This window comes from uncultured Salinicola sp., assembly GCF_937921195.1.
Lineage (GTDB): Bacteria > Pseudomonadota > Gammaproteobacteria > Pseudomonadales > Halomonadaceae > Salinicola.
This window is the reverse complement of record NZ_CALFQK010000125.1, coordinates 1-54,173: the sequence shown is the minus strand read 5'-3', so window position 1 is coordinate 54,173 and position 54,173 is coordinate 1. Positions and strand designations below refer to the sequence as shown.

Sequence of the window (54,173 nt, the reverse complement as noted above, 5' to 3'; positions counted from 1 at the left end):
ATCAGCTCGCCGAGTGGCATCGGGAACTGGCGCGCTCGCCGCGCAAGACCTCGCCTTTCGTCGAGCGCGACATTCCCGATCTGGCCAGCAGCCACTGGGTCACGCCCAAGCGCGTGATCGACGTCAATTTCAGCGAATGGACCCAGGATGGTCGCCTGCGCCATCCGCGCTTTCGCGGCCTGCGCGAGGATCGCGATCCCCACGACATTCGGCTGAGCCAGCAACGAGCGACGGAGCCGTCCATGAGCGAGAAAGCGAGTGAACCTTCCCCCGGCAAGCGTTCGACCCGGAGGCGATCCGGTGGCGGCGATGACGAGATCGAGGGCGTCCGGCTGACGCACCCCGATCGGGTGCTGTTCGAGGACCAGGGCATCACCAAGCGGGCGCTGGCCGAATACTATGCCGAGCATGCCGGGTGGATCCTGCCCGGTCTCGCCGAGCGGCCATTGACGCTGCTGCGCTGCCCCGGCGGTGTCGGCGAGGAGTGTTTCGTCCAGAAGCATCCCAGCGAGACCATGCCGGACAGCCTGCCGAGCGTGGCCATCGCCGAAAAATCCGGCAGGCACGACTATCTCTACGCGCGCCGTGTCGCCGACCTGGTGGCGCTGGTCCAGATGGGGACCGTCGAATTTCACCTCTGGAACAGTCGCGTCGACGATCTCGAGCGCCCCGATCAACTGGTGTTCGATCTCGATCCGGCACCGGACTGCAAATGGCAGGCGGTCATCGATGTCGCCGGCGAGCTGCGCCAAACGCTGTCCGAGCTCGGACTCACCGCCTTCCTGCGCACCACCGGCGGCAAGGGCCTGCATCTGGTGGTTCCGCTCAAACCGCATGCCGACTGGGAGACCGCCAAGGGGTTTGCCGAAGCCGTATGTGAACGCTGCGCCGAGCGTCATCCCGACCAGTTGACGCTCAACATGTCCAAGCAGGCTCGCCGCGGCAAGGTGTTCCTCGATTACCTGCGCAACGGCCGTGGCGCCACGGCGGTGGCTTCCTATTCGGTACGCGCCAAGCCCGGCGCGCCGGTGGCGACGCCGATTCGCTGGGAGGAGCTCGGGCCGAAACTGAGTGCCGATCATTATGCGCTGGCCAATCTGCCGCGCCGGCTGGCTTCGCTCAAGCATGATCCGTGGGAGGGCTTCGACGACGCCCGCGAGCGACTGACCAAGAAGCGCTGCCGCGATGCCGGGATGGAGGTGTGATGACCGACGTGACCAGGAGGGCCGCGTGGATGACCGGAACAGCCGAGGGAAGAAAACGATGAGCGCTCGCGCGGTCTGGAAAGGCGTCATCGGCTTTGGCGAGGAGCGGGTGCCGGTCAAGCTCTATACGGCGGTCAGCGACCGCCACGTCCATTTTCGCCTGCTCGACCGGCGTCGGCGTCGTCCCGTGCATCAGGCGATGATCGAGCCCCGAAGCGGGAAGACCGTGTCGCGCGACGACCGGCACAAGGCCGTCGTCGGCAAGCAGGATCGCATCCTGTTCGATACCGACGAGCTCGACGAACTGGCGCCGGCGCCCTCGCGGGATATCGAGGTGATGCACTTCCTGCCTCCAGGGACGATCGATAACCAGTGGTACCGGCGTCCCTACTACCTCGGCCCGGATGGAGACGAAAGCACGTTCGACGCCTTCGCCGCCGCGCTCGCCAGCAGCGGACGGGAAGGCTTGGTCCACTGGGTGATGCGGCACAAGGCCTATGTCGGTGCGCTGCGCGACCACGACGGCCACCCGGTGCTGATCATCTTGCGCCATCTCGACGAAGTCGTCGATGCCGATGCCCTCGATCCCCCCGGCGGTGCCAAGCTGAACGACAGGGAGGTGAAGATGGCGACCGATCTGGTCGAGACGTACGCCGCCGACTTCGAGCCGGCAACCTACCAGGACGAGTATCGTCAGCGACTGGGAGCACTGGTGGAGGCCAAGCGCAGTGGCAAGCGACTCAAGGTCAAACGCCGGCGCCGGCAGGAATCCTCCGACGATATCGCGTCGTCACTCGAGGCCAGCCTGGCCCGGGAGCGCAAGCGTGCCTGAATCGAAGACGACAAAGTCGAAAACATCGAAGTCGGACGAGCGGCATCACCACGATGGAGGTTTTCGCGGGCCGCGACCGTTCTGGTCCGGCACCATCGCCTTCGGGCTGGTCAATCTCCCGGTCGGTCTCTACCCCGCCCAGCATTCGCGTGATATCACGCTGAAAGAGGTCGACGATCAGGGCAGGCCGCTGTCCCGCCGGTTCTTCAGCGAGACCGGGCGCAAGCCGCTCAAGTCGAGCGAGCTGGCCCGGGGCGTCGAGGTCGGCGAGGACCGCTACGCGGTCGTCGAGGATCAGGAGATCGAGGACGCCACGCTCGAGCACCGGCGCGAGATCGAGTTGAGCCGGTTCGTTCCGCTGGACCAGCTCGATCCGCTCTATTTTCGACGTGCCTACTTTCTGGTGCCGGACTCTCGCTCGGCTCGCGGCGATGGCGCGCTCAAGCCTTATCGGCTGCTGGCCGCGGCGATGGAAAATGCCGGGCGGGCGGGAATCGCCACGCTGGTGATGCGGGGACGCGAGGTGCTGGTGGCGATCGTGGCCGAGAACGGCATCCTGCGTGCCGAGGCGCTGCGCTTCCATGACGAACTGCGCACGCCGCGAAGCATCGGCCTGGAGCCGCCGGGTGAGCCGGATGCGAAACGCGAGCGGCGGATCCGGCAGGCGATGGACAAGCTCGACGCCAACCATTTCGACCCCGACGAACTGATCGATCCCCACATCGAAGCGCTCAAGAAACGGGTACGTCAGAAGCGTCGGCGTCATCAGGATGTCGCCCCGGTCGAAGCTACCCGTTCGCGGGATGCGGACCAAGGTAACGAGAGCGAAGAGGGCGCCGAAGTCATCGATCTGATGCAGGTGCTCAAGCGCAGTCTCAAGCGCGGGCGGGTCGAACCGACCCCAAAAGGGGGCCAGGGGAAAGGGGGCGAAGGTAAAGGAGGCGAAGATAAAGGAGGTGAGGGTAAAGGGCGCGCGTCGAAGCGAAAATCCTCGTCGTCCGCCCGTGCTTCCGATACGCAGGACAAGGCTTCCGGTCGCAGCCCGGCATCGAGGAAATCCCGCAGGGCACCCGCCAAGGCCGAACTGACCCGACTCTCCCGTGAAGCGCTCTACCAACTGGCCCAGCAACGCGACCTCGCCGGGCGCAGCGGCATGAACAAGATGCAGTTGATCGAGGCGCTACGACAAGGTGATTAGGCTCCGTACGAAAACTGCCTGCACTCGGCAATACGGCGTTAAAAATCGGCTGGAACGCCAACCCGATCCGTTTTCGCCGATTTCCGCCTAGCTACGCGCCCCGGTCTGGCCTTCGCTCGCCGACTTTTCGTGCAAATCCTAGATCTGGCGGTCGGCAAGGGAATGGCGGTAACACCCACGCCGCTTCAATCCGCCGCCGGTGGCGACGTTTCCTGACCGCCCATCCGACTGCAAAAAAGCCGCCAGAACGGGAAGGCGGCCAGGCAAGTACGATCGAATGCCGGATCAGGCGGCGGAGACGGCCGTGCGATATCGATTGCGGCCCGCGGCGATCAGGGCCTTCTCGAGATCCCGTATCTGGCACTTGTATGCCGAGCAGTTCGCGCAGGTGACGCGCGCCCCCTCCTCCTGCTTGATGGGCAGATGAAACCGATGATGGCCGCAGACGCTGCAGTCGAGGTTCAAGGTGACGGTCATCATGCGGAACGTCTCATTGTTGGCTGTCGCTCCAGCCGGTGGACGCTCTCCCTCGCCATCTGCAGGATCAATCCACGCGACAGGTTCAGCGCATGAAGCGCATAGCTGGGCGAGGCGAGATCGGCCTGGTGGCCGTAGGTATCGATGAATTCACCGCACTCCGTGCAGGTGATCTCATCCCAGTCCCGGGGGCTGTCCGCGGAGACAGCGTGGGTATTGCCACAGCGGGTGCATGAAATGTGGTGTCTCATGGTCATCCCTCCTTGGTAGAGGCTGGCCGTCCTGGCCAGCAAGTCAGGCAGTCCCTGCCCGTTGCGGTTCGACGATCCTTGTCGGTCCGGCCAGCGATCCCTGCTGGCGCTCCGACACTCTGGCATAGCCGTAAAAATTGTACAAGATTGATTTTTGGTACAAGAGTTGTTTGCGATAGGCGACCCGTTCCCGTGGAAGAGGGGGCTGGCATCCCGCAGGCGCATTCACGCCTAATCGATTTTCAATAAAGGTTTTTCTCCTTTTCTATCAGTGTTCTGTATGCCAACGACCTGCAAGGAGCGAGCGAAAAGCGCACCCTTCCCTAAATTAAATTAATTTTATTTGTACAGCGGCCGATAGAGCGTCTCACGGCATGGCGGGAATGATGTTGGTGTTCTCACGCTTGCCGGAGCCAGTTACACCCGCCCGACGGCCAGAGCCGAGGGCATCTATCGGGGGTCTTGCCATGCTGCTACTGAATCGAAGCGTGAAATTTCGCCTGGCCGCGAGCCTGGGCGCCTGTGTCGTCATGTTGTTCGTCGTCGGAGTCGTCGGGCTGTTCGGTCTGAGCTCCACCAACGACGCCCTGGAGCGGACCTACGAAGGTAACGTTCTGACACTGGGGCATCTAAACCGTATCGACCGGGCGCTGCTCGGCAACCGGGTCAAGATTACTGCGGAACAGCGGGATCGCGACCCGGAATCGGCGCGGACGACGCAGCGGGAGGTCGCCGCAAACGACGCCATCATCGATGCGGCTTGGAAAGACTACTATCCCAATCGCATCAGCGGTCCCATCGAGAGGGAGATGGCCGACGCCTTCATCACCTCGCTGGGCAACCTGCGGTCCGCCATTGCCGAGCTCACCACCGCCATGATCGGCAATGATTTCGATCGCGCCCGGGAGATCGCCACGACGACGCTGCGCGAACGCTATTCGGAAACGCTCGGCGACATCCAGCAACTGGTGGACCGCAACAGCGCGCAGGCCGCCGAGGCCTACGAGGGAGCGGTCGCGCTATATGAGTGGGAACGCAAACTCGTCATCGGCACCATGATCGGCGCACTGATCGCGGGCATATTGCTGGCGCTCTGGTTGATCCGCGGCATCATGACCCCGCTGGGTAAAGCCCAGGACCTCGCCAACGCCATGGCCGACGGCAACCTCGACAATCCGATCGATATCACCTGCAAGGACGAGTTCGGCGTGATGCTGCGCTCGCTGAAGGCGATGGAGAGCCAGTTCTCCCATGTCGTCATGAGCGTACGCGGCAATGCCGAATCGGTCAGCACCGCGGCGGACGAAATCGCCCAGGGCACCGACGATCTCAGTCGCCGCACCCAGGAGCAGGCCGCGAGCCTCGAACAGACGGCGGCATCGATGGACGAGATCACCTCGACCGTGCGCCAGAATGCGGAGAACGCCGCCGAAGCCGACAAGCTCGTCCACGACGTGAGCCAGCGAGCCAACGCTGGCGGCGAGGTCGCCGACAAGGCGGTCAAGGCGATGGAGGGGATCAACGCCTCGAGCCGCAAGATCGCCGGTATCGTCGGGTTGATCGACGAGATCGCCTTCCAGACCAACCTGCTGGCGCTCAACGCTTCGGTGGAAGCGGCACGCGCCGGCGAGCAGGGCCGCGGTTTCGCCGTGGTGGCCAGCGAGGTGAGGAATCTTGCCGGGCGGAGTGCCGATGCCGCCAAGGAGATCAAGAAACTGGTGGAGGAGAGCATCGGTCAGGTCGATACCGGTACCGAACTGGTCAATCGCGCGGGCCACGCGCTGGAGGAGATCGTCGAAGGCGTCGCCCGCGTGACCACGCTGGTCGGGGAGATCGCGGTGGCCAGCCGCGAGCAGGCGCAGGGCATCGATCAGATCAACACCGCCGTGTCCCAGATGGATGGAGTGACCCAGCAGAATGCGAGCCTGGTGGAAGAGTCCAGCGCCGCCGGGCGCTCGCTGCAGAGTCAGGCCGCGGCGCTGTTGAGAGAGGTCTCTTTCTTCAAGGGGGCGGCCAGCGGTACTACGCAGGCGTTGCCGTCGGGCTCGGCCACGGCGTCATCCAACGCCTCGGCCATGACGCCGGTGCGGCCTCAGACGCCGGCGCGCCCGCGGGCCAGCACCGCACCGCAGAAAGCCGAAACCGAAGAGTGGACGTCTTTCTGAAAGCAACATTCTGAACGCGATATCCTCGCCAAGCGCCCCCATCGGGGCGCTTTTGGCTTCGCGGATCGTCTGTTCATCCCATCGGCGTCATCGCGTCATTCCCGTTCCCGCCTCCCTGTCCTTTCCCGCCTCTCCGTTCGTTTGTACATCCCTCTCCATTCACGCCTTGGGCGCCAGCTCATAGATCCACACGCTGAAGCCGCCCAGGGTATTGGGGCCGAAGGTATGAGTCAGCGGAACATCGGTGGCATCGCGGCCCTGGGCGATCAGCACGCGGCCGATGCAGGGCGCGTTGTTGCGCGGGTCGAAGGTCCACCAGCGGCCTCCCAGATAGACCTCCATCCAGGCGGCGAAGTCCATGTCGGCGTAGGGCGGCGGCTTGCCGATGTCGCTGATGTAGCCGGTGCAGTAGCGGGCCGGCAGATTCATGCAGCGACAGAGCGTGATGGCGAGATGGGTATAGTCGCGACAGACGCCCACCCCTTCGTGATAGGCCTCGGAAGCCGTGCGCGTGGGTCGCGAGTGCTCGTAGCCGAAGGTGAGGTGCTGGTTGACGAAATCGCAGATCGCCTGGACACGGGCCCAGCCCGGCGGCGTGCCCTGAAACCGCTGCCAGGCGATCTCGCTGAGCAGGTCGGTCTCGCAGTAACGGCTGCCCAGCAGGTACTGCAGCACCTCCGAGGGAAGCTCTTCCACCGGATGCTGGCGGGCATCGAGACCGACGGGATCGTAGCCGCCGTCGTCATGCAGGATCGCATTGGTGCCGAGCGTGAAGGTGCCGGCCGGCGCCACCATGCGGTTGCACCAGTTGCCGAAGCTGTCGCGGTAGCTCGACAGGTTGACCATCGGCGAGGTGATCAGGTGATCCGGGCCTTCCAGGCTGGAGAAGCGTGAATGGTGCACGTTGAGCATGGCGATCATCGGTGTGGGTGCGGCGAACTGATAGATCATTTCGCAACCGAGCTGAATTCTCATGAGCGGTTTCTCCAGGGGGCCGTAATGGCGAGTGTTGGCGCACGGGTGGCCGTCAGGCGCCCCGCGCGGGGCCGGAGTCGGCGGTCGTTCATGATTCGCCGTCGGCGGCAGTGGCCGTCGGTGGCGGGGAGGTTTGCGGGACGGAACCGGGCAGTGCCGGATCGGGGCCGCGCTCGGCGAGACGGAGGATCAGCAGGTGAGGTTCGCCGTCCAGGGTCAGCCACGCTTCGCAAGCGCTGTCGGGCAGCGGCTCTCCATCCAGCGTGGCACCGGCGGGCCGGCCGTCGGAGGGTCGCTCGACGCGGATCATGCAGGCGCTCCCCTCGAGGTTGACGGTGGCATGAAAGCCCGGCCACGCATCGGGAATGCAGGGCGAGACGATCAACCGGCGACCCTCCCGGCGAATCCCCAGGATGCCGGCCACGCCGGCCTGGTACATCCAGCCGGCGGAGCCGGTGTACCAGGTCCAGCCGCCGCGTCCGACGTGAGGCGGCTCGGAGTAGACATCGGCGGCGATCACGTAGGGTTCGACGCGGTAGCGCGCCACCTCTTCCGGTGTCAGGGCGTGGTTGATCGGGTTGAGCAGCGAGAACAACCTGTAGGCTTGGTCGGCCTGGCCCAGCTTGACGAACGCCAGGATCGACCACATCGCGGCATGGGTGTACTGCCCGCCGTTCTCCCGCAGCCCCGCCGGATAGCCCTTGATGTAGCCGGGCTCCATTGCGGTCCGGTCGAACGCCGGCGTGAACAGCAGCGCCAGTCGCTCCTCGGGGCGGATCAGGTGGCGTGACACCGACGCCATGGCCTGGGCGGCGCGCTCGGGGTCGGCACCTTCCGACAGCACCGCCCACGACTGCGCGATGGCGTCGATCCGGCAGGCGTCGTTGTCGTGGGTGCCGAGCCACCGGCCATCGTCGAAAGTGGCGCGGCGGTACCATTGACCGTCCCAGGCCTCGCTCTCCAGCGCCTGGCGCAGCGTCTCGGCGCGTTCCCGCCAGCGCTGGGCGCGGGCCCGCGCTTCCGGCGCGTCGCGGGTGTCGGCCAGCGGCGCGAACAGCAGCAGCGTGCGCAGCAGCAGCCAGCCCAGCCACACGCTCTCGCCGCGACCCGCTTCGCCGATACGATTGAAGCCATCGTTCCAGTCACCGGTCCCGATCAGTGGCAGGCCGTGCTCGCCGAACCGCTCGAGAGCCTGGTCCAGGGCGCGGGCGCAGTGCTCGAACAGCGACGCCGCCTCGTCGGCCGTCAGCGGTTGGGCGAAGTCGTCATGGGCCTCCGGCGCCAGCGGCGGCCCCTCCAGGAAAGCGACCCGCTCGTCCAGCACCGCGGGGTCGTCCGTTGCCTGAATGTAAGTCGCGGCGGCAAACGCGAGCCACACCCGGTCGTCGGAGATCCGGGTGCGCACGCCCTGGCCGGAGTGCGGCAGCCACCAGTGCTGTACGTCGCCCTCGACGAACTGGCGACCGGCGGCGCGCAGCAGGTGATGTCGCGCCAGCGCCGGCATGGCGAAGGTGAGCGCCATGCCATCCTGCAGCTGGTCGCGGAAACCGTAGGCGCCGCTGGCCTGGTAGAACGCCGAGCGCGCCACGATGCGACAGGCCAGGGTCTGGTAGGTCAGCCAGCCGTTGAGCATCAGGTCCATGGCCGGGTCCGGCGTGCTGATCTGCAAGGCCCCATGCAGCGTCTGCCAGTAGGCTTCGACCTCGTCCAGCTTGGCGTCGAGATCGGTGCGTCGATAGCGCGTTATCAACTCCCGGGCGGCCTCGTCGTCGCTGGCCTGGCCCATGAACGCCACGATTTCGACCGTCTCCCCGGGGGCCAGCGTCAGTTCGCACTGCTGCACCGTGCAAGGGTCACGCCCCGCCCCGACGCTTGCCGACAGCGGGCGCATTTTGGTTAGCGCCTCCGGCGCGGCCAGCGAGCCTCGGCCGAGGAACTCGCGGCGGTCGGCGGTCCAGCCACTCTGGCGGCCGTCCAGGTCGACGAATCCGACTCGTCCCGGGAAGGCCTGGTTCCACGGGTTTTGCATCAACAGCGCGCCGGTGACGGGATCGTGGCGGGAGATCAGGAACGGTGCGGTCCTGGCCCGCGACGTGCCCATCACCCAGGCGGTGTAGGCGGTCACCATCAGCCGGCGGGGGGTCGCGGTGCGATTTTCCAGTGTCAGCCGCGATATCTTGATCGGGTCGTTCAACGGCACGTACTGCAGCAGCACCATGGATAGCTGGGGCGTGTCGTGCTCAAAACGGGTGTAGCCGAAACCGTGACGGGCGACATGGCGGGCCTGATGTCCGGGGCGCGTGGGACATGGGCGAGCGGTGACGGTGGTCAGCGCGCCGCTGTCGGCATCCTGGACGTAGATCACCTCGCCGGGCAGGTCGCTGACCGGATCGTTGGACCATGGCGTCAATTGGTTCTCGCGGCTGTTGTCCGCCCAGGTATAGCCACCGCCCTCCGCCGAGACCTGAAAACCGAAACCGGCGTTGGCGATGACGTTGATCCAGGGCTGCGGTGTGGTATCGCCATTGTCGAGCACGCAGACGTACTCGCGTCCGTCACGGTCGAAGCCGCCGGTACCGTTGAAGAAGACCAGATCCCCCAGCGGCGGGCGCGAGGAGGGGGCCACCGCCGGTCGCGGTGGCGCGGCCGGCGTGTCGGGTTTGCCGTTGGGCACGACGGTCGGGTGCGCCAGGGGGTCACGATGGACGTCGAGGGACGGGACCTCGGCCCTGGGTGCGCCGGACCCGAGCTTCTCGGCCCGGGGAAGCGCGCCGGCGGCGGGCCTGGGCGAGGGCGGCGCCAGCAGCGCGTCGAGCTGGGCGGTGAGCGCGCCCTTGCGCGCCGTCAGCACCACCCGGGCCACGGCCAGCAGCAGCTCCTGGCTGGCCAGGTTCAACTGGTTGGCTCTCAAGGTGTAGACCGAGCCCAGCGCCAGGTCGCCATCGACATGGGGGGGCGGTCGGTTGGCGCGGACGGCCGACTCGATCGCCTCCTGCAACTCCTCCAGATAGGAGTGGGCGCGATCGTTGAGCACCACCAGATCGACGCCGAGCCCTTTGGCCCGCCAGTATTCGTGGGCACGCAGCAGCGTCTTCAGCCAGGCCACCTCCTCGATTTCGCCGAGACGCAGCAGCACGATCGGCAGGTCGCCGGAGATCCCCATCGGCCAGAGGTTGGACTGCATCGCCAGCCCGCGCTCGAGCGCCTCGGAGGAGGAGCGGAAGCGGGCATCGCTGTAGAGGATCGGCGCCGCCAGGCGCTGGAAATCGGCGGCCTCCTCCAGCTCGATGTCGAGATGGCGCAGCTGCACCTGGGCCTGGGTCCAGGCCAGGGTGCGGGCGCGTTCGAAGGCGCTGGTGTCGTGATGCATGTCGATCAGTGCCAGCATCGATTCGCGGCTCTCGGCGACCACCGTCCAGAAATCGACGTGGGCGACGTGCCCAGGCGTGATGTGCAGCACGTAGCGCAGCGAGAAGATCGGATCCAGCACCACCCCGGTGGTGTTCGACAGCGGCTGGCCGGCGAGCGCCAGGGCATCGCCGAGCTGACGCCCCCGGCCCAGGAAGCGTGCGCGATCCGTCTCGTACTGCGGCGCTTCGCACTCCCCCTTGACCACCGCGAAGTGTGCCGCCCAGATCGGCGTTTCGTTGGCGTCCCGGCGGCGTCGGGTCGCGGTCAGGGCGGCGTAGTCGGCGACGAAATCGGTCTCGACGAACAGTTTGGCGAAGGCCGGGTGGGCATCGTCGGTGGGCGGCTGGGTCAGCACCACCTCGGCGTAGGAGGTCAGCTCGATGGTCACCGCATGGCGACCGCCGTTGGTGACCGAGACACGTCGTACCTCTCCATCGTCCTCACCGGAGACCAGCACCTCGAGGGTGGTGGTGATCTCACCGTCGCGACGGGTGAAACGGGCGTGATCCTCGGCGAAGACCACCTCTCGCCAGTCGGCTACCTTGGCCAGCGGGTGCGCGCCAGCGGACCAGCGCACGTTGCTCTCCCGGTCGCGCAGCAGGATGAAGCTGCCCCAGTCGTCGCTGGTGGCGTCCTCGCGCCAGCGGGTGATCGCCTGGCGCTGCCAGCGACTGAAGCCGGCGCCGGCGGCGGTCAGCATCACGTTGTAGCGTCCATTGGAGAGCAGGTGGGTCACCGGAGGCGCCGAGGAGGGCTCTCCGACGTGCCGTCGCACCGCTGCCGCCGCCGCTGTGGCGGCGCCGCTCGACGGCGCGGCGTGCCGGGCATCGTTGGGAGATGGCAGGGTCGCGACCTCCCGTGGCAGGCGCTCGTGCAGCAGCAGCTCGCTGGCCTGGATGATCGGCTCGCTATGGAAGTGGCTGCGCAGCCGTCCCTCGAGCAGGCTGTTGGCGATGGCGGCGATGGTCATCCCCTGGTGGTGGGCCATGACGTTGCGCACGATGACGAAGGTCCGGTCGATCGGCAGCCGCGTCGGGGTGAAGTCGATCGCCTCGAAGAAGCCGAAGTGGCTCTCCGCCTCCATCGTTTGCAGGCGGGCGAAGTTCTCCAGCGCGGCCTGCGGCGCGACCATGGTCGCCAGTGCGGTGGCATAGGGGGCGATGACCAGGTTGTCGCCGAGCCCCCGCTTGAGCCCCAGTTCCGGCACGCCGAAGTTGGAGTACTGATAGGTGAAGTCGATGTCCCGCGCGTTGTAGGCGGATTCCGAGATACCCCAGGGGATGTCATGGCGCCTGGCATACAGGCGCTGGCTGGCCACGACCAGCCGGTTGGTCTGCTCCAGCAGGCTGCCGAACGGTGCGCGCATGACCAGCGAGGGCATCAGGTACTCGAACATCGAGCCCGACCACGAGATCAGCGCGACGCCCTCTTTCAGCGGTGTCACCGCCCGGCCCAGGCGGAACCAGTGGCGGGTGGGCAGGTCGCCCTTGGCGATCGCCAGCAGGCTCGCCAGGCGCGCCTCGGAAGCGAGCAGGTCGTAGCAGCCTTCGTCGACCCGATCCTCCTGGGGGGCGTAACCGATCGACATCAGCTTGCGCTCCGGCACCAGCAGGAAGTGGAAATCCATCTCCAGTGCGAGCCGCCGCGATTGCGTCGCCAGCATTTGAAGGCGCCGGGCCAGGGTGGCCTCGGGTGCGGCCTCCGCAGCATCGCCCGAGGCGGCGGCCTGGGCCAGGGGCGCCGTGTCCTCGGCGTCGCGTCGGTGTTCGTCGAGGCAGTGCTGCAGGATCAGCATCCAGCGCTGCGGCGAGACCTCCCCGGTCGCCTCGTCGGCCTCCGAGGGGGCGTCGGGTTGCGTTCCCAGCAGCTGCTGGCAGGTAGCGATCGACTGACGTAGGGCATCGCAATACTCGATGCCGTAGCCGATCGCTTCGAGATGGGAGGAGAGCGAATCCAGCTCGTCGAGCAGGGCCGTCCGCGTCTCGGCGTCGAGCGACTCGGTGGCGGCGATGTCCTCGCGGCACAGCAGCAGGGTATCGGCGAGGCCGTTGCGCGGGTCGAGGACATGCGGGTGGGCGATCCAGGCGTCGCAGGCGTTGGCCAGCGTGATCAGGTGGCCTGCCAGGTTGCCGCTGTCGACCGTGGAGACGTAGAGCGGATCGAGCGGCGCCAGTGTCCGGGTGTCGTACCAGTTGTAGAAATGGCCCTTGCAGCGCTCCAGCACGAGCAGCGTGGCCATCGTGGCCTCGAGTCGCTCCACGGCGCGATGGGTGCCGATCCAGGCGAAATCCCGCGCGGCGACGCACGCCAGCAGGTAGAGGCCGATGTTGGTGGGCGAGGTGCGCTGGGCGATGACCGGTTTGGGGTCGAACTGGAAATTGTCCGGTGGCAGCGCGTGGGAGTCCGCGGTCACGAAGGTGTCGAAGAATTGCCAGGTGCGTCGGGCGATGCGTCGCAACGCCTGCGCCTGGGGTGGCGATAGACGCAGGTTGTCGGTGGTGTCGGTGGGGGCGCGGCTGGTCCAGAGCGCGATCAGCGGGGCGACCAGCCACAGCACCAGCAGCGGCAGGATGACGATCCAGGCCGGTGGCTCGACGATCGCCAGAATCAGCGCCAGCGCCAGGCTCAGCAGCGTGCCGCCGGCCATTTCGCGGCCGAAGCCGGCCGCGCCGAGACGTTCGTTGCCGGCCAGCTGTGACGCCGTCGTCCACTCCAGTAGATGGCGCTGGGAGACGTAGACGCGAAAGAGCGTGCGGAGGATGGCATCGCCCATCTGCCACGCCTGATCCGCCAGCAGGGTCAGGCTCAGCAGGCAGCGCCCCATCTCGGTTCGCAGGTCCCGGGCCAGTGTCCGCCAGTGATGGCGCCAGTTGCCGTCGCGGCGATGGGGCACGAGCGCCGAGACGACAGGGATCAGCGCGGGAATGATCAGGCAGGCCAGCGTCAGTGCCAGGGCGGTCAGTGCGGCCGACATCGGTAGCCAGGCACAGATCATCAGCGCGCCGAACAGGCTCGGCGCCAGCAGCGACCGGCGCAGGTTGTCGGCGATCTTCCAGCAGCCGACGGCGGTCAGCGCCTGGCGGTCCGAACGCTTCCCCCAGAACCAGGGCAGTAGCTGCCAGTCACCCCGTGTCCAGCGGTGCTGGCGTCTGGAGGCGACGTCGTAACGCTCCGGGTAGGCTTCGACGACTTCGACATCCGAAGCGAGACCGGCCCGCGCGAAGATGCCCTCCAGCAGGTCGTGGCTGAGCAGGCTGTTCTCGGGAATCCGGCCCACCAGCGAGCGCTCGTAGGCGTCCACGGCGTAGATACCCTTGCCCGCGAACGACCCCTCGCCGAACAGGTCCTGATAGAGATCCGACACCGCGGCGGTGTAGACGTCCATGCCGCCGGGGGCGGAAAACAGCCGCTGGTAGCGCGAGCCCTGCCGACCGATGGGCAGCGAGGGCGTCACCCGGGGCTGGAGAATGGCGTGGCCGCGAACGACCCGATCGCTGGGCCCGAAAACCGGCTGATTGAGCGGGTGCGCCATCTTGCCGACCAGCCTGGCGATGGTGTCGCGAGGCAGGCGGGTGTCGCTATCCAGCGTGACCACGTAGCGCACGCCGGGCGGCACCCAGGGCGTGTGGCCATCGACGGAGATATAGGAGGTATCGTCGGCGCCACGCAGCAGGCGGTTGAGCTCGGTCAATTTGCCGCGCTTGCGCTCCCAGCCCATCCAGCAGCCCTCGCTGGCATTGTAGAGCCGGCGGCGATAGAGCAGCAGGAAGCGCGGGCCTGCCGGGCCGTTGCCATGACGCTGGTTGAGGCGCGCCATGGCGTCCACCGCACTGGCCAGCAGGATGTCGTCGCTGGCGAGTTCGGCGGTATTGGCATCGCGCCCGTCCAGCAGCAGGGCGAAGGTCAGGTCGCCGCCGGTGCCGGAGAGATAGTGCACTTCCAGGCGCTCGATCAGTTCACGCAGCGCGACCGATTCGGTCAGCATGGCCGGTACCACGACCAGCGTTCTGAGCGTCGTGGGAACGCCCTCCTCGAGTGCCAGGCCGGGCAGCGCCTCGCCGCCGACACCTTCACCCAGGGCGCGGTTGGCCAGTGCCGTCGCCACCTCGTAGGCGGGCAGGAAGATCAGTACCAGCCATGGCAGTTGCCACATCGGCGCCAGCCCGGCCGCCCCCAGCGCCCACACGGCAAGTCCCAGCAGCAGCAGTGTGATCAGGCTGGTGGCGCAGGCGTAGCCGGCCAGCCCCAGCTTCAGCACGGCCCGGCGAACCCGCAGCGCCAGGGGCGGGCGGAAGCCCAGCGACCGCTCCAGTTCGCGACGACCGTCGGCAATCAGGTAATACCCCGGATCGGTGCGTTGTTCCGCGTCGGCCGGCTGGCAATCCGGGGCAAGCTCGGCCTGCGCGGCGGCAAGCGCCTGCTCGGTCACCAGCAGTTCGTCCCGGTGCGAGCCCCGGGCCAGTTGCTCGATGGCGTTGCGGTAGCGGTCGCGGGTGGCGAAGTCCATCTCCGCGAAGCGGCTGTCCGCGCGCAGGCGCCGGTCGACCAGGCTGACCTGCTCGACCAGGGTTGCCCAGTCGAAATCGGCGATGTGGCGCAGGCTGGTGATCACGTTGCGGACGCTGACGTTGGACGCGCCCTGGCGTTGATGGGCGTTGTGCACCACGGCGGCGGTCGATGTGCCCTGGCGGGCGAACTCCTGCTCCAGCCAGACCAGCGCCGGCACCTTGCCGGGATCCTGATCCTTGAGGCGCTTGACCATCTGGGCGTAGAAGTGGGCGGCAAAGGGGTCGGTGATGTCGAGATGGGCGTAAGCCTGCAGCGAATGGCCATCGGCCTCCCGTCGCAGCAGGCTTTCGCACAGGATATCGGCCTCGTCCCGGGCTTCCCGCGCACGGATGATCTGGTCCGAGAGTCGGCGCAGGTTCTCCACCAGCACCAGGCGCAGACTGATGGCGATCGCCCACAATTCGCCGATGGTCAGCGCTTCGATACGCTGGTAGGCGTTGATGAACCGGGACAGGGTGAGGGGATCGAAATGGCTGTCGGTATGGGCGACGTAGGCCCAGGTCAGGCCGAGCACGCGCGGGTAGCCGGCGAAGGGACCGTCGGCCAGCTTGGGCAACTGGCGGTAGTAACCCGGCGGCAGATCCTCCCCGATGTCGCTGACGTGTTTCTCGACATGGTGGTAGTGGTCGAGCAGCCACTCCGCGGCTGGCACGATGCTGCGGCGCTGGGCGACTTCGTTGGCAATGCTGCGATAAGCGGCGCCCAGTGCCACCGTGTTGTCGTGCAGTCGTCGATGCAGGGGCAGTACCGCTGGCGGATGCAGGGTGATCGGCTGTGCCAGCGCGAGGCTCTGGGCGTGCTGCTCGAGCCGTTCCGGGCCGAAGAGCTCTTCGCGGACCGGCGTCCTGGCATCCCAGGGGGGAGGCGGGTTGGCACTGGCGTCGTCTCGACGCCACCAGGCGTTCATGGCCTGCCCCCGTGCGACGAGGGGCGGGGAGGAGCGATCGGCAAATCGTTGCATCGATGCATTGGTGATCTCCTGCCGCCGACCGAGGGGATCAGGACCCGGATCGAGGCGGTAACGCCATGCCATGGTGAAAAACGAAGCACGCCTGCTGGCGTTAGGCGGTGTCACTCGAAAGTTCGTCGAGTGTCGAAGTGGAAGGCGCCATGACCGACCGTCACGGCGTGCGAAGAGATGGGGAGAATCACGAGAGGTGCAGGCCGACCTTGGATGATCGGCACGCGCCTGGCGAGAGTCCGAGCAGATCGTGAAGTCAGTATGGGTGGTGGATGGCGAATTAGCGAGTACTGACTTCGGTGCCAGCCAGGGCGTTCGGCGCGGCGCCGCGGTGCGCCCTTCGCGAGTTGGGCATCCTGCCGAGAAAGTAGTGGTCAGCCTCGGGAGAAGCGACTAGCTTCGAGAGGCTCGACTCTGTCGAGTCGCTCAGTTTTGGATCTCCCAGCCATACCGTTTTCCTCTCGCCCGAGAACAGGAGGCCAGCGCCTCCGAGGAAGTCGCGATGAAGATCACCCCGTACGAGCAGCGAGTGCTCGTTTTGAAGAAGAGAAATGTCCCCAAGGAGGGGAGCCTCACGACCAAGGCGACATTGAATAAGGTGCCGGTAGGCACACTCAAGACGCGCATCAGGAAACTCGTCGAGGGTGGTCTCGACAGGGATCGTGCGATCGAGGTTGCGCTGGGCCGCCCCATCGGCCCGCAGGGGCGGCCAAGAAAGGTCTGAGCATTCAAGGCTCCATCGAGACGCCGCTATCGTGAGAGGAACGGTCGGTCGCCGGTATCGGGGGGCGGTTCGAGACTCCAGCCAGTTGGCGCGTGATCGAACCGGGCCGGCGCGGTGGTGATGGGGGAATTGCAGGCCAAAGCCCGCTCTCGTCGGGCTTTTGCCGAGAGGCATCTGGTATAGACTGCTTATCGTTTCGTTTCCTGCGGAACCATTCCTTGGCCCTGATTTCGATCGGGGCTTTTTTGCGGCTCGATTGGCCGTTCACCACCGCCTCAAGTGCGAAGCCAGCGATAGAGCAGTTTATAAAAAGCCGTGTCGGTCAGCTGGTGATATCTCGAGAGATCGCGTTTCTGGCCGAATTGCAGTTCGGTGAAGTAGAACTCTCCTTCCGACTCGATGACCTCCTTGATGTCATCCTCATCGGAAGATGAATACAGCAGGATCCGGGAACCATGAAGGTACTGCTCCTCGGGAGCGACATGCAGCTTGCAACTGCCGAAAGAGAGCGTCAGTTCCTGGAGCGTCAGCTCGAAGGTTTGGTCGAATTTCTCCAGCGTGTGGGTAATGTCGTCGTAGCGGCTATCGATGCCTTCCAGCCCCAGTGAATCGACCCATCCCTCGATATTCGCCTGCAACAGTCGCAGGTCTTCCTTCCGCGTTTCCAACTCTTGCTCGAACGACGTCAGACGCTGTTGGCAGGCGCGGACCTCATCCTTGATATGGTTCTTCAACTGCTCGATGTCGACCATGATCTCTTCCCTCGCCAGAAGTTGTACGGATGTTTTTCTCATGATGATCGACCAACACAAAAAACCGCCTCATGAAGGCGGTTCTTGGCAGTTGGTGTCTCATATCATGCCGCTGCGGGTCGGTCTCCGGCGCGTAGCCTGGTGATGGCGCCAAGCGCCTTCTCCAGATCCAGCGTCCTGCACTTGAAGGCGCTGCAATTGGCGCAACGTACGTTACTACCTTCCCGGTTGTTGACCGGTAGATGAAACTGCTGATGACCGCAAACGGAACAGGTGAGATCCAGAGTGACTTTGATCATGCCGATTGCCTCAATCTGAGGTGATGATCATTCAGGAGGTGCGGTGACGCACTTTCGCGCGACATTTTCAGTGTCAGGCTGCGACACTGGTTGAGAATCTGCACCGAGTAGCTGGGCGCGTGAGCGTCCATCCAGTGCCCGATAGTATCGAGAAATTCCCCACATTCGACGCAGCTGATCTCATCCCACTCGGCGTGCGATTCGAGCGAGAACGGTTGAGTGTGACCGCAACGGGTGCAAGCGATGGTGTCTTTCACGATCAGCCCTCCTTGGCTTAGATCTCCTGAACTGGCCAGGCGATGGCAATCCTTGCCGACTGGTGACGGGCGTCCCTGCCCGATGGATCCGGCTTTCCGTGCCGACTTCACGATTTCATGCTGGCACAGCGTTTTGTGCTGTACAAGGGTTGTACGGAAACGGAATTTGGGTCTTATTATCCTGCGTTAAACAGTGCATGGTAAGTCGCTGAATCCGCTAAGCCGCTCTCCATTCCTGCAAATTGCAATTTTTTGTAAATCGTTCGAGGCCCGAGATGGGGGCGCTCATTCCACGTGGATTCACACCGTTGTTAACGTTTTGTCATCTGTCGGGGACTAGAGTGTCGAGGTGATACCAGGATGGTATCGGCACGCAGGGAAGCGCGAAGCAGGAGGCTCGGTTCGATATCAGGGAAGATGGGTCAGTACCAGCGCTCAGCCGTGAGGCTTGGCGCTTTTTCGTTGCCGTCCGGCTCGGGTGGCTGGCGCGCTCGGATAGGGTGACATCGGATTGCCGGCATTCTTAATTGAACGTCGGAGGGGCGAGGACGCTATGCTTAGCGTCAGTGACCCATCAATTCGGAATCCCCCATGAGTTCTCTAAGCCAACACAAAGCGTTCATTCTCTTGCTGACGCTGGTGTCCATCGCGTTCGTCTGGCTACTGTTGCCTTTCTACGGTGCCGTGCTGTGGGCCGTGATCCTGGCTATCCTCTTCCAACCCATGCATCGCCGTCTGGTCATCCGACTCAAGGGCCGGAACAACTGGGCCGCGCTCATCAGCGTGATGGCGTGCGTGTTCATCGTCATCCTCCCCATGTCGTTGATTTTCGGTGCCCTGGTACGTGAGGGGGCCAGCGTGTACCAGCGCGTGGGCAGCGGCGATATCGACTTCAACCAGTACATGCAGCAGTTCCAGGGATCGCTACCGGTTTCGGTTCAGAGCTGGCTGGGGGATGCGGGCTTCGGGAGCTTGTCCGATATCAGCAACCGGCTGGCTTCGGCTCTCGAGCAGGGGAGCCGGCTGATCGCCACGCATATGCTGAGCATCGGGCAGAACACGCTCCAGTTCCTGGTCAGTGCCGGGATCATGCTCTATCTGCTGTTCTTCCTGTTCCGGGACGGGCGCTCGCTCGGACAGCTGATACGCACGACGATCCCCTTGAGCGACGAGTACACCTACAAGCTGATCGAGAAGTTCACTGCCGTGGTGCGTTCCACCGTGAAAGGCAATGTGATCATCGCCATCGTCCAGGGCGCGATCGGGGGCGTGGCGTTCTGGGCGCTGGGTATCGAAGCCGCGCTGCTGTGGGGTGTGATGATGGCGTTCCTGTCGTTGCTGCCGGCGATCGGCTCGGCGATCGTCTGGGTTCCGGTGGCTGCCTACCTGCTGCTCAGCGGGGCCTACGTGAAAGGCGTGATCCTGGTCTTCGTCGGCGTGGTGGTCATCGGGCTCGTCGACAATTTCCTGCGCCCGCCGCTGGTGGGCAAGGAGACCAAGCTGCCCGATTACGTGGTGCTGATTTCCACCGTCGGCGGGATGACGCTGATGGGGATCAACGGGTTCGTGCTCGGCCCGCTCATCGCCGCGCTGTTCATCGTCGTCTGGTCGCTGTTCCGACAGGAGCAGCAGCAGGAGGCCGAGATGTCGTCACGCGAGAGCGTGGCGAACGAGGCGAACGAGGCGATGCCCGAATCTCGCGGGCGCGGGACATCGGTGGATGGCTAGGCGCGACTATTGTTATAGTGCTAACTAAGTTTCGGGTTTTTCAGGACACGGATGTCTGACTTCTTTCCCTCTCCCGGCACCACGGCCCGATGGGTCGTCGGTGCCACACTTGCCGGAATCCTACTGGGCGGCTGTGCCAACTATGCGGGGATCGAGCCGCAGCAGACGCTCACGCCCATCAGCCGATTGAGTGCGAACCAGGTGCTTGGCCGCTCACCGGTATCGCCGGCCGCATGGCCCGATGTCGACTGGTGGAAGCGCCTTGGCGATCCCACCCTCGACGCGCTGATCCAGGAAGCCCTGAGCGACTCCCCGGACATCGCCGTGGCACAGGCGAGGCTGCGCTCCGCCAACGCTGCCATCGCCTCGGCAAGGGCCGGCCAACTGCCCAGCGTCGATGCCTCGGCTGAAATCTCGCGCTCCCGTGTCTCCAAGGTCGAGGATCCGCTCGGACAGGGCAACTTCTACTCTACCTCGCGATCGTTGCTGCTCTCCTTCGACTACGACCTCGATCTCTGGGGCGGCGCCCGTGCCGCCTGGGAGGCCGCGCTGGGAGAGGCCCGCGCCCAGGAGATCGAGTATCGCGCCGCCGGATTGACGCTATCGGCCAACGTGGCGCGCGCCTACGTCAGTCTCGCCGACGCCTATGCCCGCCGCGATGTCGCCCAGCGCCAACTGGACCGGGCCCTGCGGATCAACGACATCAACGACGAACTGCTCCAGGCCGGGCTCAACAATCAGACCCAGAGCCTGCAGTCGCGGGTGACTGCCGCCAGCGCACGCCAGGCGCTGGAGTCGGCGCAGCAGTCGATCCGCAGCGAGCGCATCTCCCTGGCCATTCTGCTGGGCAAGGGGCCGGACCGTGGCGAGACGATCCCGCAGCCCGACGCGCTGTCGCCTGCCATTGCCGCGCTGCCCAGCGTGATCCCTGCCGACCTGATCGGCCATCGGCCGGATGTCGTCGCCGCACGCTGGCGGGTCGAAGCCGCCTCGCGAAGCATCGACTCGGCCAAGGCGCAGTTCTACCCCAACATCAATCTCTCGGCGATGGCGGGGTTTCGCTCGGTGCTGGGGGATTACTTCTTCAGTGAAGCGGCCAAGTCAGGCAGCGTCACACCCGCCATCTCGCTGCCCATCTTCGACGGTGGCCGGCTTCGCGCCAACCTGGAAAGCACCGATGCCGAGTACGATCTGGCCGTGGCGCAGTACAACAAGACCATCGTCTCCGCGCTGGGGGAAGTCGCGGACGACGTCACCACGCTGCAATCGCTGGAGCGTCAGCGCCAGAGCCAGCAGCAGGCCCTGGCGAGCGCCCGTTCCGCCTACGGGCTGGCCGAAGAGCGCTACCGTGCCGGGCTGGCAGATTATCTCGACGTGCTCAGCAGCGAGCAGCAGTTGCTATCGGCCGAGCAGAGCCTGACCCAGATCAACACCCAACGCCTCGACCGCTCGGTGCAGCTCGTCCAGGCGCTGGGTGGCGGTCTCGCGCTGGACGCCAGCGCACTGCCGGGCGGCGATGGCGTGGCCGCTGCGCCCGGCGCGGAATGAACGCGCTGTTGAATCAGGCACGGCGGGCAATACCGGAAGCCTCGCCCCAGTTGTCCGCCACGGGTTTGGTGATTATGATAGGCGCCGCCTGGCCGGTATAGCTCAGCTGGCAGAGCAACGCATTCGTAATGCGTAGGTCGGTGGTTCGAGTCCACTTACCGGCACCAGGCATATCAAGGGTTTGCGCCCGATCCTGCCTAGTATCACTTCCTTTTTATCCAGTATTTGGCACACTTGCGGTACATCTCCGCAGGTAACGCTATGGCTACGTTCCAAAAACGCTCCGGCTCTTGGCGAGCGATCATCCGTAAGAAAGGCTATCCCCAAGTCAGCGCCACGTTCGACACGAAGGCCCAGGCAGAGCGATGGGCGAAGCAGATCGAAACCGAGATGAGCCAGGCCAGGTTCGTCGATACTCGCGAGGCCGACGCGCTGACAATCGCGGCGGCGCTCGAGCGTTACGAGCGGGAGATCTCGGTCCACAAGAAGAGCTATCGGAACGAGCGGTCGCGGCTGGCGATCCTCGCCCGAGATCTCGGACGGTTCACGCTGTCGACTCTCCGCTCGTCTGATGTCGCGCTATACCGGGATCAACGTCTCGAAGTCGCGTCGGGTTCGACGGTTCGCCGCGACCTGGCGTTGCTGTCGCACCTCTACACTATCGCGATCAAGGAATGGGGGATGCCCGTCGACAATCCGTGCGCGAAGATCCGGAAGCCGAAGCTCAACAAGGATCGCGAACGGCGGGTAACCGATGACGAACTGACTGCGATTCTGGAGGCCGCTGGTGTCCTTCATGCGGAAATGCCGCGTCTGATCACGTTGGCCGTCGAGAGCGGCATGCGGAGGGGAGAGCTGATTGGGCTGAAACGGTCGGACGTGAGGGCGAGTGTGGCCTACTTGGCCGAGACGAAAAATGGCACCAGTCGAGCGGTGCCTCTTTCGCGAGCGGCCCGCGCGGCGGTCGAAGCGCTACCGGCGAGGCTGGATGGTCAGCTCTTCTCGTTGCGGCCTGATACAGTCACGCACTATTTCGAGAAGAGCTGTAAAGCGGCGGAGGTTGAGGGGCTCCGGTTTCACGATCTGCGGCACGAGGCGACGTCGCGATTCTTCGAGAAAGGGCTCAACATCATGGAGGTCGCCGCGATCACTGGTCACAAGGATTTGCGGATGCTGCGGCGATATACCCACCTCAACCCCTCAGCGCTTGCGGAGAAGCTGGGGTAGCGCGAGGTCGGCCAGGGCGCCGGCGCGGCTCTGCTGGCGCTGTCGCTTCTTCCGCATCCAAGTTCTCGAGCCAGTCCATTACCCGCGAGCGCTTCCACGCCCAGAGCCGCCCGACTTTGAATCGCCCCGGCGGCAGTGCGTCGCTCTCCCGCTTGATGAGGTTGGTAACCGCCTGCTGCGATTTGCCCATTAGCTGCGCCACGTCCGACGCGTAAAGGATCTCAGCCTGGTGATATCTCATCATGAGCGGTCTCCCTGGTCATTGGGGCGGCGAGCTCGCCACCGATTGAATCGGTTCTGAATCAGCCGGAACGTCGCGCCGGCCTGCTGGTTGGTATCGAGTTCGGCGCGGCTCGCGATGCGGCACGCCTTCCGGATCCAGTCGCCGGCGTCCTGTTCGCTGTGTGTGCCGTCCGGCACGTCCGCGCCGAACTTGGCGCGGGCTCGCTGATCCAGGTAGCGCCTGAAAGCTGGATCCCGGCAGAGAATCCCCGCGGCGCGGGCATGGTGATTGCCAGCCATCGTTCGACCTCTCAGTACTGGTACCGGCCCGGCATCGCCGGGCGCGGATCGGTAATGGTCATGTCCGCCGTCTCGGCGCGACCAGTCGCGTGGATCTCAATCACTTCGATGCGTGGCATGAAGCGAGAAGCCAGCGCGGTTCCGAGCTGAAGAGCGACGCCGATCGCGAGCGCGAAGATCAGCAAGGCCGCGACTTTCGCCGGCCGCTTGATACGTTCACCGAACATGGCGCCCCCTGGCTTCGCGGATCGACTGGCAATCGATGCAGGTGGTGGCCCAGGGCGCGGCCTGGCGCCGGGCTTTCGGGATCTCGGTGCCGCATTCCTCGCAGTCGGTATCCATCGCGCCGGCGACGGTCACCGGTAGCTGGTGTCGAGCGAGCGAGTGGGCGAGGTGGCGCTCGATGATGTCACCGGCGTTGTCGGCGATATCAGCCATGGTTGAGTTCCTCCACGGTCTGGCTGTCGCGGTACGCGCAGCGGTGACTGGTGACGGCCTGGCGTAGCGCTTCCTCGCTGTCGAAGGCGATCACCATGGCGTAGCGGTGACGGGTTTCGCCTGTATTGGGTGCCAGTACGGCGAGTTCGCCGGCGTCCTGCAGGGTGCCGCGCGGTACCGCGCGATCGGTGTGTTGCTGGGTTTGCATCCTCTCTCCTTCAGCGCCTGCGTGGCACGGTTGTTGTCAGATCCCTTCCGGGAAATATTCGGGGGTGCCCTGCCTCTCCGGCGGGGTGGGTTTCGGGTGCCGCCGGACGGCGGCCTGGATCATTCGGTGCTCGAGATCGGCGTCTTCCATCTCCTGGCGGACGTGTTCGCTGGCGCGCCACGCTCGATAGCGTTGGAGTTGGGCTTCCAACTCCTCCGGGGTGAGTTCTTTCGGGGTCAGAAGCCCCCTGGGAACGAGGCTTTGGCCGGCCCCCGTGCCGGGGTCCGTACAGTTAGTGACACAAGTCCAAGGGTCGGCGGCTTCGCCACCTCCCAAAAACCCCGACGCGGCCGCACGCTTCGGGCGCACGTTCCAGCGGTAGAGGCGCGTCAGGTACTCGGAAACGCTGCCCTTGCCGTCGCTGACGGCGAGGCCCTTGGGCACCTTGATCTCGTCGCCGTAGCGGCCGCGCTCGATGAATTCCCGATGCTGCTCGCCGGTGGCGTGGCTGAAGTCATCGTCGCCCTTGCCGGTGCGGAAGGCGGGAATGGACCACGGCTTGATCGGTTGCAGCTTGCGCGGCGTGTTGGGGCCGCCCATCAGGCGGAGGAACTGGTCCCACTGGCCGGCGTTGGCGGCTTCGCGGATGTGGTGAAAGGTGGCCGCCGCGCGGGGCAGCGGGTTGGTGGCTTCCTCCCACTTGCGAAGCTCGCCTTCCTGCTTCTCGGTGAGGCGGCGGATCTCGCGCCAGACGGTGACGCTGGGCAGCCCCACGAACTGAAACTGGCGAATGCCCCAGCAGGCCGCCCATGCCTCGATGCGAGGGGCCGCGCTGTTGAGATCGTGGCCGTAGCGGTCCAGCTCGTCGCCCTCGATGCCGGCACGGGCGAACTGCTCGCCATTGATGTTCTTGGAGATGTACTTGGCCACGTAGCCGGCGGCCGTGCCCTTCGAGTAGTCGATGCGCTTGGCATCGAAGCGGGCGGTGGTCTTGCCGAACCGGTTGAACAGCTCTTCCGGCGACTCCTCCTCGGCGTAATCGCGCAGGGTCTGGCTGACGGCCTCCACGTCCTCCGGCTTCATCCACACCAGCAGATGCCAGTGCGGGGTGCCGTCGTGGTGCGGTTCCACCACGCGGATGCCATAGATGGCACGCTTGGCGCGGGCCAGTCTGGCGCGGGTCTTCGCCCACACCTTTTGGATGTGCTGCTGGGCCTCGCGCGGGGTCGAGCCGTCGTAGCGGGGATTGCGGCGGCAGCGGTAGCGCTCCCGGCCCTTGCGGTCCGTGTAGCGGTTGGCGTTGACCGGGTGAAAGCGGCTCGGCGCGGTGACGGTGTAGAACATGCCCACGTGGCCGAGGCGGCGAGCCTCGACCTCGGTATCGCGAATGCGCAGCATCAGCTCCGCGCGGCGGTGGTCCGGATTGGCCAGCCCCAGCTCGGCGAGTTCGGCCAGGGTGTAGGTCTGGCCTTCCTGGTTGATCGCCTCGAGCGTCTCCAGCAGCGTGCGGTTGCGCACGCGCTGGGCGCGGCGGCGCTCGATGGTCATGTCGCTGCAGTAGATGCCGGCCTGGGCGTGGACGCGGTACGCCTCGCGCTGGACCTGCTCGAGACGTCGCCCGGCCAGCCGGCGCAGTTTGCGTCGCCAGAAGCTGGGGCAGCTTAGCCGCGCCAGTTGCACGCTGGCCTTCTGATTCACTGGCGGCGGCGCGATGCCGTGGAGCGTGGCGCGCTTGCGCGCGGCGGCGGCCGCCATCTCGTCGGCCACGGCCAGACTCATGACCGGCGCTCGCTCCCAACGGAACACCGCCATCAGCGGGATACCGCCCGGCGGGGGCGTCAGCGGATTGCGTGCCGCGGCGATCTGGCGCGCCATGGACCGTGACTGGGCGGAGAGCGACATGCCACGCGGCTGGCGAACGCGCCGGGGTGGCGGCAGCAGGCCGAGACGCAGGCGGCGATTGTGCTCGGCGATGCCACCGATCAGCTTGTTGCGTTCGTCCTCGACGGCCCGGGCCTGCGCCTGGGCGTAATCGACCAGGGCGTCGTCGTCGTGGGTGGCATTGAGCCCGCCGATCTTGAGGCGAGATTCCACCATGCGCAGCCAGTAGCAACCGGCGCGGATGCCCTCGATGGTGGTGGGCTGGGCATTGCGCCGGGCGATGAAGGCACGCTGCAGATCGTCGGCGATGACCGGGAAGCGCTTGTAGACGTGCGCCGGCTCGATCAGCTCCGCCGTCCGGCGTGTCAGCCAACGGTTGCCCGCCGCGTTGCCGTAACGCTCGGCGACGTGGACGAAGCCGGCGGCCAGATCCTCGGCCAGCGAGGGGAAGCGCTCGAAGATCGCCTCGCGCCACGGCAGACAGTCGACCGTGCCCCATTGGCGGGACCGTTCGATGGCGCTCATTGCGCCCCCGCTTCGATCAGGTCGATCCAGTGCAGTGCCGCTTTGGTGTCACCCTGGGCTAGGGCCCGGCGCGCGTTGGCGGCCAGTTCCCGATTCGGGCTCTCGCCCTTGAGCCGTTCGCCCAGGCGCTGGGCGTAGCGGCTCATGCGGCCGATGGCGGCACGAATCGCATCGCGCTCGGCCCGGTTCATCTCGCCGATCCCGCGCAGGGCATCGCGGGCCTGCATCTGGGCGCTGGCCAGCACCGTCCTGCGCTCATTGGTCGGCATGTCCGCCCACAGTTCGGCCAGATCCTTGTCCGCGCAGCGGGCATGCAGCTCGGCGCGCAGGGCGCCGAAGCCGGCACGGCCATCCGGCAGGACGACCGACAGATGACGTTTTTCCTCGGTGGGGAGGGGCTGAGTCGCGGCTGCCATGGTGAGACCTCGCGTTCCGAAAGGGGGCGTGGGGGTTACTGCAGGGGGCGGCTGCGAACGACTCGCAGGGCGCCCCGGTCTCGGGCCTGCTCACGGGCGGCGAGCAGGTCGCCAACGGTGAACGAGATCGGTAGGCCGCCGACGGTGCGCAGCACGACGACATACTCGGTGCTGGATTCGAGATCGAGCCACGCGACCTGATTGAGCGACTCCAGCTCGGCGCTGGCGTGAATCGCGGCGAGCTCCGCTTTCGCTTCCGGCATCGCCTGCTCGCTCATCAGGAACTGGGTGCAGTTCTCGAGCGCTTCACGGCGATTCAGCCCCCGGCAGTAGCGCAGCAGATAGCCGGTGGCGGCGTTTTTCGGGTCGAGTTGGCGTAGCCGCCGGGCCCGGGGGCCGGCGGAGAGCGTGGTGATGGTCATGGTGTCGTTCCTGAGATGAGCCCTTCGGGGCGTTGCGTTAGCGGTCAGCCGTTCAGCGCGGCCAGTTGCTCCATGCAGGCGCGGCGATGGCCGGGCTCCATGGGGATGCGAATGTCGGTATCTGGGTTGCGGCTCAGCGTCAGCGTCTTGGCGAACTCGACATAGATCTTGCCGCCCCAGCCGCAGGCCGGATTGATGCACTGCGCGTAGACCTCGTAGAGCGTCGGCGACGGGCGCTTGCTGGTGCGGGTGATCGACGCTTCACCGCAGTGCGGGCAACAGATCCTCACCGAGAACCTCCTTGGATTGGGTAAAGTGCGCGGCCTCGGCCGGTGAGCTCGAAGCCACCCCTTCGCAAGCGCCGCTTCACGAGGAGCTCCGCTGCTTGATCGCGGGTTTCCAGGCCCTCCTGCTGGCGCACCCGTTCGAGCGTCTCTTCCTGGAACTCATGAATGTCGAAGGTCTGCTGCGGCATGGGGGCGTCTCGTTTTGCACGGTGGATGTGGTGCCGGATGTGGTGCTTGGGTCAGCCTGCTTTCGCCCTGATACTGCCCACACCGGTCCCCCGGACGTCGCCGATGCCGAGAAGCTCGGCCGCTTCCTTCATCATCATCGAGCGCATCACCTCGGCTCGGGAGAGACCGTAGAGGTTGGCGAACGACTGGATGACATCGACCTCGTACTGATCGAGATAGACGGTGACGCGTTGACGAACACGCTTCGGGTCCTGGTACATGGCGACGATTCCTTGTGCGGGTCAGGAGACGGCTTCGGCTTTAGGTGTGTTTTGGAGCCCGCGCAGCATGAGCATGCGCACAGTGCCTGAGAGCGACCGAAGCTCCCGGCTGGCGATAGCCTCGACCTCCGCGCGCTCTTCGATAGTCAGCAGCGTCATGATCGGGCGATTACAACCATGGGGGGACTGGCGGCGTTGGGTCTGGCTCATGTGATAAGCTCCTAAAGGGTCTTAAAAGGCAGGCTTTGGTGATGCCTTCCTAGTACCGTTAAAGACTGTGTGTCGATAATAGGTACTCAAATGTTTCCCCGTCAAGCATCAAAGGCGAACTAATGGGTTCTTTTGGCGAAAGGTTGCGCGAGGCGAGGAAACAAAAGGGCCTCTCGCAAACCGAATTTGGTGAGCTCGTCGGTGTAACAAAGCGCAGCCAGATGATGTACGAGGGCGATCAGCGCGTGCCCAAAGCCGACTATCTGGCGGCTTTGGTTAAGACGGGAATCGACATCGAATTTATCCTTACGGGTGAATCTCGCGGCGCTGCGGGGGTGATCAATTCTGCCCCTTTGGGATCGGATGTTCCCCATGTGCCGCTGGAAGGTCTCTCCCTATCGACGGGGATGCCTGTTCCTCTTTACGACGTTGAGGGCGCTGCCGGGGCCGGTCGGTCGCTCGAGCGCGAGACCGTGGTTGGTACCTTTACGATCGATGCCGCCACGCTGTCCCAGCTCGGTCTGGCCGGAGCTCAATTGGCAGGCGTACGTGTGCGCGGGGACTCCATGGAGCCAACGCTGTTCGACGACGACTGGGTATTCATTGACCTCAACGACACCAATTTCGCTCAGGCCGGGGTGTTTCTGGTATGGGTGAGCGGCGAGCTGCGCATCAAGCGGCTGCAGCGCCTGGCCGGCGGCGCGATGCTGCTAATCAGCGACAACAGCTACTACGAGAAAGAGATGATCGCCCCGGACCGGATGCAGGAGGTCCACGTGATGGGCCGTGTGCGGACGCGGATGGGTGAGATTGCTTGATTTAGAAATACCAAGGATCTGCCGATAACGAGGAGTCATAGACTCCATATTCAAACGGCAAAAGAAGTGGCCGATAGAGCCACGCCATTACGCAAGGGAAATCAAATGTCTGACGTTACCACTTCCGCCGATGCGACCAAATCGGCTCCCGTCAAAGCTGTCTGGGCGCTTCTGATCGTTGCTTGGATCTGCTTTCTCTTACCCGTTCCAGGTATTGGCCTGTTCGTGGGCTGCCCATTGAATTTCGTCGCATTCATTGTGGCGATCGTAGTCATCACGCGCGGGCGTACTGGCATGGGGATTACCCAACTGATCGTCAGCCTGGTCGTCTCGCCGATCATCTACTTCATCGGCCTGGCAATCTTCGGTGCTGCGATGAACAGTGGTCAGCAGGAAAAGGAATCTTTCGATTACGGCCAGGTTCTGCCGGCCTATGTCCAAAGCATTGCATGAGGTGATTCCATGAAGCGCCTCATTCTACCTGGGTTGTTATGCCTTTCGTTGGCCGTGGGCGCGGCCAACGCTGATTCAATCCCTCGCTACGATGTGGAGAGCCACTGCACGGAGGTGGCGAGTATTACGGGGGATCTCAGCAATTCGCTTTACAACAGCTGCATTCAGATGGAGCAGTCTTCCTACGACCACCTGAAAGGCGCGTGGTCATCGATTCCTGCCAACATCCGTGGCGGCTGCGATGATGTGGCCACCGTCGGTGGCTCTGGTAGCTATAGTTTGCTCGAGAGCTGTGTCCAGATGGAAAGCCAGGCGGCCAGCAACAAGAAGTCGTTCAGCTTTGATTGAGAAGATACGCCCATACCCAGTATGGGCTTTCTCTTACGACCAAAGCGCGTGCAGCGTGTCGCCGGTGGGGCGTAGATACTGATCAGTGACAATCCGGCCTACCATAAGGAGCTGGTGCAGCCCGAGGACGTGGAGATTATTGGGCAGGCGTGGCGGAAGGTGGAAAGGTTTTTTGAGGCAAAACCTATATTTAGATAAAGCAGATTCATGGATCTGCAGCGAAATGACAAATCACAAACTGCTTAGTGGGCTTCGCAAAGCTGCGATAATAATTCGAAGGGTTTTTAGTTATGGCTGGATGCGTTAAAGTTAAAAATTTAAAAAGCATAAAGGAACTTAATTTCTCAATACCTTCACCTGGCGTGCATGTGCTGTCTGGAACAAACGGTATTGGAAAGACAACCCTTTTGGCCTGCCTGAGGCGCATTGGGTTTAGAAATGCATTCCCACTTCACTTTCCTATGTCTGAGTTGTCAGAAAGGATGGATAATCATTCTCAGGCAAGTGTTGAATATCATATCAACAATGAAGTAGTGACGTATTCGTATTCCAGCGAAAGATGGGTTCCAAGACCAAGGAGGTTGAGTAAACTTTTAAGCAGTTTCGGTTATCCCAATGTAATATATGTCGGGGCTACCGCCGACAGAATTACGCCGCGACCTGAGGATTTTAATCCTAACCGAGTAACAAAGGCATCTGGCGCCTTGATTGCCGCGATGAACTCTATCTTCGATACTCAAAAGTTTGATGGTCTTCGTTATATTAATTTAACCACTGGCTCTGGGAATCGCGCCTATTTAATGCAGTACAAGCAGGGGAGTGTTAATCACTACTTTTCTGAAAAAAATTTCAGCCTAGGTCAATTGTGTGTGCTGAAACTTCTTGTGAAAATTGATGCATGTCCTAATAATTCATTAATTCTCATTGACGAGCTTGAGCTGGCTCTGCATCCGAAAGCTCAAATAGGGCTTTTCAAACATCTCGAAAACGTTGCTAACACCAAATCACTTACAGTGATATTTTCAACCCACTCAGTCAGTCTAATCAAAGTTGCAAGTAGAGATCAGCTTCTGTATATACACGATAATGGTGATAATTCTGAGGTTATTCCAAGGTGCTTTCCCACGTTCGCTTTAGGGAGTATTGCACTCTCTGAAGAGTCCGCACCAGATAAAGCGATATATGTAGAAGACGAGGCAGCAAGACTTGTCGTTGACGCTTTTTGTAAAGCAGCCATTCTTGCTAAATACAGAAATCAGCAAAGTTATCCTACTTTCAGCGTGCTTCCCCTTGGTGGATTTTTGAGCGTAATAAAATTTTTGGATAGAGGTAGGTCAGTTTTACCTCCAACGACTTCTTCTTACGCCGTTTTAGATGCTGATGTCAAAGAAGAGACTTTAGCTGATTGGAGACGTCGGCAAGATTACCAAAATCTCCAGCTCGTTCAGCATGCTGGTAGAAATCTTTCTTATCTTCCATTTACGCCAGAATGTGGTTTGGTCGTTTTTTTGCGTGACTATAGCGCAGAGGCCGAAGAATTACTAAGAGCTGAATTCGGCGACCATCGAATCCATGTGAGATCGCAAGACTTTGAGAATGTGTCCATGAAGCCGGGAAGTCAGCAAAGAGATCAAGCTAAAACAGCCGTTGGTCATTATGTTGATAGTGCTTATGGAGTTATAACAGGCGTAGATCGTAAGGCTTTTTACGAAAGACTTTTTACAGTTTTTGCCAGGTGGTATTTTGAAAAAAATAGAGATCATGTTATGAGAGTGTTCGGTCCAATAGTTGATTGATGGTCGGCTTTTAGTTAAGAGCTAAGGTGATTCTAACTAATAGTCGCTTCTGTATAATATCTACGATATTTCTGCGGGTGTAATAAGTTATCCCGATTATTGTTCGGCGCCCTTGACATATCCGGGCGCCGAGTAGATGCGTCTGTGTGGTTGGCGTTGGATGAAAATGCGACGCTAATGTTCGATAGCGTATGGTGGGGCTGCAAGCCGAAGTGGGCGAGGGAGACAGTGCCGCAATGATCAACGCTCGGGTGGAGACGTTGGCTACGTTGAAATATTATTCGGCGGCGTTCCAGTGAAATCACGCCGAATCGTGAATCCCGATCACGATAAAGGCCATCAGAACAGCGATCGGCGCGACGATCACGAAGCTGGCGTAGATCCACGTCACCACGTTGAGGACCCACGGAGGGGCACTTTCGACGGCGTGAATTCTATCGGGGCGCTCGAGATAGATCCGGTGCTGGCCCCATTTGGTATTGCGGCAAAGCACCTTGAGACCATAGCCGCTCATCCGGTGGGCCGAGAGTGGAAGCCCCTTGAAGAAAAGTTCCTTTTCCGAGGCCAGTGGCCCCAGTGCTCGATCAACCTTGTCGATGATGAACGGCGCGAGGATCATGCCGACAATGACGAGCAGGAAGGCCAGTATGCCCAAGCCGATCGTAGTGAAAAGCAGAGCTCCGAAGACTACTGAATCGTTCATTAGTCCAGGTACATCAGCAGCCAACCGAAGAGAAAAAACAGAGCGCCCGTGAACATTAGAGGGGCGTGAACCCATACGAGCCACAGCCGTAAACCACGAGGCATTGTTTCCACTGCTTTCACGAGATCGGGACGTCCTTCAAATATCTTGCGCTGATATCGCCGCGTATTGCGAAACAGAATAACGCGGCCATACGTTCCCAACCGTGTGAACGAGAGCGGGTAGCCCTTGAACAGGATTTCATCCTCGGGGTACATGCCCCCCAGTATTCGGTCCACTCTATCGATGATGACTGGGGCGGCGAGAAGCCCCAGGATCGCGATGATAAAGGTCCAAATGCCAAAGAAAGCCCCGGCCACCGCCACGACGGTTTCAGTCGTTGTCAGGCTCACCCGTTACTCCTCATCATCGCCATAAACGACCTCGTAAATAGTACTGCCTAACCGGCGCCCGGGTGCGTTGCCAGCCTCCATGCCAGCGTAGCCCCCGGTTCCACTGAACAAGGCGGCGCAAACGAGTTTACCACCCGGGCTCAAACCGACCCCCAGCATGCAGATGCGAGCTCCCGTCGTGGTTCCCACAGCGGTACCCATGGCACCACCACCGGTGCGGCCGACAAATCCCCCATACTCTTCGAACTGTACCTGGCGGCATGCTTGAGTATCCACCGCATCATCACAAGCGCTTTCGATGGTCAGATCCGTGGCCGTATAGTCGAGCGCGATGGCGAGGTAGTTCGTTACATCCAGTGTTTTGGCCCATCTCCCCGCCAACCTGATGCCTTCCCCGACTGTTGGAATCCCGTTTTTTCTGAAGCCCTCCAATGCCTGGGTGACACTGTGAAGGATCTTGTCTCCCTTGACGCCGATTTTGGCCTTGAGGTCCCGAGCTTCCTCGGCGAGATCGAAAGGCTGGTTCATGAATTTTTGGGCGGGAGCTATGATCCGGGTCAGTGCCTGATCCACATTTTTCGCTCCCTTCTCCCAAAGAGACGCCAAGTCATCCAGGGCATCCGCCGAGGCCGATTTGAGAGGGCTTAGCGCTGCCGCGAATACACCGCCTGCGGTGGATGTGGTACCCATTGCACCAGCAGCCCGTTCGCTGATGCTAGCCTGTCGTTCTGCATCGGCGGGCGCGGCTTTTTCGTTCGCGATCTCCATCATCGCGCCCCAGTTGTCGATCAGCACCCGGGCCTGCTCGGGCTTGAGCTGCTGGACGGTTTGCTGGGCGAGCCGGGCCTGGTCCTGCAGCGTTTGCTCCTCGGCCATGCACATCTGGTTCTCGGGGTCGCTGAGCACGATCATCGAGCCGGGCAGCACGTATTCCGGCAGATGGGTATTGAGCCGTTCGAACATGGCGTCGACTTCGGCGGAGGGCGAGGGCAGCAGATCCTGCTTGATCTGGTCGCGGTAGCCTGCCTCGCGGACGACGTGGAACCCCGGCGCGATCGTCGACTGGCTCTCCTTCTCGGCAGTCTCATCGCTCATGACCCTGCCGGCTGCCGCCGCGGCCGGCGAGAATACGGGTTGGGGAACCGGAGGGCTCTTTGCCTCCTCTGTGCCGATCATGTGGGTTCCATTCATCGAGGAGACGAGTGCCGCGCCGCAGGAGGTGTGGCAGCCCTGAAAGGCGACCTGCTTGCCATTGATTCGGAGCGTGGGGTGGCCCTCGACGATCGTGCAAACGCTGCCGTGGCCATCCTTTGGACAGGTGACCTTGTCGCCGACGACGGCAACCGGTTTGCCATGCACGATGTAGGTGCTCTGGCCGCTAATCACCTTGCCGCCGTGACTGGTGGCGTCCCCCAAACGGATCATGCCGTCGCCGGGCTTGAACATCAGGCTTCCCTTATTTAAATCGCTACCGGCGAGTCTATTACAGGCTCGGTGAAAGCCTCAAAGCGTGGCATGCCGCAGGCTGGCGCAATGGGCGATCTCCTACACAAAAATCCGACATTCGCTCTTCCACTACCAGTCGAGCGCAAAGACATTCCCCTTTTAACTGTTTGGATATACAGTAATGTTGAGTTTCAGTCAGAACGTTGCGACAGGGTGCGAGTAAGCAATGCAGGTGCAATATCTGGGGCCACTGATGATGGGGCTGGGACATCCGGCGCTTTTTGGTTATGACCTGGAACGCTTCCCGGCGAGCTGCTTCGCCGTGGAGTTGAAGGAGGGTGCCGGCTTAGACGGCCCGCTGATCGAGGGCGACGTGCTGATCGCGGACGAAAGCCGGATGATCGGCAACGAGGATCTCACCATCGCGAAGGTCGAGGGTGAGCATCTACTGGCGAGAGCCTGGCGCATCGGTGGCCGGCTGCGGCTGATACCGCTGCAGGGTCGGGAGTCGGTATTCGCGCGGGAGGAGATGCTGCTGGGCGTGGTGGTGAGCCAGGCGAGAAGCTACGTGGCGTAATGGTATAGCCGAGGCGATTCACTTAGGAGGTGAATCGTCTCGTGCACGAAGGTCTGAGTCAGGTAACCAGTGCTAGTAGGTGTACCTCGACCGCTCAGGCCACGATAAAGCGGGATTCGTCGAGCAGCGCTGCTGATGCAGAAACTCAAGCGTAGTGAGTTACCTTGATTGGTCTTAAAAACTTACTGCTTTTTCATGCGACTGTGGTAGTCGATGTCGTCGGTTACTGCCCCTATTTTTGGTTAAAGAAGCAGCGGAATTCCATAATTTTTTCTGGAGACTGAATAGAAAGATGCCGAACTGCTACGAGGTCGCTAATGAGGCAGGTGGTCTAAGTACGGCACCATTCCCCTCGATCTTCCGGTAACCATGTGGTTGTATTCTATCTCGCTAATATAAAGGTCGCGGGCTTTACCATCTATCACTGTTTCGATTTTATAGAACCCGGGCCCTCCACCGACAATTGAGTAGTCTGTGCTTTGACGTAAGTGAAAGCATTCACTATTCCCAAGAACTTTGCCTCTCTTTTCTGTATTTAATTGCTCTATGCTTTTGGCGATTTTCAACATCGTGAATTGATATTTGCATAGCAACGTCGTAGCTGGAAGAGATTCATTGCCCCATTTTTTGTCGAAGGGTAAACCGTTCATGTAGATGGCGCTTAAACTCGATGTCAGCGCACCAAGGCATATGATAAGAATTAACGTTGTTTTTGCTATTGACCAGCGGGTTGGTAAGTCAGACATATGCGTAACCCAAATAGCTCTATGCTAGTCTATGTGTGCACAACAGAATGTGAAAAAAACAAGCAATTGTGAATGCTTCGTCTAGCCTTTGGGGTTATGGCCAGCCCATAGCGTGACTGGTAGGGTTTTATGCTCTTGCACTATTATCGAGGTAATGCAAATGGTTGTTTTGTTTGCGTTTTTATTGATTGGGTGTCTGGGTATGACGATGTCATCTCCTGCGAAAGCTGCCGGAGCTCCTTCTCCCCATCAGTTCGGAATGGCACTTCAAGCCTCCCTTCAGTGCATTGGGTTGCAGATGCGTTCCGATACTGAGTACAAAATCAACGCTGACCGGTCGACCGCTATCAGGTTTAGCGAGGGGTTCGATGAAGGCTTGTATTATGCCATGGATAGGGGGGGCGCAATTTGTGATGAGGCCTGGAGTAAATTCGGCTGTGATGGTGATGAAGTTCCAAACCTTCTTCAGCATTCACCTATAATGAGTCCAAATAGAGAGATTTGCATTTATCGCGCACTCTGACAGTGAAACCTGGCATTTTCAATGCCGACTGTATAGCCGATGTTTGTGAGGTTTCTTATGAAAGTTCAGATTAAACGTATTTATGATAAGGCCAGTCCAGACGATGGTTACCGTGTGCTAGTGGACGGTATTTGGCCCAGGGGAGTCGCTAAGCGTGACGCTAAAATTGATGAGTGGCGGAAAGAGCTCGCTCCTTCTAGATCACTGCGGCAATGGTACGGGCATGATCAGGAGAGATGGAGTGAATTTCGAAAGGCGTATGAACGTGAGCTCGCCCACGCTGACCCAGAGGCCGTAAAAACCCTTCGACAGATCACCAAGAAGCAAACACTGACGTTGCTATTTGCAGCACGAAGTACTGACTATAACAATGCGGTAATACTCAAGGCGTATTTGGAGAGGACATGAACGACGACGCTGCTTTGATGATCGCAGTGCGGGTGAAGGAAGCTTGTATACAGGCCGCGAAGGCTGGTTACGAAGACGCTGCTATTTTGGGTTTATGCCATGAGGGTGCCGTTGAAGCGTCCGTGAGCGCCATTCAGACAATAGACGTCGATGCGATACTGAGAGAATTGGCGGCAAAAGATTACTGATAGCTGAACCGTTTGGCGATATCGGTGGACTTGCACCGCCATTGCTATTCTCGCTTTCTGGTGTCCCCGACGGTGATGGCGTCGGGGGATGTCGGGAAACACGACGCCGGTGGCACTTGTATCGTCGACCATTCGATAGCGATAGGAAAAAGCATGGTTCGATCTCCCTGGGTCTTAGGCCACCGATGATCAATCCTCCGAAAGCTGCTCCACCGTGACGCCCAGCGCCGTGGCTATTTTTTCCAGTGTCGCCTGCCGCGGCTTTCGGGCGGTTTCCTGCTGGGCATAGGCTGACTGGGAAATTCCGATGCGCTTGGCGACTTGTGCTTGCGTCAGCCCCAGGTGTCGCCGCCAGGCCGCCACCATGGTGATGTCCTCGTTCACGACCATACCGACGACTTCATTGGGGATCAGGTCGGGTTCGGTGTGGCTGGCCAAGTAGTCTTGATACGGGATAACCACGTAGGCCGGGGCGCCATCCGGCCCATTGATGATTTGGACATTCTCAGTATGTGCGTTCATCGCGTTTTCTCACCTCCTGGATCTGTACGATTCGAATGCCACCGTCCCAATCGAACAGCACGCGGTAGTTGCCAACCCGCAGGCGGTAGCCGTACTGGTGTTTTTTTAGGGCTTTGACGTTGTGCACGTCCGGCATTTCGGCGAGAGACTGAACCGCTTCGTAGAGGGTGGCCTGTTGCTTCGGCGGCAGCTTCCGCAGTTGCTTGAAGGCCTTGGTCTTCCACTGGATGGTGTTCATCTTTCCCCCGCGTCCGATGAACCCATGGTATGTCGTTTTATAAGTTTTTGCAAAGATACACTTATATTTTTGTGGGAACGCTTATTGCGCTGGTTTCGCGCCACGTGTCTCGAACTGCAGGCTATTGGTGTAGCCGGCATCGCCAATGTCGTGCCTGACCTCTACCAGCAGCCACTCGGTTTCCTCGATTTCACGTTTCCAGCCGACGCATCGCGCCGGCGTCTCGGGGTAGATGTTCGCACGCCCCTCGGCAAGCGTCAGGCCGAATTCAGCGACACCGCGCTGCAGGCGTTGCCATTCGGCCCTGGCAGCGGCGAGGGCGTCTTCCTCGCTCGCATGGATGGACCGCAGGCGCTTGGGGTTGTCGTCGGTACCCGCGAGGACGTCGCGGCGCGCGGCGCCGTCGGTATCGTGCCAGGCGGCCACCACGCCCGAGTAGCTGTCGCGGTCGGTCACGCTGTAGCGGTGCTGGTCGCCGTCCTGGCGCCGGATGATGATCGGCGGGATCTCAAGCCCGTTGGCGGTGGTGGCTTGGCCGGCCGGGATGAACAGCAGGTTGCCGGCCTTCACGGTTGCCACGGCGTCATAGCGCTCGGCCAGGCGGGTGAGGAAGTTGATATCGCTTTCTTCTGTCTGGTCGATGTGGGCAACGCCGACGATGCGCAGCGCCTGGCCGATGCTGGGGTTCAGGTCGTGGCGCTTGGCGATAGTGGTGACGATGTCGCCGATGGTTGTGCGGTGCCAGCTCTGCGTGCGCTTCACCGGGAACTGGCCGCGCAGATTGGCGCTACTGGCACGGATCGAGAGCGTATCCGGTGAGCCGGAATGCTCGATCTCGTCGACGATGAAGGTGCCGCGCTGGGTCAGAGGCTCGCCGCTCCAGCCGATGGCGACGTGGATCTCGACGCCGCGGCGGGGCAGGGCGAGCTGACCGTCATCGTCGGTCAGCACGATATCCAGTTGATCGGCCTCGAGGCCGCGGCGATCCGTCAGCGTGAGACGCTGCAGGCGGCCGCGAACGCGTGGGGTGATCTGCTGGCCGTTGATCGCCAGGCGGTAATCCGGCGAGCGTGCCGGTTTGCCAAAGCTGCTCATGCCAGTGCCTGCGTGACGGCGCGCAGTGCGGTTTCGCTGATGGTGCCGAGCAGCTCGCGGCGGTCGTCGTCGATGCGGGAGAGCGAGAGCGAAAACGTGATGTGCTGCGCGGCACCGTCACGAAAGTACCGATCGGTGCCTTCGTCCATTGAGTCGATGGTGTAGAGCCCATACATGCGGCCGGTGCCCTCGATCAGCGGCCACGCGGCGCCCTGGTCGCCCATCGCCCGCAGCTGGTCGAGATTCGACTGGCCACCGGTGAACTCGGGGTAGAGTTCGCCGGTCAGCGTGATGGTATCGCTACCCGGGCCGAGGAACTGGACCGCCGGGCGCTTACCGATTCGCGAGAGGCTGGACTGGCGCCATTGGGTCTGGCGCTGCAGCGACTGATAGGCCGCGGTGGGGAGCGAGAACACGAACATGCCGTAGACCATCATCATCGGCTGGATCCTCAGTCGTTGTCGTAGAGATTGCGGCGGGTGCGGGCCGCGGCGTCACGTTCGGCAGCGGCCAGGGCCCGCTGCACCTCGGCGGCGACGTAGCGGGCCAGCGCCTGCTCGTCCATGCCTGGCGCGGGGTGCACGTTGATGTCGCCGATGGTGATCTGAACGCCACCGCTCGCCGGCGCGGCGATGGGCGGGCGAGTATCCAGCGCCACGCCTTGCCCGGCGTTGAGCCCGGGCATGGCGGCCACTGGCAGCGACGCGGCGCCGATGGCGATACCCGCGCCGGCCTGGGTCATACGCTTGGCGATGTCCGCGACGCGGCGCACTGGCTCTTTCCGCTTCTGGTCCAGCCCCTGGTTGAACCCTTCCACGGTGTAGCCGCCGATCTCCCGGAACACTCGCGAGGGTGAGTTGATCCGGAGCAGCTCGCGGGCTTTCTTGATCGCGCCGTCGGCCATGTCACCGGCTCGGTCGGCGACAGTGGACGCGCCGCTCTTGATCCCTTCGCCGAGGCCGGCCGCAACGTCTTTGCCTGCGCTCCACATGCGCGAGGGGAGCGACTTGAGGTAGGCGATCGCTTCGTCCCACTTCTGCTCGAGTTGGCCCATCAGATCCCAGTCGCTAACGAGATCGACGACATAATCGATGGCTTTGCCTGGGGCGTCCTTGAACCAGTCCCAGAGGCTGGTGATGCCTTCCCACGCCGCGCCTAGGCCATTGACGATGGCGTCGCCCAGCGTGGCGATACTGTCCGGCACTTCGACGCCCAGCTTGCGCAGGATGGCCATCACGCCCTTGTAGACGAGACCGAGCGGGTTCCAGTTGAGCAGCAAGTGCATGACGCTGCCGACACCGTCATCGAACGCGGCCTTCACGTCGCGCCAGCGGTCCTTGAAGAACGCGGCAATGCTGTCCCAATTGCGATAGATCAGGTACGCGGCACCAGCGATGGCCGTGACAGCGAGACCAATGGGGTTGAGCAGGAACGCCCGGCCGACCACGGCGACGATCCGGCCGAGCCATTTCAGCGAGCCGCCTAGCGCCTTGAGGCCACCCTTGGCGAGTTTGCCCAGCAGCGAATCAGCACCCTTGGCGCGTAGACCGACCATCTCTAGCAGCCACCGTGTGGCGGCAAACGGACCAAGCAGCGAGGCGAGCGCCAACGTCAGCGCGCCGGAGACGGCAACCACGGCGGCGATGGCAGCGGTGATTTTGATCAGCCACGATACCAGCTCGGGATTGGCTTTGATCCACGTCACCACGGCGTCACTGACGGCGATGATGTCGTCGCGGACATCACGCAGCACGCGCATTAACTCGCCGGATAGCGCGCGTTGGACGCGCTTCAGCGCCGACATGGCGTTATCGCCGATCGTCTTCGCCATCTCGTCGACCGTGCCGGTGACATCCCCGAGCCCCTCGCCGGCGCCGGTCAGCCCTTTGAGGAACTTGGGGATCTGGTCGACCGACAGATCTTCGATGGGCGTGCCGAATAGGGCGATGGCGGTGTTGGCGCGTTTGGCCGGATCCTCGATTGCGAGAATCGCTTTGGCGGTTTGCTGCAGGGCTTCTCGCGCGGCCGGCCCGCCACTGGCGATGGCATCGGACATCGCCTGGGCGTTCAGGCCTACCGATTCATAGGCCGAGACGCTGGCCTTACTCATGTCGGAACCACGGATCGTGAATTCCTTGAGGGCGTCACCAGTCTTGTCGAGGGCGAACTTGCCCTGGCCGGCCGCATCGACGAGCAGGCCCATTGCCTGTTGACCATCGAAGCCGAGCGCGCGGAAGTTGGTGCTGTACTCGTGCAGGATCTCGGGCAGCTCGTCGCGCATCTCGACGGAGACGCGCTGGAAGCCGGCGCCGAGCAGATCCATGGCGGCGTTGGCATCCTTGGCCAGGCCGTTCTTGACCATGAGCTGAGCTGTCTGGACCGATTCGGCGACATCGGTACCGAAGACGTCGGAGAGCGTCAGCGCGCGTTTGGTGAGATCGGCCAGGCTTTCCTGGCTGATATCATCCAGCGAGCCGAAGGCGGCACCTACTGCCGCGACTGCGTCGGTGACCTGCTGCATGTCTGCACCACGGCCGGTCCCGTAGACGTCGGCGATGACGTCCTGATAGGCCACGCCCTGGCTGCTGTCCTCGCCAAACTGCGATGCCAGCCGGGCGCCGGACATCTCGGCGGAAAACGCCTGGTTGGTTAGCGCGAAGACGCCGCCACCACCGGCGGCGACGCCGGTCATCCCAGCGCCGGTCATGTTGTTGGCGCGGCCGATGGTGCGGTGGTACTTCTTGGCGGCGTCCGCGGCCGCTTTCTGCCGTCGCGCGACTTCGCGCAACCCGTGCTGCTGTTTCTCGATCTGTTCGTTGGTGCTGCGAATTCGGCGCTGTAGCTCACGCTGCTGGTCGGCGTAGCTGCGGGTCACACCCTCGACGCGGGTCATGCTCGAGCGAAGGTCACGCAGCTTGCGCTGCTCGTCCTCGTAGCGCTCGGAGAGCTTGCGTGCTTGCTGGATTGCAGCCGTTCGTTCACGGCCGAGCGCGGCGGTATCCGCGCCGGCTTCGTTCATGCGGCGTGACAGGTCGCGGATCTCGTCCTGTTGCTGCTGCAGCGCGCGGGCGCTTTCGCGAGATTGCTCCTTGAGCTGCCGGAAGCCGCGCAGATCCTTCTGCGCGCGTTCCAACGTCTTGAGCTGCTCGCGGCTGGCCTTCAGGGCTTCGGCGGTCTCGCCGCTGCCTTCGCGAATCCTCTTGAGCGGGCCGGTCGCCTTGTCGACGGCGCGGAGAAGGACGTCGAGCTTGAGGTTTCCGGCCATCGTGGCGTCCTATCGGTTCGGGGCTTTCTTGGGGGGCTCGTGGCGGAGGCGGGCGCGCTCTCGCCACTCTGTCAATTCCTCGAGCGACATGGTGTCCATGTCGCCCGGGGTCCAGTGGAACACCATTGCGAGATCGGCCATGGCGTCCTCGACGTGATTGGGTAGCGTCAGTCGCTCGTTTCGCGGAACTTCCGAGGCAGCAAAAAACCGGTGACGGCACCGCCCAACTGGAAGAGGTCAGCGGGATCGATGTCGCGCAGTTCGGCTTCGGAAAGCGACGGCTCGGTGATGCGCGGCAGCACCTTGGTCAGTGCCGTCACTTCCATTTGCAGCACCTCGGTCAGCGAGACACCACGCAGTGCACCGGACTTCGGCTTGCGCACGGTGATCTCGCTGACACTCTTGCTGCCGCGCTTGATCGGGTAATCCAGCGTGATGACGGTTTCGCTGTCGGACTTTGCCGAGTCGACGGCGGTGGCTTCAGTGCTTTCGGCGGCTGCGGTTTGTTCGGTCATGGTCTTCTCTCTACTGGCGATGTCGTACCACCCCGGCGGGGGTGGCGGTATTCGATCCGGATGGACGTAGTGCATGGATTACAGGCCGAGCGCCTTTCGTCGCTTCTCGAGGAGATCCTGGCCGCGCACCTTGAAGAGGTAGCCGGGCACGTCGCGCTCGATGATGTCTTCCCCGTCGACGGTCAGCTTGTAATAACTGATGGTCGTGGTGATCGACATGGTGTTGTTGTCGCCCTTGCTGCCTTCGCCCATGCCGATGGTCTTGTGACGGCCGCGCACGACGACTTCGACGGGGATGACCTGGCCGGTCTCGTCGCTTTCGTAGCTGCCGTTCATGCGCAGCATGGCGGCGTCGTGAACCGGGGAGCCGAACGAATCGAAAAGGCCATCGACGATCAGGCCACCGGCGGTCCATTCCATCGTCATGAGCTGCATGCCCTGATCGACTTCGATGGGGCCATCCATGCCGCCGCCTTCGTACTCGACCATGCGACGGGCGAGCTCCGGCAACGTCAGCGAGGGAATCTTGCCCTGCCAGTTGTTGCCATCGCCGAACAGGTTGAAGTCCTTGAGGATGTTGGGGAGTGACATAGTCGCGGGCTCCTATCAGGCGGCGACGCGCGCGGCGAAGTCGACCAGGTACTGGTCGCTGATTCGCTGCTGCAGCATGAGGTTTTCGAGCGGCGGGACCGGGGTGTAGTCGTAGTCGATGTACAACTTGCCGCTCTTGAGGACGTCGGTGGTGTTGATCTCGCTGTCGAACCAGGCGCTGCCGCCGAGCAGATAGCCTTGGCGGGTCAGCTCCCGCATCTTGGCGTTGATGCCTTCGATGATGTCGCGTGCCAGCGTCGGGTGCATGGGCTTGTCGATCGCCCAGAGGTGCGCCTCGGCCATCGTGTCCGCGAGTACCTGCGCGGTGCGGGTGTAGTTCTCGAACGCGAACAGCGGATCATCCGAGCAGGTGCGCGAGCCCCAGAAACGAAAGCCATCGCGGTTGACCAACGTAGTGACGTCGGCGGCGTTCAGCACGCCGGCATCGGTCGCCGGATCCTGCAGATCCCAGTAGATGTCATGCGACAGGCCGGTGACGCCGTTGACGGCGACGTTGCTCAATGTCTTGTGCCAGCCGGTCTGCTCATCGATCTTCGCGCGTAGGCCCATCGCCCGGGCGACTGCAGAGAGATTGCGAGTCTGCGCGGCGTCGACGTCGAAGCCGGTGAAGTCCGGCCAGATCACCATCGCTTCGCGAGCGCCGTAGGTCTGGCGGTACATCGTCGCTTCTTCGACCGAGGTGCAGCCGAAGGCGGAGAGGTAGGCGAAGGCGCGCAGCTTCTGGGCGACGCTGATCAGGGCGGCGCCGACGTCCTCGTCGTCGAGTTCCGGCACGCCGAGGATGCGCGGCTTGATGCCGAACTTCGCCTGCGCTGTCAGCAGCGCCTGGATGCCGGTCTTCTGGCCGGTGTCCTCGATGTTGCCGATGATGTTGGCCTTGGTCTCGTCGGCAGTCTCGCCCTCGGCAACGCGAACGATGACGGAGACCGGCTTGGCCTGATCGACGATGGCATCCAGCGAGCGGGCGAGGGTGCCGGTATCACCGGCCTTGCCCATTGCGGTATAGGCGTCGGTGACGAGCACCGCGGTGTTGAGCGGAAATTGATTGGGATCGGCGTCGTCGGCCGTGGCAACCATGCCGATCACCGCCGTGGAAACGGTGTGGATCGGGCGGGTGCCTTCGTTGATCTCGACGACGCGAACGCCGTGATGGTAATCGGTCGCCATGGGCGAGCTCCTGCGCAGGTGGTGGTTCGGTGCATGCGTGCGGCCATGCTTGCGCGGAGGGTGGCGGAGCTCTAGCGGCGGGCGTTGTAGATCGGTGATCTACAACGCCCGGACGAGCGGGCATGAAAAAGCCCGCGCGTGGCGGGCTTCGATGTGGTTCTTGCGACGTTAGATTGGCAGTGGCGATAGCTGTAGTGCGATGAGCAACGCCAGGCACAGGAACAGTGGGGCGAGCCAGTCGAGCAGCGAGTCGCGGGACCATCCGCGCACGACGCCCTCCCACCACTTCACCGGCAGGTTACGGCCCCAGCGCCAGCCGCGTTGGGTACCGAGCTTGTACTCGTGTTGCGTGGCCTCGCGAGCGACGAACCAGGTCACCGGGATCACGAACGCGATCAGCGCGGCGCCGGGGATGTCGAATAGGGCGAGGATCGCCCAGACGATGAGCATCATCAGCGCGGCGATGATGGCGTGTTCCCAGTGGGTACGGTTCATGCGGTTTCCTCGGTGGTGGTGTCTGTGTCCCAAGTGATCGCCTCGAGCGCTTCTCGGTCCCCCGCGGCTTCGGCGGCAGTGACTGCGTCCTTGAGCTGCCAGCTTTGCGCCAGCAAGGCTTGCTTGAACGACTTGGCGGCGTCGGTCAGCGCGATCATCTGTTCGGGCGTGAGGGCGTAGACCGTGTTCGACTTGGCGCGCAGCGACATGACGGCACCGGTCTCGCCGGCGGCGCGCAGATCCCGCGCTTCAATGGCCAGGCCCAAAAGGTTGGCTTCGTCCTGGTCGGGCCGAGTCTGCACGATGTCCTCGGCGCCGCCGGGCAGGGTATAGGTCATGCCGGCGTTTAGAGCGGCAGCCAAGCCGCGCTCGATTGCGGCCCGTTTTCCCGACGCCAGCTCAGCGACGGTTACCACTCTATCTGTCAATACCGGCTCGCCGGCGTCGTTGATAACGATGATTTCACCACGTGCCAGGCCCTCGATCAGCGACCAGTGAAGTTCGTCACTGATCGCGATAGCGTCATCTGGCTTGTTGTGGTCTTCGAAAAAGCCATGTTCATGTAGTGAGAAATAAACGCTCATCGGCCAACGGCCCTCCAAAAGAACCCAGGAACAGAGGAATCACTCGACTCACTCTGACGCGATGCATAGGCAGTGAATCCGGTCCGAGATGGTGAATCGTTGACGCCGAGAATGACGTCGACATTGGGATTGACCACGGGAGTGATCGACACGTTGTAGCATTCCGAGTCGAACGAATACGGGAACGTCACATTGGTGGGACTACTCTCGCTTGTGTTGGTCGTGACGTAACCCCACATTTCGGTGTCTCCATTGGGCAGCTTGCGGCGTCCGCTGGATTTACCGCCTTGTGTCGTTACATTGCCGTGGTGCCAGACGTCGTTCCCTCGATACCGAAAGACATTGGAGTCAAGGGTAATCAACTCGGTTTTATCGCTACGTCCGGCAGCGGTGCCGTTCGTGTCGCTGGCACTCACAGCGACGCGGAATGTCTGCTGATCGAAGTAGATGACTCCACCACCGCCATTCGTTGAGCGATCGACAAAACCCACTCCAGGCGCGAACGCGGAAAGTATCACTCCATAGTTCTTATCGTTCGCGGCATTCCCGTTATCTACGACTTCCAGCGCCGCATTGATAGTCTGGCTCTGGCCAGGCTTTAGTTGGACGAGATCTGATGCATGCTTTCCATCGACAGTGTCGGCATCCATGCCAGTTCCGTGACCTTGATTGCCAGGATGCCAGACTTTTTTCCCGTTGATCTCAACGTACCCTTTTCCAATCACTACGTATGCGCGATCGTTTTCGGGGTCTTGATCCATAAATATGGACAATGTGTCACTGGAATCTTCCCAGACTATCCCGTCCCAATTGCTCGCCGATGTGGAACCCAACGGTATTCGAGCATTACCGATATCACTGCGTAGAAACTGCGACGCATGAAGACCGTCCACCTGGTCCGCATCGAGACCAGACCCAGGGCCATCGTTGTCTTCATTCCATGCCGTCGCCCAATCCGACCACGAACCTGATCCGTAGCCGCGATTGCGCACCGCGCCAGATGACTGTTCGATCAGCAGCATCGATCCGGTGCTGAGGTTGTAGCGCGTCCACAGGACGACCGCTGCGCCACCCGGGCGATTGAAATTGGAGGTTATCCGGTACAGCCCCGAGCGCACCGCCGTCGGGTCGGCGTTGAGATCATCCAGCGGCCAGTCCGGACACAACAAAGACCCTAACCCGAAGTTCTGGATCAACTGGTAGCCACGCCTCGGCGACAGGTATGTCGAGCCTGAATCACCAGCGGTCGACTCTTCGGCCGTGGCTTCACGCAGGTTCTGATCTGTGAGCTGCTTCTGCCAGGGTCGCGAGCTCGAGCCTGTATTGCAGCGGTAGAAGGACTCGCCACGCGATGTGTCGAAGTAGAGCTGGGCGATGCCATTGTTGTAGGTCCGCGCCAGTTGCATCAGCACGCCGGTGTGGGCCGAGTTTCCGTAGGGACCGTTCTTCCAGTCGCCGGACACCGTACCAACGATGTCCTGGTTGACCCATTTGTCGAAGTCATTGTCGAACAGCGCTCCGATCTCCGGGGCCGTGGCGCCCCAGCCCAGGGATTGCACGTGCGCGGCGATGGAGCTCGGGCTGGCCCAAACGTCAGTCGCGGTGCCCGCGACTGCCTGGGAGTTAGTCGCGGCCCGGTGATTGTCCTCGTCGAGGCTCATGACCCACGCCGACCACTCGGTATCGAAGCGGTAGCTGCGGGTGTAGATCGTGCGCCCAGAGTACGGCATGAAAATGGCCGTGCCGTACTGGCTGCTGTTGTAGCGCGTCCAGATGATGCAGCCCGACCCCTGGGGGGTGCCGTCGGTCGTAGACGTCAGTCGGTAGAGCCCAGACGGCACGCTCAGCGGGTTGTCGTTGAAGCTGGCCAGCGGCCAGTTCGGCAGTGCCTGCACGCCCAGGCCATACTGCTGGAATGCGGCGACAACGCCAGCGGCATCGGGAAACACGTTCGCCGCGCCTGCCTTGGCTTCGGTCTCGGTTGCCTGTTCGACGAGCCCCGTGCGCGAAGTCGTGGCAGTGCGGGAGTTGAGCGCCGCCGGGGTTACAGCTCGGCTGTTGTCTTCGCCGGCCTGAGTCTCGCCATAGGTCGCCAACTCGACCATGCCTTGGGCCGACGTCGTGGCGCCGGGGTGGTCACGGCTCGCGGCGTGATCCGCGAGTTGCTTCACCGTCGCATACGCCTTGAGCACCTTGTCGAGCATCGCTTTCAGCGTGCGCGGGACGACGGCGCGACGGCGGTCGGTACCGGCGTCCACCTCTTCCTGGGTGGCGATCTCGATCACGCCCAGGACCGTCTCGGTCGCCGGCGGATTGAGGAATGCGGCGTCCCCAAACGTGAGCGACGAAACATCGATGTCGGCTAACTCGATATCCGTGGCGAGTAGCAGCGTGGCCGGTGCGGCTTTCTCGATGATCCAGTCGTCGGGCTGGCTGTAGTAAGCGAACAGCACGCCGTTATCGAGAAAGAGGCCGATCTCGCCGACGCTGTATGTGTCGCTGGTCTCGTCCTGCAGCGTGACGTGAATGATGTCCGGCGCGACGGTTTCGCCGCCGATTGTATTGATGCGTTTGATCGGGTCTACGAGGTCGGTGCGGCTGCGGTCGCTGGCCGTGTATTGACCACGGCCGAGGCCAATCTCGGCAATCTTGCGTGCGCCGGTACCGGTGTTGTCTTCGTTGGTCAACGCCGCGCGGCCGGCGTCGGTGACGATGAATCGAATCGCCATGGGCTCTCCGTCAGTCTGCTGTGGCCGTCAGGCGGCGGTAGATGTAGGGGCGGGCGACGGCGACGATGCCGACGCCGGCGGTGGCATTCAGCCCGGCGGTGAACGTGAAGTGGCTGCGGACCGGCTTCGTCCGGCTGATCTCGTCGACGATGTCTTGCTGGTATTCGGCTGTGTTGGGGACGTCGGCACCGAGCGAGAGGGTGACGTCGAAGGTGTGCGGAGTGCCGGGCGTGGCGCGCTGCCACCATTCACGGATCGCCAGGCTGGATCCAAACGAGCGAACGACATCGCGAACGGATTTCGCGGTGCCCTTGCGCCGCTGGATCTCGATGACGTCTCTGATGCGCTGACGCTTGATGCGCTCCGGCCAGTACGGTTGCCACGAGTCGAGCGACAGGGCCCAGGCCAGCCAGGGCAGCAGATCGGCGGGGCAGGTATCCGGGTTCCAGAGCGAGCGCAGCGGCACGGGCAAGTCGCTGGCCGTGGCGGTGGTGGCCTCTAGCGCCCGCTCGGCGTCGGTGGCGTTGGGCGGCAGCAGGCTGACGACGCGGCCTCGGGCGTCTGAATCATTCATCGAGGCCCCCGTCGGTCAGATCGATGCCGGTGCAGTAGGTCGCCTGGGTGCGGTCGACAACGATGCTCGCCGCCGGCGACGCGAGTTCGACGCGCTGGACGCCGGGCTGATGGAGCGCTGCGTAAAGACCGGACAGCGTGACGTCGAGGCCGAGGCGGTGTTGCTGCTCTGCGTACGTCGCGGCCTGTCCCTGGGCCTGGCTCATGACCACCTCGCGATCCGGCCCGGCGTAAAAGTAGAGCGTGGCGTCGATCCGGTACTCGATGATCTCGGCGGATTGCACAGTTACGTGGTCGGTGAGCGGCCGGACGTCCTCTGCGGATAGCGTGGCGTCGACGACATTCAGCAGTGACGCCGGCGCGTTGCCGTTGTCGTTCCGTGAGAGCACGGTGACGAGCACTTCTCCCGGCGCGGGGCTGGTGGCGCTGGCGTCCAGCACCGCGCCATCGGCCGACAGGGCATGGAATACGTAGGCGCCCTCTGGGCCGGCGGTCGAGAACCCTTCCAGCGAAAGCTGAATCCTGCGTCGGAAATCGGCATCGGTCTCGTAGGAGGCCGGTACCGGCGGCACGGCATCCGGGTCGCCAGCGTCTAGCATCTGGCGTTCGACGCCGTAGAGCGCGCCGAGCTGGTCGAGATCCGACCCGATGGCATAGGCGAGCATGACACCCTTGGCCGCTTCATTGATGCGCTGGCGCAGCAGCATTTCGCGGTACGCCGCGACCTGCAGGACTTTATAAGCGGGGTCGGATTCGACGGTGACGTCAAAGCTCGGATCCCGCGCGCGCAGGTCGGCGAGCATCGCCTCGAAGATCGTCTCGAACTCGATGGATTCGACGACATCAGGCGCCGGTAGGCGCGAGAGGTCGACCGCAGTAAAACCGCCACTCATGAGGCGCGCTCCGTCAGGGGAATACTTAGTGCGATGACGTCGTCGTCGTTGGTGACGCCGTCGATCTCGAGGGTTACGCGCCCCGGCTCGGTGGTGCTGACGCTCTTTCGAATCGCGGTGACGCGGACGCGCGGCTCCCAGCGCAGAATCGCAATCACCGAGGCGCTGTAGGCTTGCAGTAGCGTGGCGTCATTCAGTGGCTGGTCGATCATGCTGGGTAGGAGCGAGCCGTAGTCACGGCGCATGACGCGCGAGCCGATGGGCGTCGTCAGGATGTCCGCGATGGACTGACGGATGTGATCGATGCCAGTCAGCGCGGTACCGTTGCCGCGACTCATGCCGCCCATCAGCTGACACCCTCGGTTTTATCGCCGCCGCGCTGTACACCGTCATGCGTGTGACTGGAGCTGATGTCCTTGCCGTTGCTTGTCACTGCGCCCTTGAAGTGAACCGCGCCAGACATGGTCGCTGTCTTGCCGCTCGGCTGGCTGAGGTTTCCGTTCAACGTAACGTTGCCGTTGATAACGACGTTGGCGTTGATTGTCGCGCCGCCGGCCGCGGTCGCGGTGAGCGCCGAGGCAGTGGTGACGGTGACGTCGGCCTGGGCGTAGATCGATGCGGACCCGGGCAGCGTGGCGGCGAGATGGCTCGCTCCGTGGTCGTACTCGATCACGGCGCCATCTGGAAATACTCGGCGCCAGAGAGTGGGGGCGTTGGTCGGTGCTGGGTGGGCGGTGCTGAATAGGCCAGTGAGTGCCACGCCTGAGGCGGGATCCCCTCCGGGCGAAAACAGAATGACCTGTTCGCCGATTGTCGGCGGATCCCAGTCGAGAGTGGTGCCGGCGCGCAGGGTTAGCCACTGCAGCCAGGTGGTCAGCATGTCGCCGGATTTGACGCGCACCCGCGCAGCCTGGTGATCCACCTCGGCGATGGTGCCGAGGCGGACCAGGTTGTGAATCAGGCGGAGTAGTTCGGCGGCGTTGTTCATGCCGCGATGGTTGCGCGGCGTTCGGATTGGCGGAAGCGGGGGCCGTTGTAGATCGCGAATCTACAACGGCCTAGCCATCCATATCGGATCCGAGGTGTCGCACCAGCATGTCGTGAATCATCTCGATATCGTCCGGCGTGGCGCCGAGTAGCTCGCGCTCGGGGTAGTCGTAGCGGACGTACGGATTGACCGGGGCGGTCTTGCCTTTCTGATGAATGCGAGCGATATGGGCGATGCGGCCTTCGTAGCCGACCGACGCGCCGTCGGCCGTGGCGTTCATCTTCAAGTATCGCGCGGTGGCCAGCTTCTGGAACATGCGGTTATCCGGGCTGCGCTTGCCGCGAGCACCGGGACGGGCGACGGGGGTGAGATCTCTCTCGATGACACGCACGATGCGGCGTTTCAGGAAGGTTCGCAGGTCGCCGCCCTTGCGCTCGTCATAGCCGAAGTAGGTCTGCGGCGTCTGGATCCAGTTCACAATCTCGCGCTCTTCCGGCTCATGACCTGGCTTCTCGTAGATGAAGCGCAGGCGCTTACGCGCGCGGCGTGTCTGTTTCTTGCCGACGCGAGCTTGGTACGCGGAGCCATCGGGATTCTTCTGCTGCCGGATCCGTTGCTGCTGGCTTTTGCGCAGCGCGATGCCGATCTGGCGCGAGAGGGTTTTCCGCGCGGATGGCTCGAGCTTCTCGATCAGCGGCTGGACCCACTCTTCGAGAATCTCGAGATCGTCAGTGGTCACGGGGATTGCCACTCGGCGGCGAGGGTGTAATCGGCGTTCGGGTCACTTCGAACGAGCAGCTGCCAATGCTCGGCGGGGCAGGCATCGAGTGGGTACTTCGGCATACGGTGTTCGCTGCGGATCTGCCTGGTAGCGCAGTCGACCAGGGCGACGACGCGCTCAGTCAATTCGACGCTGAAGATGACATCCACCTCGGTATGGTTGTGGATCTCGGCCGAGAACCGCAGTGCCTGGGCCGGGTCGACGTCGGGCTGATAGCGCCCGAGCCATTGCAGAATCGGCAACACGATCGGATCTAGGTCGCCGTCGGTGCCGATGATGATGATCTCAGCCGTCACGCGATACTCGTGGGACAGATTCAGCCCGCGGCTGAAGGCGATATTGCCCTCCGGCACGTAGGTACGCAGGCGATCTGGGTCGGCGGCCAGCCCCGGCACGCTGTCGAGAAGATGCTGGCGCAGGCTAGTCAGTTTTTGCATCGAGAGCGTCCACCAGGCCGTTATGACGCGTGGCGCAGTCGTGGTACTGCCACGCCCAGGCGTTCATCGTGAGTGTGATTTCCCCGCCGGTGCCGTCATTCAGCGGCGGCAGTGTCGTTGGGCATTTGCGTGTGAGGTTCTGTTGAATTGGGCGATCGGCCGGCGGCGGCGTCGTTGAGCAAGCGCACAGCGTTATCGCCAAGGCACACGTTGCGGTAAATCGGCTGCTGAATTTCACGGATGATCCCTCTATCGATAACGCGTTCGTTCGCGTCGAGCTCGGCAAGTCGATCCTCGACCACGCCGGCGATATCGGCTTCGCGCGCCATGGCGGCATCGGCCACCAGTCGCGCGGCGCGCTCTTCGGTCAGGCGCTGAGCGTCTTCGAACCAACCACGCGCCAGCCAGCCGGCACTCGCGGTGATAGCCAATGCGACGATGCCGATCAGGATGCGCAACTTCATTCCAGCCCCGCGAGGCAGAGCTCGCGCTCGGCTGCTCGACGTTTGACGAGTCCGGCGAACTTCTTGCCCTGGGCGTAGACCCATCGAGAGAGCTGATCACAAGCTGCCCGAGGCTGGCCGGCATTGAGCAACTCGAGCAGGGTCGAGTCGCGAAACTTGCCCTGGCCGGCGTTGAAAATGAACGACGCCAGTGCGGCGCGACGGGTCGGCGGCATGGTTGCGTTGATCTCCGGGGCGACATACCGATCGATGGCGTCGAACGCCGTCCCGAGGTCGCCGGCGAGCAGCGCCTCGCACTCCTCGGGCGTTTTCGTCTGGTGGAGCTTCACACTCGGCCCGGTGTGGCCCGTGCAGATGGTCGGGATGCCGACGGGATCCGGGTAGCTCTCCAGCTCGGTGCCTTCGTAATGCTTGACCACGCTAACCGAGAGGGACAGCGCGAGTGTTGCGCCGCCTGCCGCGCCGCCGAGCCAACGAGTCCAGTTCTTCATGACTTCTCCCTATCCAGCCAGCCGCGCAGCTTCTCGATGTACTTGGGCACGATCAGCCCGATCTGCAGGGCGAGATACGCGAGCGTGAGCACCGTGATCCAGTCGCTGGGTGTCATGCCCCCGGCGTGCAGGAGTGTGACGATCGCGGGCGGCGTCGACTTGATGGCTTCTGTCGTGATGTTCAATTGCTGGGCCATGGCCGTTCCTGCGTGAGCTATCAGAAGGGTGATCAGCACGACTATCGGGTCGGGCTGTTTGCGTGGTTGGCGTAGTTGCGCGTTCATGGCATCAGTCCCAGAGCTGAACAACGGTCGATTTCTGAGGCTGCTGGACGACGTCCGGCAACGTGATCGCGGTGCCCTGGGGCAGCATCGGCCCCAGGTCGGCCAGGCCCGGATTCTGCTCGAGCAACTGCTCGGTTATGCCCGCTGTGCGGCCGTATACGCGCTGGCAGATTGCGTCGACGGTGTCGTACTGGTGGGCGTAGATGACGCGGGCCATCAGATCAGCTCAACCGTGGTGTGTGGCTCGCCGATGATCTCGGAAACCGCCCAGCGGGCATCGCGCCGGTAATCCTCCGCCGCTTCGTCTTTGATCTCGCCGCGCTCGTCGCCGTCGCGCGTTGCGCTGTAGTCCCGGTAGCTTTCGAGTATTCGGGCATGCGCTTCCGAGAACACCGCCTGGCGGTAAAGCTCGGTCGTGTGACCGGGTGTCTGCCACGGCTCGAGCGGTACCGCGTCGGCGGCAAGGATGCCCGCTTCATGTTGCTGGGCTTGAAAGTCAGCGAGCTGCCGGTTGATATCGCGCATAGCAATGCCGAGCGCCTGTTCGACGCGCCCGGGCGTGATGGTCGTATCGATGCGGTGCCGCTCGCGAAACGTGCCGGGCTCGATGTCGGGCCAGAATCCGTTATTCGTGATCGGTGGCGCTGGGGTCGGCTGGGTGTTGCTGCCGCCGTGGGCAACTAGAGACATGGCGCGTTCCGTTCAAAAAAGGGGAGGTGGATCGGGGATCGACGATATGGGGCGCATGGCCTGGATCTCCCCCCGATGCCTCCCGGCCGTCGGCGTGCGACTCGGTTGCAGCGTCAGCCGCTGGGCTGATCGCTGGCGTTCTTCTTGATTTGGCGTTCGAGGTTCTCGATGTCTCGCTTCACGCCCACCCGGTCGTTCAGCTCCAGCGCTCGTTTCAGCTGCCCAACGGCGGCAACGGGGCAACCGGCGTCACGCAGGGCATAGCCATAAGCTTTGCGGAACTTGGCCGTGATCTGGTCGTGCATGTCGACGCCGTCGATCAGATCGTGGGCGCCGGACATGATCGCCGCGAGGTGCGTGCCGAGTTGCTGGCGTGTCTCGTCGTCGACGCTCTCGATCTGGTTCAAGACCTCTTCAGCCAGTTGCTCGGCGACGAGGCTGGCCGTGTCACGCTCGAACCGGTCGGGCGTGTCGAGATCGTGCTCGATGGCATAGCGGGCAATCGCCAGTGCGCCCTCGAGGTCGCCAACGTCGAGACGCCAGATCATGACTGTGGTGACCACTTCATCTCGGGCGCCGTTGCCGGCGTCGAGAACGCCCTCGATGTAGGCGTCGAACTGGGGCAGCAGCTCGCGCTTCATCGCGATCTTGGCTTCGGTGGACTTCACCTTTTTCAGCGATAGGCGGGCGTCGTAGAGCGTGGCCATCATCAGTTCGTACTGATCGCCGCTCTGCTGCTGGCCGGCTTCCGCGCCACCGGCCGACTGAGCGGCGGTGACGCGTTGGAAGTGCCGGCGGGCTGGGCTGGTCATGGCTTCCCCTTACGCATTGGTGGTGTCGATGTTCTCGATCACGCAGCCGAAGCCGTAGTCTTCGACGACGTACGCATCGTTCGAGCTCTCGTAGTTCTCGACACGCTTGCGCTCCGGCTTGTCGCGCAGGTAGCGGCGACGGCTGCCGGTCTGCCAGTAGAGCGACAGGTTGCTCAGCGCGGTGATGAAGATCGTCCCGTCCG

At 62.9% G+C, this 54,173-nt stretch carries 61 protein-coding genes and 1 tRNA gene (1 of these 62 running past the window's edge); 16 read left to right on the top strand and 46 right to left on the bottom strand.

All coding sequences use genetic code 11. The annotated features are described in order from the left end of the window. The 3 genes in view from ligD to Q0602_RS14035 are tightly spaced (at most 58 nt apart) and all read left to right on the top strand, a layout consistent with a single transcriptional unit that may run on beyond the window. Window positions 1-1,205, top strand: partial view of a DNA ligase D gene (ligD, locus tag Q0602_RS14045; RefSeq protein WP_298844506.1) — the 3' portion only. Its footprint begins 1,534 nt before the window's first position; the window shows 1,205 of its 2,739 coding nt (coding positions 1,535-2,739); the start codon falls outside the window, past its left edge; its stop codon occupies window positions 1,203-1,205. A gap of 58 nt (window positions 1,206-1,263) precedes the next feature. Beyond that, the gene (locus tag Q0602_RS14040) at window positions 1,264-2,037 is read left to right on the top strand and encodes a Ku protein (RefSeq protein WP_298844504.1); all 774 of its coding nucleotides are present in this window, start codon (window positions 1,264-1,266) and stop codon (window positions 2,035-2,037) included. Further along, window positions 2,030-3,235: a Ku protein gene (locus Q0602_RS14035; RefSeq protein ID WP_298844502.1), complete on the top strand. Its 1,206-nt coding sequence runs from the start codon at window positions 2,030-2,032 to the stop codon at window positions 3,233-3,235. Before Q0602_RS14040 ends, Q0602_RS14035 begins: the two co-directional genes overlap by 8 nt. A gap of 285 nt (window positions 3,236-3,520) precedes the next feature. Here the strand turns inward: Q0602_RS14035 and Q0602_RS14030 are convergent, their stop codons facing one another. Further along, window positions 3,521-3,715 (bottom strand): hypothetical protein, encoded by a 195-nt coding sequence (locus tag Q0602_RS14030; RefSeq protein ID WP_295034910.1) that lies wholly within the window; start codon window positions 3,713-3,715, stop codon window positions 3,521-3,523. Next, a complete protein-coding gene (locus Q0602_RS14025) occupies window positions 3,712-3,963 on the bottom strand; it encodes a hypothetical protein (RefSeq protein ID WP_298844500.1) in 252 nt (83 codons plus the stop codon). The genes Q0602_RS14030 and Q0602_RS14025 overlap by 4 nt, the downstream gene beginning before the upstream one ends. A 467-nt stretch (window positions 3,964-4,430) precedes the next feature. Here Q0602_RS14025 and Q0602_RS14020 point away from each other — a divergent pair, with 467 nt between their 5' ends. Continuing rightward, window positions 4,431-6,128 carry a methyl-accepting chemotaxis protein gene (locus Q0602_RS14020; RefSeq protein WP_298844499.1) on the top strand — a complete coding sequence of 566 codons (1,698 nt, stop codon included), beginning with the start codon at window positions 4,431-4,433 and terminating at the stop codon, window positions 6,126-6,128. Window positions 6,129-6,287: 159 nt separating this feature from the next. Here the strand turns inward: Q0602_RS14020 and Q0602_RS14015 are convergent, their stop codons facing one another. Together Q0602_RS14015 and Q0602_RS14010 are read right to left on the bottom strand one after the other, a co-directional pair. Further along, window positions 6,288-7,103, bottom strand: coding sequence for a transglutaminase family protein (locus Q0602_RS14015; protein WP_298844496.1), 816 nt, complete (start codon window positions 7,101-7,103; stop codon window positions 6,288-6,290). Between the two features lie 88 nt (window positions 7,104-7,191). Next, window positions 7,192-16,044 (bottom strand): glucoamylase family protein, encoded by an 8,853-nt coding sequence (locus tag Q0602_RS14010; protein ID WP_298844494.1) that lies wholly within the window; start codon window positions 16,042-16,044, stop codon window positions 7,192-7,194. A 502-nt stretch (window positions 16,045-16,546) separates the two neighbouring features. On the opposite strand from Q0602_RS14010, the gene Q0602_RS14005 reads away from it, so the two are divergent. Continuing rightward, window positions 16,547-16,768, top strand: coding sequence for a hypothetical protein (locus Q0602_RS14005; RefSeq protein WP_298844492.1), 222 nt, complete (start codon window positions 16,547-16,549; stop codon window positions 16,766-16,768). A 275-nt stretch (window positions 16,769-17,043) separates the two neighbouring features. Here Q0602_RS14005 and Q0602_RS14000 read toward each other — a convergent pair whose 3' ends face one another. From Q0602_RS14000 to Q0602_RS13990, 3 genes are all read right to left on the bottom strand, one after another. Next, window positions 17,044-17,520, bottom strand: coding sequence for a hypothetical protein (locus Q0602_RS14000; protein ID WP_298844490.1), 477 nt, complete (start codon window positions 17,518-17,520; stop codon window positions 17,044-17,046). Window positions 17,521-17,624: 104 nt separating this feature from the next. After that, window positions 17,625-17,819: a hypothetical protein gene (locus Q0602_RS13995; RefSeq protein WP_298844488.1), complete on the bottom strand. Its 195-nt coding sequence runs from the start codon at window positions 17,817-17,819 to the stop codon at window positions 17,625-17,627. After that, window positions 17,816-18,076 (bottom strand): hypothetical protein, encoded by a 261-nt coding sequence (locus tag Q0602_RS13990; RefSeq protein ID WP_298844486.1) that lies wholly within the window; start codon window positions 18,074-18,076, stop codon window positions 17,816-17,818. Before Q0602_RS13990 ends, Q0602_RS13995 begins: the two co-directional genes overlap by 4 nt. A gap of 591 nt (window positions 18,077-18,667) precedes the next feature. Here Q0602_RS13990 and Q0602_RS13985 point away from each other — a divergent pair. The 4 genes from Q0602_RS13985 (at window position 18,668) to Q0602_RS13970 (ending at window position 22,579) form a co-directional block, all read left to right on the top strand. Continuing rightward, window positions 18,668-19,804, top strand: a complete 1,137-nt coding sequence (locus Q0602_RS13985; protein ID WP_298844484.1) for an AI-2E family transporter — start codon at window positions 18,668-18,670, stop codon at window positions 19,802-19,804. 51 nt (window positions 19,805-19,855) lie between these two features. Further along, a complete protein-coding gene (locus Q0602_RS13980; protein WP_298844482.1) occupies window positions 19,856-21,352 on the top strand; it encodes an efflux transporter outer membrane subunit in 1,497 nt (498 codons plus the stop codon). 91 nt (window positions 21,353-21,443) lie between these two features. Continuing rightward, window positions 21,444-21,519, top strand: a tRNA-Thr gene (locus Q0602_RS13975). 94 nt (window positions 21,520-21,613) lie between these two features. Next, a complete protein-coding gene (locus tag Q0602_RS13970; RefSeq protein WP_298844480.1) occupies window positions 21,614-22,579 on the top strand; it encodes a site-specific integrase in 966 nt (321 codons plus the stop codon). Window positions 22,580-22,819: 240 nt separating this feature from the next. Here the strand turns inward: Q0602_RS13970 and Q0602_RS13965 are convergent, their stop codons facing one another. Genes Q0602_RS13965 through Q0602_RS13915 form a run of 11 tightly spaced genes read right to left on the bottom strand, consistent with a single transcriptional unit; the run spans window position 22,820 to window position 27,937 of the window. Beyond that, a complete protein-coding gene (locus tag Q0602_RS13965) occupies window positions 22,820-23,101 on the bottom strand; it encodes a hypothetical protein (protein WP_298844478.1) in 282 nt (93 codons plus the stop codon). Between the two features lie 11 nt (window positions 23,102-23,112). Then, window positions 23,113-23,328 carry a hypothetical protein gene (locus tag Q0602_RS13960; protein ID WP_298844475.1) on the bottom strand — a complete coding sequence of 72 codons (216 nt, stop codon included), beginning with the start codon at window positions 23,326-23,328 and terminating at the stop codon, window positions 23,113-23,115. Continuing rightward, window positions 23,318-23,539 carry a TraR/DksA C4-type zinc finger protein gene (locus Q0602_RS13955; protein WP_298844472.1) on the bottom strand — a complete coding sequence of 74 codons (222 nt, stop codon included), beginning with the start codon at window positions 23,537-23,539 and terminating at the stop codon, window positions 23,318-23,320. The genes Q0602_RS13960 and Q0602_RS13955 overlap by 11 nt, the downstream gene beginning before the upstream one ends. Continuing rightward, a complete protein-coding gene (locus tag Q0602_RS13950; RefSeq protein ID WP_298844469.1) occupies window positions 23,532-23,747 on the bottom strand; it encodes a hypothetical protein in 216 nt (71 codons plus the stop codon). Before Q0602_RS13950 ends, Q0602_RS13955 begins: the two co-directional genes overlap by 8 nt. A gap of 36 nt (window positions 23,748-23,783) precedes the next feature. After that, window positions 23,784-26,153 (bottom strand): replication endonuclease, encoded by a 2,370-nt coding sequence (locus Q0602_RS13945; protein ID WP_298844466.1) that lies wholly within the window; start codon window positions 26,151-26,153, stop codon window positions 23,784-23,786. Beyond that, complete coding sequence (locus tag Q0602_RS13940) at window positions 26,150-26,569, bottom strand: hypothetical protein (protein ID WP_298844464.1); 420 nt, start codon at window positions 26,567-26,569, stop codon at window positions 26,150-26,152. Before Q0602_RS13940 ends, Q0602_RS13945 begins: the two co-directional genes overlap by 4 nt. Window positions 26,570-26,604: 35 nt before the next feature. Continuing rightward, a complete protein-coding gene (locus Q0602_RS13935) occupies window positions 26,605-26,991 on the bottom strand; it encodes a hypothetical protein (RefSeq protein WP_298844461.1) in 387 nt (128 codons plus the stop codon). Between the two features lie 44 nt (window positions 26,992-27,035). Further along, entirely contained in the window at window positions 27,036-27,281 is a 246-nt protein-coding gene (locus Q0602_RS13930; RefSeq protein ID WP_298844458.1) for an ogr/Delta-like zinc finger family protein, read from the bottom strand. Beyond that, window positions 27,278-27,466 (bottom strand): hypothetical protein, encoded by a 189-nt coding sequence (locus Q0602_RS13925; RefSeq protein WP_110717324.1) that lies wholly within the window; start codon window positions 27,464-27,466, stop codon window positions 27,278-27,280. The genes Q0602_RS13930 and Q0602_RS13925 overlap by 4 nt, the downstream gene beginning before the upstream one ends. Before the next feature lie 51 nt (window positions 27,467-27,517). Then, entirely contained in the window at window positions 27,518-27,727 is a 210-nt protein-coding gene (locus Q0602_RS13920; RefSeq protein ID WP_298844450.1) for a hypothetical protein, read from the bottom strand. 21 nt (window positions 27,728-27,748) lie between these two features. Beyond that, window positions 27,749-27,937 (bottom strand): hypothetical protein, encoded by a 189-nt coding sequence (locus Q0602_RS13915; RefSeq protein ID WP_298844447.1) that lies wholly within the window; start codon window positions 27,935-27,937, stop codon window positions 27,749-27,751. A gap of 122 nt (window positions 27,938-28,059) precedes the next feature. On the opposite strand from Q0602_RS13915, the gene Q0602_RS13910 reads away from it, so the two are divergent. The 4 genes from Q0602_RS13910 (at window position 28,060) to Q0602_RS13895 (ending at window position 31,352) form a co-directional block, all read left to right on the top strand. Continuing rightward, entirely contained in the window at window positions 28,060-28,755 is a 696-nt protein-coding gene (locus Q0602_RS13910; protein ID WP_298844444.1) for a S24 family peptidase, read from the top strand. Between the two features lie 105 nt (window positions 28,756-28,860). Further along, window positions 28,861-29,208, top strand: coding sequence for a hypothetical protein (locus Q0602_RS13905; RefSeq protein ID WP_298844441.1), 348 nt, complete (start codon window positions 28,861-28,863; stop codon window positions 29,206-29,208). Window positions 29,209-29,217: 9 nt separating this feature from the next. After that, on the top strand, window positions 29,218-29,556 hold the full coding sequence (locus tag Q0602_RS13900) for a hypothetical protein (RefSeq protein WP_298844438.1): 339 nt from the start codon (window positions 29,218-29,220) through the stop codon (window positions 29,554-29,556). Between the two features lie 290 nt (window positions 29,557-29,846). Further along, a complete protein-coding gene (locus Q0602_RS13895) occupies window positions 29,847-31,352 on the top strand; it encodes an ATP-dependent endonuclease (protein WP_298844435.1) in 1,506 nt (501 codons plus the stop codon). Between the two features lie 301 nt (window positions 31,353-31,653). Here Q0602_RS13895 and Q0602_RS13890 read toward each other — a convergent pair whose 3' ends face one another. From Q0602_RS13890 to Q0602_RS13880, 3 genes are read right to left on the bottom strand one after another with little or no spacing between them, the layout of a single operon-like run. Then, window positions 31,654-32,055 (bottom strand): hypothetical protein, encoded by a 402-nt coding sequence (locus Q0602_RS13890; RefSeq protein WP_298844433.1) that lies wholly within the window; start codon window positions 32,053-32,055, stop codon window positions 31,654-31,656. Then, window positions 32,055-32,447, bottom strand: a complete 393-nt coding sequence (locus Q0602_RS13885) for a hypothetical protein (protein WP_298844431.1) — start codon at window positions 32,445-32,447, stop codon at window positions 32,055-32,057. Before Q0602_RS13885 ends, Q0602_RS13890 begins: the two co-directional genes overlap by 1 nt. A 3-nt stretch (window positions 32,448-32,450) precedes the next feature. Continuing rightward, on the bottom strand, window positions 32,451-33,893 hold the full coding sequence (locus tag Q0602_RS13880) for a PAAR domain-containing protein (RefSeq protein WP_298844428.1): 1,443 nt from the start codon (window positions 33,891-33,893) through the stop codon (window positions 32,451-32,453). Between the two features lie 226 nt (window positions 33,894-34,119). On the opposite strand from Q0602_RS13880, the gene Q0602_RS13875 reads away from it, so the two are divergent. The 3 genes from Q0602_RS13875 to Q0602_RS13870 all read left to right on the top strand — a co-directional run bounded on the left by Q0602_RS13875 (window position 34,120) and on the right by Q0602_RS13870 (window position 36,335). Then, complete coding sequence (locus tag Q0602_RS13875) at window positions 34,120-34,470, top strand: hypothetical protein (RefSeq protein WP_298844426.1); 351 nt, start codon at window positions 34,120-34,122, stop codon at window positions 34,468-34,470. 1,308 nt (window positions 34,471-35,778) lie between these two features. Further along, complete coding sequence (locus tag Q0602_RS25365; RefSeq protein WP_367276975.1) at window positions 35,779-36,147, top strand: DUF488 domain-containing protein; 369 nt, start codon at window positions 35,779-35,781, stop codon at window positions 36,145-36,147. Continuing rightward, window positions 36,144-36,335, top strand: a complete 192-nt coding sequence (locus Q0602_RS13870; RefSeq protein WP_298844423.1) for a hypothetical protein — start codon at window positions 36,144-36,146, stop codon at window positions 36,333-36,335. The genes Q0602_RS25365 and Q0602_RS13870 overlap by 4 nt, the downstream gene beginning before the upstream one ends. Before the next feature lie 189 nt (window positions 36,336-36,524). On the opposite strand, the gene Q0602_RS13865 is transcribed toward Q0602_RS13870, so the two are convergent. From Q0602_RS13865 to Q0602_RS13745, 25 genes are all read right to left on the bottom strand, one after another. Beyond that, window positions 36,525-36,857, bottom strand: coding sequence for a helix-turn-helix domain-containing protein (locus Q0602_RS13865; protein WP_298844420.1), 333 nt, complete (start codon window positions 36,855-36,857; stop codon window positions 36,525-36,527). Next, window positions 36,841-37,095, bottom strand: a complete 255-nt coding sequence (locus Q0602_RS13860; RefSeq protein ID WP_298844417.1) for a type II toxin-antitoxin system RelE/ParE family toxin — start codon at window positions 37,093-37,095, stop codon at window positions 36,841-36,843. The genes Q0602_RS13865 and Q0602_RS13860 overlap by 17 nt, the downstream gene beginning before the upstream one ends. Window positions 37,096-37,176: 81 nt before the next feature. Further along, the gene (locus Q0602_RS13855; RefSeq protein WP_298844414.1) at window positions 37,177-38,190 is read right to left on the bottom strand and encodes a phage late control D family protein; all 1,014 of its coding nucleotides are present in this window, start codon (window positions 38,188-38,190) and stop codon (window positions 37,177-37,179) included. Beyond that, window positions 38,187-38,630, bottom strand: a complete 444-nt coding sequence (locus tag Q0602_RS13850) for a phage tail protein (RefSeq protein ID WP_298844411.1) — start codon at window positions 38,628-38,630, stop codon at window positions 38,187-38,189. The genes Q0602_RS13855 and Q0602_RS13850 overlap by 4 nt, the downstream gene beginning before the upstream one ends. A gap of 11 nt (window positions 38,631-38,641) precedes the next feature. After that, window positions 38,642-41,455: a phage tail tape measure protein gene (locus tag Q0602_RS13845; protein WP_298844408.1), complete on the bottom strand. Its 2,814-nt coding sequence runs from the start codon at window positions 41,453-41,455 to the stop codon at window positions 38,642-38,644. Window positions 41,456-41,464: 9 nt separating this feature from the next. Next, window positions 41,465-41,596 (bottom strand): GpE family phage tail protein, encoded by a 132-nt coding sequence (locus tag Q0602_RS13840; RefSeq protein WP_298844406.1) that lies wholly within the window; start codon window positions 41,594-41,596, stop codon window positions 41,465-41,467. A 26-nt stretch (window positions 41,597-41,622) separates the two neighbouring features. Beyond that, entirely contained in the window at window positions 41,623-41,970 is a 348-nt protein-coding gene (locus Q0602_RS13835; RefSeq protein ID WP_298844403.1) for a phage tail assembly protein, read from the bottom strand. 78 nt (window positions 41,971-42,048) lie between these two features. Further along, the gene (locus Q0602_RS13830; protein ID WP_298844400.1) at window positions 42,049-42,561 is read right to left on the bottom strand and encodes a phage major tail tube protein; all 513 of its coding nucleotides are present in this window, start codon (window positions 42,559-42,561) and stop codon (window positions 42,049-42,051) included. Between the two features lie 15 nt (window positions 42,562-42,576). Next, entirely contained in the window at window positions 42,577-43,749 is a 1,173-nt protein-coding gene (locus Q0602_RS13825; protein ID WP_298844397.1) for a phage tail sheath protein, read from the bottom strand. A 168-nt stretch (window positions 43,750-43,917) separates the two neighbouring features. Then, window positions 43,918-44,244, bottom strand: coding sequence for a hypothetical protein (locus tag Q0602_RS13820; protein WP_298844394.1), 327 nt, complete (start codon window positions 44,242-44,244; stop codon window positions 43,918-43,920). Then, window positions 44,241-44,828: a DUF4376 domain-containing protein gene (locus Q0602_RS13815; protein WP_298844391.1), complete on the bottom strand. Its 588-nt coding sequence runs from the start codon at window positions 44,826-44,828 to the stop codon at window positions 44,241-44,243. The genes Q0602_RS13820 and Q0602_RS13815 overlap by 4 nt, the downstream gene beginning before the upstream one ends. Continuing rightward, window positions 44,825-47,557 carry a hypothetical protein gene (locus Q0602_RS13810; protein ID WP_298844388.1) on the bottom strand — a complete coding sequence of 911 codons (2,733 nt, stop codon included), beginning with the start codon at window positions 47,555-47,557 and terminating at the stop codon, window positions 44,825-44,827. Before Q0602_RS13810 ends, Q0602_RS13815 begins: the two co-directional genes overlap by 4 nt. Before the next feature lie 10 nt (window positions 47,558-47,567). Further along, window positions 47,568-48,131, bottom strand: a complete 564-nt coding sequence (locus Q0602_RS13805) for a phage tail protein I (RefSeq protein ID WP_298844385.1) — start codon at window positions 48,129-48,131, stop codon at window positions 47,568-47,570. Beyond that, the gene (locus tag Q0602_RS13800) at window positions 48,124-49,023 is read right to left on the bottom strand and encodes a baseplate J/gp47 family protein (protein WP_298844382.1); all 900 of its coding nucleotides are present in this window, start codon (window positions 49,021-49,023) and stop codon (window positions 48,124-48,126) included. The genes Q0602_RS13805 and Q0602_RS13800 overlap by 8 nt, the downstream gene beginning before the upstream one ends. Then, a complete protein-coding gene (locus Q0602_RS13795; RefSeq protein WP_298844379.1) occupies window positions 49,020-49,370 on the bottom strand; it encodes a GPW/gp25 family protein in 351 nt (116 codons plus the stop codon). The genes Q0602_RS13800 and Q0602_RS13795 overlap by 4 nt, the downstream gene beginning before the upstream one ends. Further along, window positions 49,370-50,011, bottom strand: a complete 642-nt coding sequence (locus Q0602_RS13790; protein ID WP_298844376.1) for a phage baseplate assembly protein V — start codon at window positions 50,009-50,011, stop codon at window positions 49,370-49,372. The genes Q0602_RS13795 and Q0602_RS13790 overlap by 1 nt, the downstream gene beginning before the upstream one ends. Window positions 50,012-50,081: 70 nt before the next feature. After that, window positions 50,082-50,750, bottom strand: coding sequence for a phage virion morphogenesis protein (locus Q0602_RS13785; protein WP_298844373.1), 669 nt, complete (start codon window positions 50,748-50,750; stop codon window positions 50,082-50,084). Beyond that, on the bottom strand, window positions 50,747-51,229 hold the full coding sequence (locus Q0602_RS13780) for a phage tail protein (RefSeq protein ID WP_298844369.1): 483 nt from the start codon (window positions 51,227-51,229) through the stop codon (window positions 50,747-50,749). Before Q0602_RS13780 ends, Q0602_RS13785 begins: the two co-directional genes overlap by 4 nt. 95 nt (window positions 51,230-51,324) lie before the next feature. Beyond that, the gene (locus Q0602_RS13775; protein WP_298844364.1) at window positions 51,325-51,693 is read right to left on the bottom strand and encodes a hypothetical protein; all 369 of its coding nucleotides are present in this window, start codon (window positions 51,691-51,693) and stop codon (window positions 51,325-51,327) included. Next, window positions 51,690-52,184, bottom strand: coding sequence for a lysozyme (locus Q0602_RS13770; RefSeq protein WP_298844361.1), 495 nt, complete (start codon window positions 52,182-52,184; stop codon window positions 51,690-51,692). Before Q0602_RS13770 ends, Q0602_RS13775 begins: the two co-directional genes overlap by 4 nt. Beyond that, a complete protein-coding gene (locus Q0602_RS13765; protein WP_075569212.1) occupies window positions 52,181-52,381 on the bottom strand; it encodes a hypothetical protein in 201 nt (66 codons plus the stop codon). The genes Q0602_RS13770 and Q0602_RS13765 overlap by 4 nt, the downstream gene beginning before the upstream one ends. 91 nt (window positions 52,382-52,472) lie before the next feature. Next, complete coding sequence (locus tag Q0602_RS13760) at window positions 52,473-52,685, bottom strand: tail protein X (protein WP_298844341.1); 213 nt, start codon at window positions 52,683-52,685, stop codon at window positions 52,473-52,475. After that, entirely contained in the window at window positions 52,685-53,158 is a 474-nt protein-coding gene (locus Q0602_RS13755) for a head completion/stabilization protein (protein WP_298844339.1), read from the bottom strand. The genes Q0602_RS13760 and Q0602_RS13755 overlap by 1 nt, the downstream gene beginning before the upstream one ends. 113 nt (window positions 53,159-53,271) lie before the next feature. After that, window positions 53,272-53,970: a phage terminase small subunit gene (gpM, locus tag Q0602_RS13750; RefSeq protein ID WP_298844336.1), complete on the bottom strand. Its 699-nt coding sequence runs from the start codon at window positions 53,968-53,970 to the stop codon at window positions 53,272-53,274. A 9-nt stretch (window positions 53,971-53,979) separates the two neighbouring features. Beyond that, window positions 53,980-54,173, bottom strand: a 194-nt coding sequence (locus Q0602_RS13745; RefSeq protein ID WP_298844331.1) for a P2 family phage major capsid protein, incomplete at its 5' end; no start/stop codon positions are given.

Excerpts from the sequence above, each read along its gene's own strand:
- Q0602_RS14040 (WP_298844504.1), top strand. The coding sequence starts at position 1,264 with ATGAGCGCTCGCGCGGTCTGGAAAGGCGTCATCGGCTTTGGCGAGGAG.
- Q0602_RS14030 (WP_295034910.1), bottom strand. The coding sequence starts at position 3,715 with ATGATGACCGTCACCTTGAACCTCGACTGCAGCGTCTGCGGCCATCAT.
- Q0602_RS14025 (WP_298844500.1), bottom strand. The coding sequence starts at position 3,963 with ATGAGACACCACATTTCATGCACCCGCTGTGGCAATACCCACGCTGTC.
- Q0602_RS14020 (WP_298844499.1), top strand. The coding sequence starts at position 4,431 with ATGCTGCTACTGAATCGAAGCGTGAAATTTCGCCTGGCCGCGAGCCTG.
- Q0602_RS14015 (WP_298844496.1), bottom strand. The coding sequence starts at position 7,103 with ATGAGAATTCAGCTCGGTTGCGAAATGATCTATCAGTTCGCCGCACCC.
- Q0602_RS14010 (WP_298844494.1), bottom strand. The coding sequence starts at position 16,044 with ATGCAACGATTTGCCGATCGCTCCTCCCCGCCCCTCGTCGCACGGGGG.
- Q0602_RS14005 (WP_298844492.1), top strand. The coding sequence starts at position 16,547 with ATGAAGATCACCCCGTACGAGCAGCGAGTGCTCGTTTTGAAGAAGAGA.
- Q0602_RS14000 (WP_298844490.1), bottom strand. The coding sequence starts at position 17,520 with ATGGTCGACATCGAGCAGTTGAAGAACCATATCAAGGATGAGGTCCGC.
- Q0602_RS13995 (WP_298844488.1), bottom strand. The coding sequence starts at position 17,819 with ATGATCAAAGTCACTCTGGATCTCACCTGTTCCGTTTGCGGTCATCAG.
- Q0602_RS13985 (WP_298844484.1), top strand. The coding sequence starts at position 18,668 with ATGAGTTCTCTAAGCCAACACAAAGCGTTCATTCTCTTGCTGACGCTG.
- Q0602_RS13980 (WP_298844482.1), top strand. The coding sequence starts at position 19,856 with ATGTCTGACTTCTTTCCCTCTCCCGGCACCACGGCCCGATGGGTCGTC.
- Q0602_RS13970 (WP_298844480.1), top strand. The coding sequence starts at position 21,614 with ATGGCTACGTTCCAAAAACGCTCCGGCTCTTGGCGAGCGATCATCCGT.
- Q0602_RS13965 (WP_298844478.1), bottom strand. The coding sequence starts at position 23,101 with ATGGCTGGCAATCACCATGCCCGCGCCGCGGGGATTCTCTGCCGGGAT.
- Q0602_RS13960 (WP_298844475.1), bottom strand. The coding sequence starts at position 23,328 with ATGTTCGGTGAACGTATCAAGCGGCCGGCGAAAGTCGCGGCCTTGCTG.
- Q0602_RS13955 (WP_298844472.1), bottom strand. The coding sequence starts at position 23,539 with ATGGCTGATATCGCCGACAACGCCGGTGACATCATCGAGCGCCACCTC.
- Q0602_RS13950 (WP_298844469.1), bottom strand. The coding sequence starts at position 23,747 with ATGCAAACCCAGCAACACACCGATCGCGCGGTACCGCGCGGCACCCTG.
- Q0602_RS13945 (WP_298844466.1), bottom strand. The coding sequence starts at position 26,153 with ATGAGCGCCATCGAACGGTCCCGCCAATGGGGCACGGTCGACTGTCTG.
- Q0602_RS13940 (WP_298844464.1), bottom strand. The coding sequence starts at position 26,569 with ATGGCAGCCGCGACTCAGCCCCTCCCCACCGAGGAAAAACGTCATCTG.
- Q0602_RS13935 (WP_298844461.1), bottom strand. The coding sequence starts at position 26,991 with ATGACCATCACCACGCTCTCCGCCGGCCCCCGGGCCCGGCGGCTACGC.
- Q0602_RS13925 (WP_110717324.1), bottom strand. The coding sequence starts at position 27,466 with ATGCCGCAGCAGACCTTCGACATTCATGAGTTCCAGGAAGAGACGCTC.
- Q0602_RS13920 (WP_298844450.1), bottom strand. The coding sequence starts at position 27,727 with ATGTACCAGGACCCGAAGCGTGTTCGTCAACGCGTCACCGTCTATCTC.
- Q0602_RS13915 (WP_298844447.1), bottom strand. The coding sequence starts at position 27,937 with ATGAGCCAGACCCAACGCCGCCAGTCCCCCCATGGTTGTAATCGCCCG.
- Q0602_RS13910 (WP_298844444.1), top strand. The coding sequence starts at position 28,060 with ATGGGTTCTTTTGGCGAAAGGTTGCGCGAGGCGAGGAAACAAAAGGGC.
- Q0602_RS13905 (WP_298844441.1), top strand. The coding sequence starts at position 28,861 with ATGTCTGACGTTACCACTTCCGCCGATGCGACCAAATCGGCTCCCGTC.
- Q0602_RS13900 (WP_298844438.1), top strand. The coding sequence starts at position 29,218 with ATGAAGCGCCTCATTCTACCTGGGTTGTTATGCCTTTCGTTGGCCGTG.
- Q0602_RS13895 (WP_298844435.1), top strand. The coding sequence starts at position 29,847 with ATGGCTGGATGCGTTAAAGTTAAAAATTTAAAAAGCATAAAGGAACTT.
- Q0602_RS13890 (WP_298844433.1), bottom strand. The coding sequence starts at position 32,055 with ATGAACGATTCAGTAGTCTTCGGAGCTCTGCTTTTCACTACGATCGGC.
- Q0602_RS13880 (WP_298844428.1), bottom strand. The coding sequence starts at position 33,893 with ATGTTCAAGCCCGGCGACGGCATGATCCGTTTGGGGGACGCCACCAGT.
- Q0602_RS13875 (WP_298844426.1), top strand. The coding sequence starts at position 34,120 with ATGCAGGTGCAATATCTGGGGCCACTGATGATGGGGCTGGGACATCCG.
- Q0602_RS25365 (WP_367276975.1), top strand. The coding sequence starts at position 35,779 with ATGTTTGTGAGGTTTCTTATGAAAGTTCAGATTAAACGTATTTATGAT.
- Q0602_RS13870 (WP_298844423.1), top strand. The coding sequence starts at position 36,144 with ATGAACGACGACGCTGCTTTGATGATCGCAGTGCGGGTGAAGGAAGCT.
- Q0602_RS13865 (WP_298844420.1), bottom strand. The coding sequence starts at position 36,857 with ATGAACGCACATACTGAGAATGTCCAAATCATCAATGGGCCGGATGGC.
- Q0602_RS13860 (WP_298844417.1), bottom strand. The coding sequence starts at position 37,095 with ATGAACACCATCCAGTGGAAGACCAAGGCCTTCAAGCAACTGCGGAAG.
- Q0602_RS13855 (WP_298844414.1), bottom strand. The coding sequence starts at position 38,190 with ATGAGCAGCTTTGGCAAACCGGCACGCTCGCCGGATTACCGCCTGGCG.
- Q0602_RS13850 (WP_298844411.1), bottom strand. The coding sequence starts at position 38,630 with ATGATGATGGTCTACGGCATGTTCGTGTTCTCGCTCCCCACCGCGGCC.
- Q0602_RS13845 (WP_298844408.1), bottom strand. The coding sequence starts at position 41,455 with ATGGCCGGAAACCTCAAGCTCGACGTCCTTCTCCGCGCCGTCGACAAG.
- Q0602_RS13840 (WP_298844406.1), bottom strand. The coding sequence starts at position 41,596 with ATGGCCGATCTCGCAATGGTGTTCCACTGGACCCCGGGCGACATGGAC.
- Q0602_RS13835 (WP_298844403.1), bottom strand. The coding sequence starts at position 41,970 with ATGACCGAACAAACCGCAGCCGCCGAAAGCACTGAAGCCACCGCCGTC.
- Q0602_RS13830 (WP_298844400.1), bottom strand. The coding sequence starts at position 42,561 with ATGTCACTCCCCAACATCCTCAAGGACTTCAACCTGTTCGGCGATGGC.
- Q0602_RS13825 (WP_298844397.1), bottom strand. The coding sequence starts at position 43,749 with ATGGCGACCGATTACCATCACGGCGTTCGCGTCGTCGAGATCAACGAA.
- Q0602_RS13820 (WP_298844394.1), bottom strand. The coding sequence starts at position 44,244 with ATGAACCGTACCCACTGGGAACACGCCATCATCGCCGCGCTGATGATG.
- Q0602_RS13815 (WP_298844391.1), bottom strand. The coding sequence starts at position 44,828 with ATGAGCGTTTATTTCTCACTACATGAACATGGCTTTTTCGAAGACCAC.
- Q0602_RS13810 (WP_298844388.1), bottom strand. The coding sequence starts at position 47,557 with ATGGCGATTCGATTCATCGTCACCGACGCCGGCCGCGCGGCGTTGACC.
- Q0602_RS13805 (WP_298844385.1), bottom strand. The coding sequence starts at position 48,131 with ATGAATGATTCAGACGCCCGAGGCCGCGTCGTCAGCCTGCTGCCGCCC.
- Q0602_RS13800 (WP_298844382.1), bottom strand. The coding sequence starts at position 49,023 with ATGAGTGGCGGTTTTACTGCGGTCGACCTCTCGCGCCTACCGGCGCCT.
- Q0602_RS13795 (WP_298844379.1), bottom strand. The coding sequence starts at position 49,370 with ATGGGCGGCATGAGTCGCGGCAACGGTACCGCGCTGACTGGCATCGAT.
- Q0602_RS13790 (WP_298844376.1), bottom strand. The coding sequence starts at position 50,011 with ATGAACAACGCCGCCGAACTACTCCGCCTGATTCACAACCTGGTCCGC.
- Q0602_RS13780 (WP_298844369.1), bottom strand. The coding sequence starts at position 51,229 with ATGCAAAAACTGACTAGCCTGCGCCAGCATCTTCTCGACAGCGTGCCG.
- Q0602_RS13775 (WP_298844364.1), bottom strand. The coding sequence starts at position 51,693 with ATGAAGTTGCGCATCCTGATCGGCATCGTCGCATTGGCTATCACCGCG.
- Q0602_RS13770 (WP_298844361.1), bottom strand. The coding sequence starts at position 52,184 with ATGAAGAACTGGACTCGTTGGCTCGGCGGCGCGGCAGGCGGCGCAACA.
- Q0602_RS13765 (WP_075569212.1), bottom strand. The coding sequence starts at position 52,381 with ATGGCCCAGCAATTGAACATCACGACAGAAGCCATCAAGTCGACGCCG.
- Q0602_RS13760 (WP_298844341.1), bottom strand. The coding sequence starts at position 52,685 with ATGGCCCGCGTCATCTACGCCCACCAGTACGACACCGTCGACGCAATC.
- Q0602_RS13755 (WP_298844339.1), bottom strand. The coding sequence starts at position 53,158 with ATGTCTCTAGTTGCCCACGGCGGCAGCAACACCCAGCCGACCCCAGCG.
- gpM (WP_298844336.1), bottom strand. The coding sequence starts at position 53,970 with ATGACCAGCCCAGCCCGCCGGCACTTCCAACGCGTCACCGCCGCTCAG.